The following is a 57671-nucleotide window of genomic DNA, read 5'->3' as shown; positions in this document are numbered from 1 at the left end:
CGGCTAATACACCGTCAGAGAAACCTGTTATTCCAACTTCAAAGTACCCTTTCAACCAATCTCCTACAGAGAATGTCAGAACGAAAACCATAGCCATAATTCCAAGGAATATTGGTAATCCTAAATATCTATGAGTAAGAAAATAATCGATTTTATCTGTATTCGCTTCTTTTACCTCTTTATTAACCACTACTTCTTCAATAATTTCTTCAATGAAATCGTATTTTTGATTAATGATATCCGATTCATAGCTTCTAGTAACAATATCCGAGAAATCAATATCTATTTTTTTGCAGATCTCTTCATCTTGTTCAAGAATCTTAATCGCATGCCATCTGGGATTTTTAAGGTCTGGATCATACGCTAGTAGTCGTTCCATAATCTCATCGATCTTATCTTCGATTTCGTCACTATATACCAAAGCAAATTCAGTATGATGACTATGTTTATGAGCACTATGTTCTATATCACTATGATGGTGCTCAAGATTACCATCGTTAAACTTCTTTTGATGATGCGCTACTGCATGCATCAAGATATCTAAACCGGATTTTTTACGTGCAGATACTGGGATAACAGGAATACCAAGCATCTCCGGTAAACGATGAAGGTCAATCTCCATACCTCTTTCTTTCACAATATCCATCATGTTTAGTGCAAGTATGACAGGCTTTCCAAGTTCAATTAATTGTAACGTTAGGAATAGATTCCTTTCAAGACAGGATGCATCTGCAACGTCAACGATTACATCCACACTATCATCTAATATATATTCCCTTGAGAGTTTCTCTTCTAATGTATATGATGTCAGACTATAGATGCCTGGCAAATCTACTAATCTAAATTGATGGTTATGATACCGAAAGGCTCCTTCTTTTTTCTCAACTGTAACCCCAGGCCAGTTAGCAACCTTTAACTTAGCACCGGTGTAGGCATTAAATAATGTAGTTTTACCACAATTGGGATTACCTATGAATGCAACTTGTAATTCCTCTTTCATTAGTGAGCCTCCCTTTCCTCTAATATAATCTTGTCTGCAATATCCTTGCCTACCGCTAGTCTTGAACCCCTTGTTTTAAAGATAATAGCACCATTTCTTTTCTTATTAACAACCTTGATATCCGTTCCATGAATAAGACCAAGAGATTGTAATCTTCTACTCGTATTTCCATCAATCAATAATTTATCAATACAATAAACCTGATTTATTTCGCCTTCTAATAGTGTCATTTCCGCCTCCTTATTGAGAATGATTCTCATTCGTTTTAAGTATAGTACACAGTATACCATACGTCAAGTAAATTCTGTATTATAAGCGATACTTCAATCAGCCTTGTTTATATCGAAACTATTGAACCAAGAAAAAAGTTGAATCTTGTCGCCTAATATGCTAGTATTTTCAAAGATAACAAACATTTTACTAATGTATGCAATTGTGAAATTCTTTGCGTTGTTGATAAACATATTGCAATTGCAACTATTACTAACGAATAATGAGGAGGCACCCTTGAATAAAAGTATATTATTTTTTGACATAGATGGAACCATTCTAAGCGAAAAGACACATGTCATCTCCGAGGATACAAAAGAAGCAATTGAAGCTGCTAGGAAAAATGGTCACCTCGCTTTTATCAATACCGGTAGAACTTTAGAAGAACTAGACCACCGTATTCTTTCCCTTGAATTTGATGGATATGTATGCGGCTGTGGTACTTATATTATGCATGCAGATAGGGTCCTTTTGAACAATTTATTAACCAAAGAATGTATGGTGTCAGTCCTTAAGGATATTAAAGAATGTAAGCTTGAAGCTTGTCTAGAAGGCATCACTACTGTTTATTTTGATTCCAATTCTACCAATACTAGGATTTGTGAATTACGAGAATCGATGAAAAACAGAAGCATCAATCTAGGAACTTTTGATGACGAGAATATAGAATTCACTAAACTTACTATATGGATACAAAATGATAGCGATTATAAGACCTTCTATCAAAGACAGAAAGATACCTTTACCTTTATTGACCGAGGAAACCAGTTCTTTGAGATCGTACCAAAAGGTTTCTCCAAAGCAACGGGCATCCAGTTTTTATTAAATTATTTTAATTTGTCATTGTCTGATGCTTATGCTTTTGGTGACAGTTCCAATGACTTACCAATGTTAGAATATGTATCAAATAGTGTTGCCATGGGTAACTCAGACCCATCTCTTTTCCCACTCGTGTCCTTTGTGACAAAAGATGTTGATGATAATGGGATTCGATATGCTCTAGAGCATTATAAATTAATCTAAACACTATAATACACTAAGAAAGGCTCTTGCAATGAATTGAACTTTGCAAAAGCCTTTCTTATATTATCTATTTATCTCTATTTATTATCTATAATGCTTTCTTACGATATCCTTTTAACAACTGATCAAGTACCGATTTATATACAATTATAATTCTCGCATCTATATAGCAGAATTTATTAGCGACATATTCATAAGTCTTATATAAAAAACAGCAACTCATCAAAATAATACTTACCATTGTTACCCAAGGGACTAAATCTCTGGTTATTAAGAAGAATGCACCAGCTAAAAAGACAATCAGGATAGAAAAATACGTCCTACTAATCTTCACCACCATAAGCATAGATTCTGTTAACCGATCAAACATCTTCTTTAAAGATTCCAAATCCTTATCTTTTAAATTATTATATATATCATTATAGATCTCTTCATTCTGAAGATTACGATAATCAAAATTCTTTTCCAGCATCTTTTTATGGTAACTTCCTACATACTGGTCATATTTTCTATCACCAAATTCTTTACGAATTAGCTTTCTAAAAACATTCACCATATCTTCACCACCTATTACTTATTAATAAATCTTATTATAATAAAATTCTAGCTGATTTACTTTATTTCGTCAAGTTTCAATCTTCTTCTCCATGTATTATCCTCATCGCAATATAATATCTTACTTTGCAACTGCCATATTCAATACTATTATATGAATCAATTACCAAAAGTCTATTTCTTATTAGATAAAAATATTTTTATAAAATATAGTATCTCCTGTCTGCCAAAAATCATTAATTGTAAGTTTTGTAAAATCTGCATTCTTTTGTTTTTTGTTTATTAACGAAACGTTCATATTTCATCCATACTATTATCATATATGTCGGTTATAATAAACATATCAAAGGGAAGTCAGACAATATTACAGTTTGTATATGATTTCATTGATAAATTGAAAGTTTTTGTTTTATTAAAATGTTTTTTCATAAACCCAGATAGTTTTACTTCCCCTTTCTATCTGGACTCCTCTTTTTATAAATGATAAAAGCTGGCATATGCCAGCTTTTATTGTTGGTTATGAATACGTTTATGTACACAAAGAGAGACTGTTGCAAAATATATTTTGAATATCTATAATAATTTTGCAACAGTCTCTTTTTAATTTTTGTTAACTATTATTTAACTTGAATTGTTATTTTATATATTTTAGAAGTATTGTTACTTGATTTAATAGTTACTGTAATAATAGTATTTCCTTTTTTCTTACCATTAACTTTACCAGCTTTATCGACTGTAGCTACAGATTTATTACTTGATTTATAGGTAATAACAGCACCATACACAGCTTTGTTAATCTCCTTATCGAATTGCTCAAGAGAATTAACCTTCATAAGTGTATCTGGTAATTTAATGATTATATCTTTCTTTTTTCCTTTAGATACCGTGATTTTCTTTGTCACCGAAACTTGAGTAAGAACTGAAGTCTTTTCCGACTTTGCTGCGGCTTTGGGTAGTAATACATACTCTGCACCAGTTATAATATTAAGCGATACATAACCGGCTTCATCAACAATGTATTTACTATTTGGTACACATTGAAGTTTCTTTGTTTCAGCATTATAGATGTATAAGTATGCTTTATCACCAGCTTTGTACGTACTACCTACATCTACTTTAACAGATGCCCCCATAGGAAGTTTTCCTACTTGCTTAAAATTAAGAAGTACTCCATCATTATATCCGTAGGTTGCACTTGAATTAATGACAATACCTAAATCAATTTTTGTATCTTTCATATTTTCATTATAGTTTTTCACTTTAAAATTCCATGCGTACTGAACTTTCTCATTCGCATCTACAAATTCATATATTACCTCCTGTTTCTTAGCAAGAAGTGATTTTAGCTCTGAAACAGTTGCATAAGCATTGTTTGTACCTGAAGTTTTGTAAATAGTTCTATAAGAATCCATTGTTACTATAACTTTTGGAGCTGTTGTATCTGGTGTCGTCGTACTTGGATTTTCTGAAGTCTGTGTATTATTTGAACTTCCTCCATTATTTGAATTTCCACCAGTATTAGTAGAAATCCATTTTGCATAAAGAACAGTTGCTCCACCTACTCTATCATTCATTAAATCCCAAGCATTCACACAAGTTGCTTCCTTATACCAACCACCAAATGTGTAACCTTCTGCAGTTGGCTCTAATGGCATAGAAACTAGGTTTTCCTCTGCAATAACTTGACTAATAGGAGCATCGCCTCTTCCGTTTACATTGAATGTCACCTTATGTTCTGTTCCTATCGGAACTCTCTTAATCCTCAAATTATCAACATATATATCTGATTTACCATCTGTTTCAACATACATCTTTAATCCAGTTATGCCTTTTGGTAATTTAACAACCGTTCTTATTGTTGTATACTCGCCTGATTTAGCAGTTGATTTTGCATAATTTGGCCATCCATCGATATCAGCAGTTAATTTGATTATTTTGTCCTCTGTCTTTACATCAAGAGATATCTCAACTTCCATTCCAATATAAGCTGATACATCAAATACAGCACCATAATAATTTTCTGTTCGATTTGTCAAGACAGCCGCATGATTATTCGCGCCGTCTTCGACTCTAGTAATTGTACCAGCTCCTCCCCAACGAGTTGTGAATTGTAAATCTTCACTCTCAACATCATTTACAAATTCACCAATTTCGAAGAAGATATCATCTACATAATAGTCTGCTGTTCCATTTGTCTCTATATACATATTAGCTGATGTTTCATTAACTCCTATTTGATATGTTCCAGAAATCTCTGTCCATTCACCTGGTACCGTATCTACTTCAGCAATCTGTATCGGATTATCGCCATCAAGACCTAATCTAATTTTACTATCCTCGGTTTTTACATATGCTTTCACATTAACCAGTTTTCCAATATATCTATTTACGTCAAATTTCATAGTTGCATCTTGTGCGTCTCTAGTAACTAAGAATGAATGCCCCTTAGTACCACGATATACAGTATCCACTACAGAGACAACTGGCATATGACCAACACCTCTTGCACTAGCGATACTCTCCTCTTCTTCAAAACCTTCTTCCGTACCAACCAATTTAACTCGAACATTATCTATATAGATGTCATTCGTATCGCCAGTTTCAAAATATAGTTGTAAGGCATTTAAATTAGATGGCACTTTATATGTACCTTTTATCTGAGTCCATTCTCCATTCGAAGTATCTACGCTAGCTATATTAGGCCATGTCCCATTAATATCAGCAGATACCTTAACTGTGTCAGCTGCACTCTTAACCCAAGCACTTACCGAAATAGTTTGACAGGCAAATCTAGATACATCAAAGGAAGCACCATTCCAACTTTGTGCTCTATCACTAACTAATAATGCTGCCTCTCCATTAAATACAACATCCTTTTGTATCGTCAAGGAACTTGATCCACGTGGTGTAAATCCTTCTGTTTCTACTGTGGTATCAACATCATCAAAAGTTACATACATATCAGTAAAATCAGGTTCAACATAAGCAGGTTCAGGTAATTCTTGACCTGTTTTTGCATAGACAATAGCATCAAAAGCTAACTTCTTAGATAAATTAGCATTGAATAGCAACGGAAAGGACTCTTTTTTCCATGAGTTATCATCTGTTAAGCCCCAGATGGTAACACTCGTCAAATTAGCACCTTTATCAACTTCATTAATCAATGCATTAAATAAATTTTTATAAAATACCGCCTGGTAATAATCAGCATTAACACCTGTAGATGTTCGGATTACATCTAGTTCAGTAATATGTACCTCATCTACTACCTCGTCAAACTTACGAAGAGCTTCACAAAATAGATTAATGTCGGTATTATCACTTAAATGTGCTTGCATTCCAATACCATCAATTAAACCATCCCCAATAATGCTATGTCCATTAAACTCTCTTTGAAGAGCTCCTATAATTGCGTCCCTTTTTTCTGGTTGATACTCATTATAGTCATTATAAAACAGTTCAGGTTGAATCTTTTCTAATGCTTCTGCATTATTAGAATCAATACCATATAATGTAGCATATTCATTAGAATATTTAACCACTGCATCTTTCGTGTACTTAAATGCATAATACATAAAATCAGGACCTATTGTTTTATACCAATAACTATCTCTCATATTATATTCATTCGTACCAACTTCAATTGCTTCATTCACTACATCCCATGCAAAAATAGTTTCCGCATATCCATTTTCATACATATACTTCATAACATTGTAGATATAGCTTTCCAAACGTTGTAACATAACATCGCGACTAACTAAGTAGTTTTCATCAATTACAGAATTTTTGTCATCTGTATAAACTGGTGTATAGTCTTTACAGAATATTTCATCAGGGCATTGGCTGTGCCATACTAAAACATGTCCCCGTACAAGCATATTATTTTCTTTTGCCCAGTCTAACATTTCTTTTGCTGAGGTATCAATTACAAAAGGTAAATTCGTGTCAGTAGCTTCTTCATTACCATAGCCCATATTATAATCAGGCTTTAATTCATTACCAAAAGTAATACTCTCAAATTGTCTCTTAATTAATTCCTCTTTATTAGGATTACCGATTTCACTTAACGGATTCGATCCTCCCCAATGGCTAAGTGCTTCACATGCTACACCCATCTTAAACTTATCTTGATATAGCTCTTTTAATATTTCGTAGTTTGAAGTATCAACATAACCATCTGAGTTACCGTCATCAGGATTTACATAATCGCCTTCAACTACAATTGCAATATCATCAATTATATAGCTAAAATCCTTTGTAGTTTCAAAATATAGAGTATAACTTTCACACCCTGCAGGGATATCGTAAACTCCAGATAATGTTGTAAAGTCAGGTCCTACTACATCAACTGTTGCAACTTGTTTATAATCATCTTGTCCCGATTTCGTAGTCTTTAATGTTGCACTGAAGGCATTGCTATCCTCAGTAGATGCTTCATATGTAGAAACCATAGCTTTAAGTGAAATCGTATTCCCTGCAAACTTTGCCAAATCATAAGAATATCCAAAATAATTCTCTGTACGTTTCGTTACTTTTAGTGCTTTCGATCCGTTAAATCCATCAACTGTAATCTCAAGCGTTGGATTCCCCATCTGTATTCCTTTTAGTGAATTAGTATCTGCCAATTCATCAAAATTTTCTAAAATGGATACCTTATCAGTTACCTCACTAACCCCGTCTTCTAATTCCCCAGTTTCCTCTTCTAATATATTCACTTCTGTCGCTTGAATCTTTACCTGCTTCGCATTAACCAAACTAGCCAATACCAACGTAACTACCATAAGTAGGGATATTCCCCTTTTCACATAGCAATTCCTTTTACTCATCTTACCCTCTCCTTTACTTTAATAATTCTCTTAGCCTAAAACAAATGCCCTAAAAAGTATAAGTCACATTAAATACCTTCTAGTACTTTTACTATAGCGAATTACAACTATGAAAGCTTGCCAAATATTGTTATTCTATTGTCTGTAATTGCTATTTTTGTTAATTATATACATTATGAAGCAGTTATATTTATATCTTTCGTTTATATTACCAGTACTTTTCAATATTGCATTATATTATTTACAATTTATTGCATTATACAGCAATATTCACATTTTAAATTAGTATTTTCCCATATATGATACTTGTTATTTCTCTTTCTACAACTTCAAATACATATTTCTTTGCACTAATTGAAAAACACCTTTAATATCTAGTTCAAGAGTGTTATAATTAATAGACCGTAGGTTTAATAATATAATAGTGTATGATTAACACATTTATTGGAGGTATAAAATGTCTAAAGTTATCGTTATGGATCATCCATTGATTCAACACAAAATTGGAATCATGAGAGTTAAAACAACTTCAACAAAAGAGTTTCGTGATTTAGTTTCTGAAGTTGCAATGCTTATCTGCTATGAGGCTACAAGAGATCTTGCCTTAGCAGATCTTGAAATTGAAACTCCGTTAGTTAAGACAACTGTAAAAGAAATCGCTGGTAAGAAATTATGTATCGTTCCTATTTTACGTGCGGGTCTTCATATGGCTGATGGTATTCTTAACCTTATTCCAAATGCTAAAGTGGGCCATATCGGTCTTTATCGTGATGAAGAAACATTAGAACCTGTTGAATATTTCTGCAAATTACCTACAGATGCAGCTGACCGTGAAATCTTCGTTGTAGATCCTATGCTTGCAACAGGTGGTTCTGCCATCTCTGCTATTAAACAATTAAAAGCAAGAGGTATTACTAAAATTCACTTCTTATGCTTAATTGCAGCCCCTGAAGGCGTAAAACACTTGCAAGAAGCACATCCAGATGTAGATATCTTTGTTGGTGCTCTTGATGAAAGATTAGATGAAAATGGCTATATCCTTCCAGGCTTAGGTGATGCTGGCGACCGTATCTACGGTACAAAATAATTCACAAAAAAAGTACAGGCTCCGTTTTGGAACTTGTACTTTTTTTTCTTATATAATACCTATCCACTACTTTTAGTCTTTTCCTCTTCTACTCTTCTTTCCGATATAACTTCCAATCCTATTATAGATAGTAAGATAAAAATGCATTAATCCAAGACCTCCAAGAAACCCAGTGATTACTCTCCTCTTATTCGTAGATTCTTTCACATGTACCGCTTGTATGGTCCAATCAATAAGCATTGTAAGACAACCGAAGAAGGCAATTATATGGGATTGTCTTCCCCTCTTTGGAAGATAAGCAAATGAATGATTCTTACAACTAATTACTAGATACCATATAATTGATATTAGATATGCAAGCAACAAACCTGTACATCTAGCACACACAGGAAATTGCTTTCCATGAAAGAAAAAACTTCTATCATATCTTTGATGACAGCCTGTTTTTTCACCAATCTTCATGAATCGAATCCATCTCTGGTCATCGGTTGTTTTATGTTTCATACACATCTTTGATTCTTCCTGTGCCTCTTTATCTAAGTCATGATTTTCTTGCCCCGTCTGTGCATTCATAATTCTAATACCCTCTTATCTCCCCGTGCTATTAAACACGAAACTTTCTACCGCAACTTTGACAGATCCAAAAAGCTCTTCTTGTTGTCTTACCTTCTCCCATGCCACATAACCCGCATAAGAAACCAATCGGTCCTAATATAAGATAGCCGCATATTCCGGAACAAACACCATACCCTTTTTGTCTTGTTTCTGATTCCTCAATAATGTGACAGCTTTCACTTCCACATGATGGACATCTCATCTTCTTTCTCCCCCTCCGCATTCTTTTAATACTTCTCTTATAGTCAATATATTCATACTAAAGCTAATCTTGTCAGTATACATCATATTTCTTCAAACTCTTAGTAACGAATACTCCCTACTAAACAGTCGATGGTTATTGTCTATATAAATCTCATAAAGAAGAACCATATTACAAAACCAAATAGCGCACATACAAATAATATTGCAGGTACAAATGTGATAAATCCCGCAACCCACATAGCGAAAAGATCTTTCCATTCTAATCTTTCCTTCTCTTCTGGGATTTCGCCCCTCTTTTCTCTCTCTTCTTCACGTTTTTCAAAACGCTCAGTTTGTTGATCTAATATTTTTGTTGCTTTTCTACTAAATAACATAATACCTCCATATATGAAAAAAAGACTGTTGCCGGATTATTTGCAACAGTCTTTCTATTACACATAAAACCCAAGTAAATAATTTGTATTCTACTTAGATTCTACAACATTTCTCTTATGATGACAAGCAACAAAATGTCCTGGTGTCACCTCTTCGAATTCAGGTACCACTTTTTTGCAAATATCCGTACAATACTGACAACGAGTATGGAACTTACAACCTGTAGGTGGTTTAATTGGGCTAGGGATATCTCCTTCAATCAGGATTGTCTCTTTCTTATCATCAACATCTGTTGTTGGGATTGCTGATAACAAAGCCTCTGTATATGGGTGCATTGGAGCAGCAAATAGATCTGTCGTAGTTGCTAACTCAACCATATTACCAAGGTACATAACACCGATACGATCACTGATATACTTGATAACACTTAAGTCATGGGAAATGAATAAATACGTTAAGTTTTCTTTTTCCTTCAAATCAAGTAATAGATTGATAATCTGTGATTGAATGGATACGTCTAGAGCGGATACTGCTTCATCGCATACAACAAACTTTGGTTTTAGTGCAAGAGATCTTGCAATGCCAATACGTTGTCTTTGTCCTCCTGAGAATTGATGAGGATAACGGTGAACCATGTATGGAGCAAGTCCACAGTCTTCCATAACTTGCATGATATAATCTTGCATCTTGTCTTTATTCTTATGGAATACTTTATGGGCATTCAAACCTTCACCAATGATCTGTCCAACTGACATTCGAGGATTTAAGGATGAATACGGATCTTGGAAGATTAATTGAAGGTCTTTACGTAGACGACGAATCTCTTCTTCTGTTAATCTTGCCAAATCTACACCTTCATCAAGATAGGTTTCGTATTTATCAAATTCAGCATTACCTGCATAATCCTTCTTCATTGCATCAATTTCTTGTTTTGCTGCATTGAAGATCTCTTGTTTTGTTTCTACATCTTTTTTCGCCGCATCAACTTTGGCTTTATTCTTAGCAAGTGCCGCATCTATCTCTGACTTAGAAACTTTCTTCTCTTCTTTCTCTGCTTTAATAGCTTCAAATTCACTCTCTAACTTACGTAGTTCTTCTTTTGCGATACATAATGCTACATTGGCATGGTATTCCTTTAAGAATGTAGCTGATACTTTTCCCAAGTCCTTACTGATATAAAATCCACCAATCACCTGCGCGATATCAAGAAAAGCATCGTTTGCAATCTTCTTCGCTTCTTTTAATTTCCCATGCATCGTATATTTTTCTTCATCTGTTTTCAAATTGTCATATTCTTTTTGAAGAAGTTCTACTTTTGCTTGATGAGCTTCTAACGCTTTCATCTTAGCAGGGAGATTTTTTAGTGTCTCTTCCATATAACGAGGAGCTATTTCATCAAGTGGACGACCATAGTACATGGTACGTCCATCGGTTTGCTTGTATAATTGTAATAAGGAACGTCCAAATGTAGACTTACCACAACCACTCTCTCCTACAAGACCAAAGGTTTCTCCTTCATAAATATCAAGAGAAATCCCATCATTGGCTTTCACATATAATTGTTCCTTTTGGAACATTGAGGTTTTCTTGACCTCGAAGTATTGTTTTAGGTTAGAGATGCGAAGTAAAACTTTTTTATCTTTCTTATTTTCCATCTTTTCTCATCTCCTTATCTGGATAAAAACACCTAATTTGATGATTTTCCTCTATTTTAACTAATGCTGGTTCTTCTTCTCTACACTTGTCAGTTGCATATTTACATCTAGGTGCAAATTTACAACCCTTTGGTAAATCAAGTGGATGAGGAACCGCTCCCGGAATTGCTTCAAGACGAACACCTGTTGGGGTATCTAGTCTTGGGATAGATTCCATTAGTCCTTCTGTATAAGGATGAGAATATTTTTGCTTTGTAAAGATCTTTCTTGCAGGTGCCATCTCTACAACTTGACCACAGTACATAACTGCAACGTCATCTGCCATCTCATTAATTACACCAAGGTCATGAGTGATGAATAGAATTGATGTTCCTTTTTCTTTCTTAAGCTCATTCATAAGCTTAAGTATTTGTGCTTGAATCGTAACATCAAGAGCTGTTGTAGGTTCATCTGCAATTAGTAACTTTGGTTGACAGGCAAGTGCTATTGCGATCATAACACGTTGTCTCATACCACCAGATAATTGATGTGGATACTGTTTTGCTACTGATTCCGGATTAGGAATCTTAACAGCTGCTAACATCTCTACAACTTTCTTTCTTGCTTCTTTCTTTTTCATTCCTTGATGAATTATGAAAGGTTCACTTAATTGTCTCTCGATTGTGAAAACAGGATTCAAACTTGTCATAGGTTCTTGGAAGATAACAGAGATATCATTTCCACGAATCTTATACATCTCTTTCTTCGTACAATCCTGAATATTCTTACCATCGAAGATAATTTCGCCGCTATCTACGCGACCATTGTTATCAAGTAGACGAAGAATACTCATGGCAGATACACTTTTACCACTACCACTTTCTCCAACGACACCTAATGTTTTACCGGCGTCAACAGAATAAGAAACGCCGTTTACAGCTTTAACGGTTCCTTTTTTTGTATCAAAGAACGTGTGAAGATCTTTTATCTCTAATAAAGCCATTTCTTATCCCTCCTATCTCTCATTTGCTTTCGGATCGACTGCATCACGTAGCCCATCACCGATTAAGTTAATACTAATTGTAGCTAGTCCTAAGGCTATGGAAGGGAATACCCATCTCCACCAGTATTGAAGAATTACCGTGGAAGACTGAGCACCATTCAGCATGTTACCCCACGTTGGTCTTGGTTCACGAACACCAAATCCTAAGAAGGATAACCCAGACTCTGTTAACATGGCACTAGCAAATCCTAATGTTGCACTAACGATGATTACAGATACAACGTTAGGAATAATATGTCTAAAGATGATACTTTTTTGTTTAACACCAACTGCACGAGCTGCTGTAACGAATTCTTTATTACGTTCTGCAAGTACTTGTGCACGTACAAGTCTGGCATCTCCTGGCCAAGATAGAAGACCTAAGATAACCATGATTAGGGCAATACGTTGCGTTTCACTAATCCTATTACCGATTATCGCGGATAATGTCATGGCAAATGGTAAGAATGGTAGTGCATATACAATTTCTGCAATACGCATTAAAATCATGTCGATTTTACCACCGAAGTAGCCAGATACACCACCTACTATGATACCTATTGTAATTGAGATAATTATTGCGATGGCACCTATTGACATGGTCATACGCCCACCATGCATGATACGGGATAATACATCACGTCCGTAATTGTCTGTACCTAAGATATATCCCTTTAATCCCCAAGTAATTGCATTTCCCTTTTCTGTAATTGCATAGTTTTGATAATATCCAGTATATACTGCTGAGATGTTTGCTTTATTCACCTTAGAAGGTACCTTTGCTTGACCAAAAGCCTCTTGTCCCCAAGATACAATATCACCATTTGCTAACGTAGCAGTATAATGGAATCTACCACCTTGGATTGCTACTACACCTTCAAGTGTTTCGCCATCATGAATGTTCTTGGATTTATTCCCCCACACATAAACTTTACCATCTTCTGTAACGGCTGCTCCTGTTTGAGCTGTTAATGCGATATCCACTGCCTTACCCATTCCTTCTGGAATTCTTGAGAAAGCTAATTCATTAGCAGTTAAGCTAACTACTTGACCATCTTTTGTTAAACCAAGAACACCTTGAGAATTGATTGCGATTTTGTCGATTTGGCCTTGGTAATCACCAATCTTGAAATCCATGATACCTGTATTTCCCCAGAAATACACCATACCATCTTCTGTTACTACCGCTGAACATTGGTAACCAGAATAGATTCTTTTAATGTTGGTTACTTGTTTTAGATTGTCTGGAATTGCACATTGCTTATTACGAGAATTACCCCAAGCAAACAATTCACCTTTGTCATTCATCGCTAGCACATGGTCCGCTCCAGCTGCTATCTGCACAACGTTTCCCATATTATCAGGAATATTCTTAACATCAATAACCGATGTAATCTTAGATTTTCCCCAAACGAATACTTCACCATCGTTCGATAACCCTACGCTGAAGGTAGCACCAATAGAAATTTCTTTGATATTCCCTTGTAACTTCTTAGGAACTTTCATCATATTAAATCCTGGAGAAACATTTTGTTGTGTTTGTTCTTGGTAAGACAAATCAATCTTGTTAACTGCTGGATAGATAAGTACACCAAGGAAAATAAATATAAACATAAATAAAGAAGTCATAGCTACTTTATTAGCCACGAAATTCTTAATAATGGTTCGAATTGGACTTTGTAACTGCTCTTCTTCTAAGAAAGAGAGCTGTTTATTACGATTTCCAAACAATAAGCCTAATAAGCTTACATGTGATCTCTTAGACTTTTTATTGTTTTCTTTACTCATCTCTCTTCCTCCTAATCAAGCTTTACTCTAGGGTCAACCATACAATATGCAATATCCATCAATAGATTACCTAATAAAGCAATTATAACGTAAAACATCTGCATAGCTAGTACAACCATGAAATCCTGTTGCATTAAACCATCATATAATACCTTACCAATACCTGGCCATAAGAATATAGTTTCTATAATAACAGAACCAGAGAATACGCTTACAATCCAACCTGTAACAATCGTTACAATTGGAAGTAAGGCGTTACGGAAAGCATGAGAATAGATAACTACTCTTTCTCGAACCCCTTTCGATCTCGCCGTTCTGATGTAGTCCATACTTAGTGATTCAATCATTGCAGCTCTTACATATCTAGTAATAGATCCAATAGAGCCTAATACGATAACTAAAACTGGTAATGCCATATGCCATAACATATCAAAAAACTTCTGGATAGCCGTTCCAGAAAATCCAACCGAATTAACACCACTAACCGGGAAGATGGGAGTTTTTACCGCCAAAAAACAAATCAGTACCAACGATATAATAATCGTCGGCAAACTATACCCGACGACCGAGAAAACCTGAATAACATTATCAAATGTACTCCGCTTCTTGACGGCACACATAATACCTAATGGTATTGTTATTACAAATACTACTATAATCGCTAATACATTCAGCTGTATTGTATTACGTAACGGTTCCGCTACTACATCAATTACATCTTTACGGTAATTTGAAGAATAACCAAAATCACCTTGTAACATATTCGTAATCCATACAACATATTGTACGGGAATTGGTTTATCAAGACCTAATCTTTCTCTTGCTTGTTGGTATTGCATCTCGTATACTTCTGGTTTCATACTAGCTTTAGAACCTTCTAATAGAAGTCTTGCTGGATCCCCAGGTACCATCTTATAAATTCCAAACATTAAGATAGACATTATAAAGAATACAAATACCATATACATTAAACGTTTTACTATGTATTTTGCCATCTTATCCACACCTGCTTTCTTGCTTTTTATGTAGACATCACCTAATATGACTACAAAAACTTCCAGACACTTTCACACTTATTTACTATTATTAATTATGTATAATCCAAACCTATTCTTAAGATATGTTTTATTATCAAGGAAATAGGGCATTATTAGAATGCCCTATTTCCAGATACCTTAGTTTTAAACTTATTAACTCTAAAACTAATACTATGTTAAATCTAAGAATCAATTATTCAGTAACTGACATATAGATTAATGATAATCCAATACTGAATGTGTCATCACCAACATATCCTTGTACTTTTGGATTGAAGAAGGTATGATATTCATCTGAGTAAAGAGGAATATTTGGCATTTGTTCATTGATTTCTTTTACGATAGCTTCCCATTTGTCAAGATATCCTTCTTTATCAGTTGGATCTGTCTTAGTAAGATCATAACCCATATTCATAATCTTATCATCCATCCAGAAGTTTGTATTATAATTTCCTAAGAAGTTCTTAGCTGTGTTGTAGTTATACTCAAATTGTGGAATTGGAGTGAAACCAGTTCCTAAGTTATACATATTGAATTGAGGTTCATCAATTCCTTCACGGTAATAGTTGTTAAGTAGTGTAGGGAAGTCAACTACAGTTGTAGTTAATTTCATACCAGCTTTTTCCACTTCCCCTGGTAGCATCGTTGCAAGTAATTGTGCAACTGAGTTATCAGATGAAGCCCATTGAATTTCACAAGCCATTAATTTTCCATCAACTTCTTTGTAACGTAATGTATCTGTACCATCTACATAAGCGTCACCTTTTTCGTTAAGGTTCCAGCCATCTGCATCAAGAACTTCTTTTGCTTTATCAATGCTGTATGAATAAGGATTTAATTCCGCATCAACACTATCTTTTCTTTCTTGGTACATCCATTGTCCAAGACCATATTCTGAATTAACTAATGATCCGAAACCACCTGTATATTGTGAACAGAAGGTTGTTCTATCTAAACAATAAGTGATTGCTTGACGTACTGATTTGAACTGCGTTGGACCAAAATCTGTATGGAATGCTAATAAACCATAACCATTTCTTAAGTAAGTTGCGTAATCCGCTTTACCTTGATCTACTAAATCAAGACCAGCATTGATTTTATCTCCACCAGAGATACCAGCAAGTAAATCTACATTGCCAGCTGCTAGCTCATCAAGTTGAGTAGCTTCTTCTGTATATTTCATAATAACTTTTGCAATGGAAGGTTTCTTTCCTTCATAGTTACCTTTGAACTTATCATTTACTTCAAGAGCTACTTCTTGATTTGTTGCATCATAGCTTACGAATTTGTATGGTCCACAAGTAACTGTAGGTTTATATCTCTCGGCTGTCATAGGTTCTTTGATAATTTCTGCAGAATAGTTATCTGATAAATAACAACCATTTCCATCATCTTTGATTGTTACACCAGGAGCATATACTGAGAAAGGAATTGGTGTCACTGCTGAAGCATAAGCCTCAAAGTAAGTAGGAATATAGTCAGCTTTAATAGTGATAGTGAATGTATAATCATCAATCAAATGAATTCCGGAGAACTCTTTTGTATCTCCCGTATTATATGTATCAAAACCAACTAATGTATTTCCAGCTGTATTTGATCCTTCAATTTCACCGAATTCAGGTGAAGCATATATCATTAGGTAACCAACATAATCATTAGCAGTAAGTGCTGAACCATCAGACCATACTAGATCTTTGTTTAATGTAAATTTAAATGTTTTAGAACCATCTTCATTCAAAGTAGTTTCTGGATCAGATGTAAGTACAGTTGGATTATATACATATTCAGCTGCACTACTAAGTTCTGCTGTACCATAAAAACCTGGATATGTTCCAATTAATTCTTTGATAATGTAATCGGCACCATTATTTCCCCAGCCTTCGATAAAACTACCATTGAATTCTGTAACATCACCAAGGATAATTTGTCCTGAAGGTTCTGTATTGGTTACTTCTGTTGTTGATTCATCTGTTGTAGTAGAATCATCTGTTGAAGTACCATCAGTTTCTTCCGTTTTTGTTTCATTCTTTTTTTCGTTCTTTTTAGAGCATCCAGCTATCATAGTAACTGTAAGTGTTAACGCTAGTAATAACGCTAAGCCTTTTTTCTTCATAAATCTTCCTCCTTAATTATTTTATTTATTAAACAACACAAGCATAAAACACAACAATAGAAATAACCCCGCAAGTAAACCTATTGTAGATGCATGACCCTAATTCTCAGCAAGTCATTTTCTGCATATATATAATATACTGTGTGAATAATTACGATTCAACTTGTACTGTGCCTAATTATGATGGTAATATAGCGTTCTTTTATCTCGTCTCAGCTTTACAACTTTAAAGTATTAACCAAAAAAAATATAAAGAGACAAAAGGGGTATTCCGGAATCCCAGAACACCCTTGTTCAATATAGATACAGATTCTACCATCTTTGTAATTGTTTGTCAACTATGTTTTATTCGGTTTTTTTTGTTAAAATTAATTTATTTTTTCTAATTTTGCATATTTATTATATAATTCGCAGCATTTATGTAGCTATTTTATAGCTAATTAATCTTAATTCAAAAAACTTAATTGCAATATATACGAAGTTATCAGCTAAACTTATATTTTTTTCAAAAGACAACCTGTATATAGTTTTATATATTCATTACATTTTTAAATTATACATACTATCTAATAATATTGCAACCAAAATATTCAAGTTTTCCATGTTTTTCTTTATATTACTTTTAAACTCCAATGTATATTCACATTTTTATCCATTATTTACATTTATATTCATATTTTACTTTTGCACGTTATCACAATACCTCTTTATTTGATTAGCGTATTGATTAACGCATTATAATAGGAAGAAACTAACCCAAACTAATAGTCAAAAAATGCTATCATAAGAAAGTTAAAGGTATAACTTCAACTTCCCTATGATAGCATTCTCTGATTCAAAGAATCTAACATTTCACTAAATTCTTTTAATACTGTTAATGGATAATCACGATTTCCTTTAACAATTTCTTTAAACGTCTCAATGTCCAATGATGACACCATTATATAGATATCATTTGTTCTGCAACTGTAAATATATGCCGGGTCAACAGATAACAATTTATCCATGGCTAGGTTTACTCGATTCATAAGTGTTCTTATTAACATAAATGCTATGTCAGGTTCTTCTCGAAGTATTACACGATATTTTCGATTTTCAAATTCTAATACAACTGTATTATCACTGCCCGCAACTACACTTGCATTTCTTTTTTTTCCTTCGATAAGAGAAGATTCTCCAAAAACTGTTCCTTCCAAAATATTCGCAACATGCTTATCAGCCTGATCTTGTCCAACTTTTTTGTATATGTCAGCTTTTCCTTTCAGTAATAAATACACATACTTTCCAGTTTCATCCTCACGGCATATAACTTCTTTCTTTTTATAAACACGTAACTGCCCATTTTTCTTTAAAACTTCAATATTCAATTTGTTTTTCTCCTCTAACTAAGTACCTACAACCTTACAACTACTCTTTATAATAGCATAATTCCTCATGAATTAAAAGTAATTCATAGGAAATTAGTTGTATAAATATTTTCTTTTTTCTCCATTTGTTTTATAATTATTATTTATATTATTTTCTCAATATATCTTGTAATAGATTCTATATATAGTTCCCCTAACCTACTTAGCTTTCCATTGTTATGCGTTAAATATCCGATTGTAATCTTCTCTTCTATCAATAATGGAACGGCAATGATATTTTCTCCATTAAGTTTAGCACTAATAATTCCTGTTGATATGGTATACCCATTCAAACCTATTAGTAGATTGAATAGAGTAGCTCGATCACTAACATGAATATTTTTCTTTCTAGATAATGTACTAAGGATCTCTTCTGAAAAATAGAATGAATTATTACTTCCTTGTTCAAACGAAAGATATGGATACTCATTCAAGTCTTCTAATGTAACACTCTCCTTCTTTGCTAAAGGATTCTTTGAACTTATGAACACATGTGGTTTTGCTATAAACAACTCCGTGAATGTCAAATTATTCTCTTTCATCATCTTGATCAGAACTTTAGAGTTAAAATCATTCATATAGATAATTCCAATCTCACTCCGTCGGTTTTTAACATCGTCTATGATATCATATGTCTTGGTTTCTCTTAAGGAACATTCATATTCTTCTAAGCCATATTCTTTCATCAATTCAACAAAGGCATTCACTGCGAATGCATAGTGTTGCGTAGATACACAGAAACTCTGCTTCGTAGGCTTTGTATTGCAATATCGATGTTCCAGCAAGTCTGTTTGTTCCAAAACTTGCCTTGCATATCCTAGGAATTCTGCTCCTTCCGCAGAAACCTGAATCCCCTTATTATTTCTTATAAAGATCTCAATGTTGACCTCATTCTCTAATTCTTTAATCGCATTGGATAGTCTTGGTTGCGATACAAAGAGACGCTTCGCAGCTTCACTTATGGAATCTAATTTTGCAACCTCAACCGCATATCTTAACTGTTGTAGCGTCATGGGACGTCCTCCTCACCCTCTTTAATACTACTTATATTCGATAGACTGCCTCTTCTCTCTAAGAACAAACGCAATGATTACCGCTAACGTTATACATTCAACAAAAATCATCGTCATCCAAATACCTTTTACTCCAAGTATAGTCGGTAAGATATAAACTAAAACACCACTAAGTATCAATCCTCTCAACACACAGATAATGAGTGCGTAGATTGGTTGTAAAGTTGATTGAAAATAATTGCTATAAAAGATGTTAGGAACCATTAGTATAAATGATATGAAGTAAATCTGAATGGCCATTGGTGCTAATTCCTGTACTTCTTTTGATGGATGTATGAATAATCCCACAACAAACTCTGGAAAACAAAAGCCAACCACTGCAAACACGATCCCCGTGGCGAAAGAAAAACCTAATCCAAGACGTTTGACTTGATTAATTCGATCATATTTGCCCGCACCATAATTCAACGCTAACAATGGTTGTGCTGCTTGCGATATACCATTACTTAATGAGGATACTATAATTGCTGTATTAGAGATGATACTATACACGGTAACCCCAACGTCACCAATATAATGAAGTACTCGATTATTGAATATGAATATAACAATTCCAGATGACATCTCAATTAAAAAACTAGAAAATCCATTCTTAGTTACGTCACCAAAATAGCGTAATTGTAATCCTTGTTTTACTAGATGTAAAGTATTCGATTTTGATAAGAAATGAGTTGATAATATTAGACAAGAAACTACCGAACCAAGCACAGTAGCTAATGATGCACCTCCCATACCCATATCAAAAATATAGATAAATACATAGTCAATTATAATATTAATAACACCACCACTAATAACTGCTATCATGGATAGTTTCGGAGCCTTATCATTCCTAACAAACGCTTGTAAGAAGGATGAGAAGCAGAAGAATGGTATACCCCAAATGAAATACATTCCGTATTCACGTATATAACCAATTGTCGTTTCCGAGGCACCTAATAAGTATGCAATTTGATCAAATGCTACTAAATTAATAATTAAAAAGATAAGCGAAGTTATACCATTAGCGATAAACGCCACTGTAAAATACGTATTAGCCTTCTTCTCATCCCCTTGTCCTTTTGCTACTGATAATAGTACTGAGCCACCAACGCCAAAGAGTAAACCCATTCCAAAATACAACGAAAATAATGGTATTATTATATTAAGTGCAGCCACTGCTGTATCTGATATCCCTTTTCCAATAAAAATCGTATCTGCTAACACATAAATTGAAGTTACTAATGTAGCACTAACTGATGGTATTAGATAACGAAAAAATAGTTTCTTTACATTATCGTTTAATAAATCTGTTTGTTTCATTTAAATTTCCTCCGTAATTAACTGTCGCCTTATATAATAAACCCCATTTTCATTGTATAGTCAAGTATAATTTACTATTTTAAGTTTTAATAATCCATTACGAACCAATATAAAAGGCTGTAACACAAAATTTACAGAATTTACATTCCATCAATTTTATGATACAGCCTTTTAGTAGAGTTCCTAGTTATTTACAACAACTAGCTTCCGGTTTACATTCAAATGACGTACAATCTGTACATTCCACTTTAGTAGGATTTGGTTCGTGGGTTCCTACTTCAATTTTACTCAACGTACAGTAATTATCACTTTGCGCATGATATTGACAATTGTTAACAGTACAACCGATACTCGAATTCTTTTCCATAATGGTCCTCCATTAATTTAATTTTTAATTTGTATATTGTTTGAAGTCACGAATCAACGTAACATACAGTATTTATTATGGCAAAAAGTATACATACTATACGAGGAATATTTTACTTAAGCAATTACAGAACTTAACTCATAGCGTTTACGTCACTTACAATGCTTTATTTTTCACATAATTTTTTGTAAAGTGAATCGATTAATATAGCTCCAAAAGGTGCTGTTATCAATATGGCTAATACCGCCACAGTCAATACTATGTTACCGCAAGCAAGTCCCATTGCTAGCGGAACTGCACCGATAGCAGCTTGAACGGTTGCCTTTGGTGTATATGCAATCATACAGAATACCTTTTCCTTCTTGGTAAGTTTTGTTTTAATTAAACAAACTAATACACCTACCATACGGAAGATAAGACCTCCGACTACTAATATAGCTGCATAGATTCCTGACTGGAATACATTCTCTATATCTACGGTTGCCCCTACCAATACAAAAAGTAACACTTCAGCCGCTACCCAAAGACGATTATACTTTTGAGACAAACGGTTTGCTAACTCTTCATACGAACGATATATCGCAATTGCCAATACCATTATCGAAATCAAGCCAGACATTGGAACATATGGTTTCAGAATCTCTTCGCAAGCAATTAATAAGAACGATATACTTAATATAATTAACAACTTCACAGAATCTCTCATATGAAATTTTCTAAAAAATATCGTTAAAATCTTACCGCCAAATGCGCCTACTACGATTCCTATTAGAATAGATATTGGTATTTTAATAAAATCCATAATTGATACACTGCCACCTGTTTCTAACGAAATAAATGACGTAAATAATACAATAACAAAAACATCATCCACAGATGCACCAGCAAGTATTAATTGTGGTATACTATGTTTTACTCCATACCCCTCCTCCATAAGACGGAGCATCCTTGGTACAATAACAGCCGGAGACACCGCAGCTACCACTGCCCCCATAATAGCTGCTTCAATCACAGTAACTCCTAATAGTTTAGGTGCTAAAAGGACAATACCAACAATTTCAAAACAAGCTGGTACAAAGCACATAAGTATGGCAGGTCTTCCCACCTTCTTCAAATCTTCCAGATTTAAAGATAGTCCTGCTCTAGTTAGTATAATTACTAATGCTAGTTGGCGTAAATCCGCTGATATAGATAAGATCGAATCATCTAGAAGATTGAGGGCATGAGGACTTAACAGTATTCCTGTAACGATCATACCAAGTAAAGCTGGCAGCTTTAACTTCTTGAATATAGAGCCTAGTAATAGACCTAGTAAAAAAATTAGTGCAAGACTTGTTAACATAATTCCTCTCCTTTTCCACATCTTTAAGTACAACTTGATTTCCATCCACAATATGTGTTGTACTTCCTTTTCATTTATTGATTACCTCATATAATTGAGGTGTGCGTTTAGGAAAATGTACAAACCGAGTGTGTAGCCTAACCTGGATTTAGTATACCATACGTGTAAAGTGATTATCAAAGAGTTTTCTTATCCAAGCCAACTTTCTAAGATTTATACATATACTATATAAAAAGTATTATCTGGGAGGTATTATTTTGGCAGAAAATTGTTTATCCATTGGAATGAAGGCACCATATTTTAACGCACAAACCACTTTTGGTCCTGTTAAAATGTCCGACTACACTGGTAAATGGCTAATACTATTTAGTCATCCTGGGGATTTTACACCTGTGTGCACAACAGAATTCATAGCTTTTACACAAGCGTACCCTATGTTTGAAAACTTGGGTGCTTCACTATTAGGTCTTAGTATTGATAGCAATCCTTCACATCTTGACTGGGTATACACAATTCAGGAATTAACAGGAGTTCCTGTTCCTTTTCCAATTATCGCTGATCGCAGTGGCGACATCGCTAGGCTTTATGGAATGCTTGTTCCGTCTTCGAACTATACAGAAACGGTTCGTGATGTCTTCTTTATTGACCCTACACAAACCATTCGTGCAATTTTATCTTATCCTGCAGCCAATGGAAGAAGCGTACCTGAGATGCTTCGATTATTACAAGCTTTACAAACAACTGATGAATACGGTGTATTAACCCCAGCTAACTGGATTTCAGGACAGCCTGTCCTTGTTCCTGCTCCAAGGACATATGAAGAACTACTTATACATAAGGAAAATCCTAATGAACTTGGTTTACATTGTGTTGATTGGTTCTTATGCTACAAAGACTTAGATAGCTAGACATACTACTACAGAATGCAGTTAGAATTTTACTTGGGTTGACCAAGAGCAGTAATGAATTATGGATGCCTATGACGTATATCAAAACCGTCATAAGCATCCAACTTTTTATAGTTTTAGTTACAATTTTGGTTCGGGTGTCAAAAGTCATTCACTAAACTTGCCTTCGTCATTTTGTACATTAACAAACCTGACTAATGTGATGCAGAACATAGTTTGGTGAGCAACTGTATGAAGTCGTTGGTACTTTGGCTCTGTATTTTAGAGCCTTACGTACCACTACGAACTTCAGCGGGGCGAAAGCGAGTTGCGAATAAACTATGGTTTGCATCACATAACGATTTATAAATTGTGCAAATTGACGAATTAAAATATAAAGAGGACTTTTGACACCCAAATCAATTTTGGGTTTTTAAGCCTCGTATATTAACATTTTGGATAACAATTCTTTGCAAGCTTATTCTTTAATTCACAAATACATTTGCTAAGCTGTCCAGCTTCCGTTAATTTATCAATTGCTTTCTGTGTGCACTCTAAGCTTTCCTCTTCCACCTTATTGAGATTACAAAGCATTTCGTTTAATTCTCTTCTCATCTTCATACATGGATCACACTTCATAGGTTCACATCTTTGCATACAGCTATTGTTGCAATTTGTATTGCAGCCACACGTATTACAACCACAGTTGCTAGTATTTCTTCTATTGTGACATGCATGATGAGTTTCACAAGAATCAGCTTCATTCATGGATTCTAAAAATTCGTCCATACATATGCTAATTTCCTTTACTTTCTCGTTATAGCATAACCCCATCTTAATACAATCTTTAGCATCCATAAGTCCCTTTTCTGCCCCCATAAACTCTCTACGAGATTTATCAAAAGTACAATTGAACCAGTCATTTAATCTCATGAATTCTTGGCAAGAACAGTCATTCTGCATAATAATGTTCTCTACAACTTCTTTTTCTGCTGCACAGCCACGAGAAGGTCTTACACACTCATTTTGTGGCATTTCACAACTGCAACTTGGCCTTGTATGTTCACGAGATGGTCTTACCATTTCACGAGCTGGTCTAACTGGTTCACAGGATGGTCTTGTTGATTCACAGGATGGTCTCATCATTTCACAGGATGGTTTTTCCATTTCACAAGATGGCCTTACCATTTCACGTGCTGGTCTTACCATTTCACGTGTTGGTCTTACCTTTTCACGTTCTGGTCTTACCATTTCACAGGATGGTTTTTTCATTTCACAAGATGGCCTTACCATTTCGCGTGCTGGTCTTGCCATTTCACGTGCTGGTCTTACCATTTCACAGGATGGTTTTTTCATTTCACAAGATGGCCTTACCATTTCGCGTGATGGTCTTGCCATTTCACGTTCTGGTCTTACCATTTCACGTTCTGGTCTTACCATTTCACGTTCTGGTCTTACCATTTCACAGGATGGCCTTACTGGCTCACATGTAGGCCTTACCATCTCACAGGATGGTCTTACTGGTTCACATGTAGGCATTTCTCTTCTTGACATTTCCCTTCTAGGCATTTCACCGCATCTATTCATTCTGTCGCAACAGGAATGATTATTTCCACAATTCATAATTATCTCCCTTTTTCTATATTTCATATTGCATAATATATCTTATTCAACATAATATTGTTCGGGACTAAATTTATGTCGTGGAATTGTTCCATATTCCAACATAAAAAGACTGTAGCATACCAATTAAATGATATTCTACAGTCTGAATACACGATATATAACTTTCTAATTAATTAATCTTCCTTGAATTCATAATCTTTACCCGGAAGTATCGCATTGAGCAAAATACCTGCAAGAGCTGCGACAGCTATACCCGATAAATTAATATCAAATCCACCAATAACGAAATTAACACCTGAATTAATCACATTAGCACCTATTGCTTCGTTATATACATATTGGTATTGGATACCTAATGCACTAACAAGGATAACTGCTGCTATGATAAGATTCCTACTCTTTGTAAAATCTACAGTATTCTCAACCACGTTGCGCACACCGATTGCAGAAATCATTCCGTATAAGATCAATGATACACCACCAATAATCGCTGTCGGTACAGAACTTACTATTGCTGCAAACTTAGGTGAGAAAGATAACACGATTGCGATACAAGCTGCAATTCTCATTACTAATGGGTCATATACTTTCGATAATGCAAGTACTCCTGTATTCTCACCATAAGTAGTATTTGCTGGGCCACCGAATAAGGCAGAAACACTTGTTGCAAGACCATCTCCTAGTAATGTTCTATGAAGTCCTGGATTTGCAATGTAGTTCTTCCCTGTGGTAGCACCAATAGCAGAGATGTCTCCAATATGCTCCATCATGGTAGCTAGCGAAATTGGCACAATAGTAATAATTGCACTTAGATTAAATTTTGCAAAATTAGCTGTTTTCAATGGAACACCAAACCACGCTGCTTCTTTGACTGTAGTAAAATCTATTTCTCCCATACAGAGTGCTAAGATATAAGCACCTACAATTCCTAACATAATAGGAATAATCTTAACCATACCTTTTCCCCAAATATTACACACAATTACAATAGCTACTGCAGCTAGAGCAATAAGCCAGTTAGTAGAGCAGTTGTTAATTGCTGTAGGTGCAAGAGTAAGACCGATAGCTATAATAATAGGCCCTGTTACAACTGGTGGGAAGAAACGCATTACCTTCTTCGCTCCGAACGCCTTAATAAAGGCTGCTACCACCAAATATACAAGACCTGCTACAAAAACACCACCACATGCATATGCTAATTGAATTGGATCCGCTACACCATCTTTAAGCGGTGCTACAGCAGCATAACCACCTAAAAACGCGAAAGAAGACCCTAAAAATGCTGGTACCATTCCCTTTGATAATAAATGAAATAACAAAGTTCCAATACCAGCCATAAATAATGTAGTTGAAACACTAAGACCTGTTAAAATAGGAACTAACACAGTTGCACCAAACATTGCAAATGTGTGTTGGAATCCTAATAATAACGTCTTCGGTAAACCCAGCTGTTTCACATTATAAATACCATCTTGTGCTACTTTTTGATTCTGATTGCTCAGTTCTTTCATTGAAGTACATCCTCCTACTTAAAAATCATTTGTGACTTAACTTTGATCAATGAAACATTGACCATATACATCCCTTGTATAATTTGTCATCAAACATATCGGTCTATTATATCATAGACTTTTTTTCAAAATCAACCTTTAAAAAGTATTCGAAATACTCCAGTATAAGCCTTACAATCTTATAACTTTTCCAATTATATAAGCAAATATTTATATTTAATAACTGAAAAAACATACATTCAATAGAAATAATCATGATTTTTGTCAAATTTTCTGTTATTTTGCAATCAAAAAACTAATATTCTAAAGTTTATAAACAATTACAATTCATTATGTTTAGTATTTATCATTAATATCTTAATAATCATTGGTAGCATACTAACGATCTATCACTTTGTCTACATCTACTACAGGAGCAAGTACCGTTTTATAATTCCGTAGAGAATATCCATCAATAGATACTCTTGTCATATATATGGAATGCCCTTCCTCGTAATCTCTTCGATAGAAGAAATTACTCACCGAACAAAATACACGGTAGCCATAATCGCGGAGTAATTCATACTTTTCCTCTTTTGGCTTCACCAGTTTTCCATACGGATATACGAATATCTTGGTCTCCCCAATTATTGGTATGACTTCGTCTTGAAATCTTTGTAAATCTTTCTTAAGACTCTGTACTGTATGTTTCGTTACATCGTAATGCCCATAGCTATGGCTAGCAAAGCTATAACCAAGTTCTTTCAACCTTTTTGTAACCTTTTTTGCCTTTACAATCTCTGCATCGCGATCTCCCTCGTAATCCGCATCAGTTCGATAACCAAATACTCCTGTAAAACCGGTCATACATAATGTCATCCTTGCTCCTTGGGAGGAGAAGTCAGGATGCTTCTCGATAAATTTCTCAAGTATTGGCACAAACTCATTATCATCTGAATACACGACGGATCCATCTTTTTGATAGGTCCCTGATACAATCTGATTATCCTTGTTCACCGTTAGAAAATCCACCATTCCATTACCACGTTTCTTAACATCATAGACCACGTCATCAACGGAAAAAATCAAAGGTTTTCTTCCCTTTGGTACTTGTACACTCTCAGCAAGTTTCATCTTACCATCGGAATCCTCATAGTATGTTTCATTAATATCAATCAGACTATACCCATTCTTATACAATTCCTCTAATAGATTCTTAAATTCTTGCACATTAATGCAATCACTGTCATATCTCATTAAACCATTCTTATCCTTAAGCTCTGGATAAGCAATTAATGTATGAATGAATATATGCGGAATTTCTCCCCTATACTCCTCATATTCAACACCTGCTACGTCCTTATCCTCTGCAGCTTCACTGTTAATCGTCTCTTCCTCTGTCTTTATATCGTCACTCTCATCTTTCGTCTTCTCTTCATCTGGTTGACTTTGTTGATTCTGTTGACTTTGTTCTTCTTTAAGTCCCCCAACTTGCTCATTATCTTGAACAATTGATTGGTTCCCACTTTCTTTCTTACAACCACCAACACTCATACATACCAAACATAAAATCAAACATACCATGAACCTCTTCAATATCTTACCCCCTTACTAAACCTAACGGCCCCTATTGAATATTAAAATCCTCTTATTCTATCATTTTCATCTTCCGCAGTATTCGTAATTGACTTAACTACAACATCATAACCATATTTATCATTCACTTGAATGTGTACACGGTCATTAACACGATGTCCTATAATTGCTTTACCTAGTGGTGATTCAATACTAATTAAACCTTTTAAAACATTCTCTCGTACTGTTGTTACGATACGATAGGTTTCTGTTAAATCGTCTTCTTCAAAATATAATTCAACTGTGTTATTCATTCCAATTACATCCTCTTCAGAAGAATCCTCTATCACCTTAGCGGTTTTAATCATTCTCTCAAGATAACGAATACGGCTTTCATTCTTATTTTTATCCTTCTTAGCGGCATAATATTCAAAGTTCTCACTTAAATCTCCGTGAGCTCTGGCTTCCTTCACAGCATCAATCGCTTCTTTTCTAACAACTAATTTACGATAATCAATCTCATCTTGAATCTTCTTGATATCACTCTTAGTCAATTCATTAAACATGTTTGACTACCTCCATAAATATTTATTCGCAATTATCTATATCTATTTCGATAATTTATGATTGCTACAAGACTTACAGATACTCTTCCAACCAACAATTCTCTTCACTTTCTTCGGTAATTCTTTTCCATTCTTTACTTTATATGATTCCTTAATAACGCATTGGCATTCTTCATCTGCTATTTCATTGTTACTTAATATTAAACATCTCATGGTACATAATCCCTTCTCTAGCTCTTTAATCACATAGGCAACGTCCAAACTCTTTTTGATAAGTTGTAAAAACCTCAAGAAGAGTGTTCTAATTGCCTAACTCTTTTTACATATGTATTATAACATAATTGCATTATAACATGTAACCCAATAGTTTGTTTTTTAATCGTTCCATTCCTTGTAGTTTCATTATTATTTGATTAAACTATTTATTAAGGATTAACTATAATTTATTGGAGGAAGAAATCCATGAATCCATATCAATCTAATTATGCCCATACAAATGGGGTAATGAACTTTTATTCATTACCCCATTATAAGAAAAAGCTTTGCTTTAAGATAGAAAACTTCTTATCGATTAATAAATCGTTTTATCTTCTTTTTATTTCTAATGATAATTCCAACAACAATCATAATAATACCTGCCACCAAAAGATAGATCTTATCACCTATGTCTCCTCCCATCAATGAAAACAAATAAAATCTACCAACGTACTTCTTGCCTCCTCCCATACACATAACATAGTACAATATAGGTATCATATAAGCTACTGCAAGATTATCAAGTATACTGTACATCATTATACCTAATCCGCCCAAAAACAATCCATTGGCTATTGCTCCATATAGATATTGACAATATGGAAACTGGCTCCTTTGCTGTTTCATAAACAGCAAGAACAAGGCAAGGCTAATTAATAATAGGATAACGCCCTCAACTATACGAATGCCCTGCACTAGGTACATCGATTCTTTCTTTGATTGTATTAATTCACGAACGCTACGATCTTCATCCGGAATAAACAAAGGGATACAAAGTACGATACCAAATAAAGAAAGATAAAAATCTACTACTTTTGCTACCTGTAAGGGTTCTAGATTGGATACTCCCATAATAACTGGTGCAAGTACTGCTAAAAAGAGCACTACAATGATATGAGGTAGCAAATTAAATTTCAAGTTCACTTTTGCGATGTTTAAATATCTTTCCATGATAATTCAGTGCCCCCTTTCGTTTATAATGGTACACTACAATCGTGGCAGTAATCAGCAATATCCCCATACCACTATAAAACAACCGATTCTTTACTAATTGCGGTAATATCGCTTTATAGACTTCATGCTCGCCTATGGTATTAAATCTAGGCATAATATTATAGCCAACCGTTCCTACCAATGATTCCGCTCCCATAAACATGCTTATATACCACCATAAACCTTGAACTAAGATTGCAATTGGTCCATCGGTTAATTCCGTTAAGAAAAATCCAACTGAAGCTGTTATCATAATAGTCGGAAGTAACCAGCCTCCAATGTATCTTAGATAAGCGAAGGCATCTCCCTTAATTCCATTATTGACCGCTGAATATAAGGATTGTAAGGCAGGTGATATGCTTAGTAAAATTACCGGAATTACTACCATACTTACAGTAGCTAGATAACGAGACATAACAATCGCTATGGATGAGGCTTTCTTTGAGAAAATAACGTCAAAAGCTTTCGCTTTTTTATCACGTAAGCCTCTGGTCACAGCTAAGAATACTGGAAGAATGGCTAGTACAATACCCATGTAATCGCAGAATAATCTTGCATATGCACCAGATATCTTATCATTATACAGTATGTCTTCATATTCTTTCATGGCATCTTCGTATGTCATTGGTATATATGCATTTGACTTAAGCCCACTTGCTTTATAACGGCTGCCTCCACCAAGGATATCATCAATCTTCTCCATCTTTGCTTCGAATTGCTCATACGATATGTCTTCTTTTATATCATAATTCTCATCCAAAACTTCACTTAATATAACTGCAATCTTAGATTGCTTACTTTTGCTAGGGTGGACCTCTTTATAGAATCCAAAGGGATACGTAATGTACGTCTCACTCTCAAACTCTTGCAATAAATTATCTATTGAATATTGCATAATTACCTTTGGGTCCTTACTATATTGATAACCGTAGCTTGCTTGGCCTTTTAGTGGTTTCGCAATACCTGCATTCGATTCCATTTGACCAACAAAGAAAAGTACTAAACACGCTAGAAAAAGGTAATAGGTTGTACTCTTTACAATCGCTTTACACTCTTTAATAAATAATGTTCCAAACATTATCTATCACCTCTTTTCTCATGCATTAGATACATATACGCGTCTTCTACATTAGGCGTGCAAGAAGTTGCCCCCTCGAATACTTCTTCCTCTAGCCCTGCAACAAAACGAACGGTAACTTCTGTTGGCATACGAAGCATATTCGTCACAAGGTATCTTTTCTTAATATCTTCTATTTCAATTTTCGAGACGGTAGCTGTATAGATTTTCCCATCTGCATGTTCTAATAATTCCGCTACTGTTCCGTTGAATATAATATTTCCTGCGTCCATTATTGCGATTTTTTCACAAGTGGCTTCAATATCTCCAACAATATGGGTAGATAGAATAACGATACGATCATCCGCAATCTCTGATAATAAGTTACGAAATCGAACTCGTTCCTCCGGGTCAAGCCCAGCAGTAGGTTCATCCACAATTAATACTTTGGGATCATGTAAGATAGCTTGCGCAATACCAAGCCTTCTCTTCATACCACCAGACATAGCCTTTACTTTCGTTCGTTTATTATTCTGTAGATTCACTCTTCTTAGTAACTCTGGTATCCTCTCTTTTCTCGTTTTCTTATCAAGACCTGACAAAACACCTAGATAATCCATCGCTTCGTATACCGTCATATTACCATACATAGAAAAATCTTGTGGCAGGTAGCCTATTATACTTCGTACGCTTCTTTCCTCTTTAACAGGTATACCGCATACATGAATATCCCCACTACTAGCAGGCAATAAAGTTGTAATCACCTTCATTAAAGTAGTCTTTCCTGCACCATTTCTTCCAAGTAGACCAAACATTCCTTGTTCGATATGTAGATTCACATCACAAAGAGCTTGTTTATTACCATAAAACTTATTCACTTGATTTAATAGTATCTCAGTTTCCATTTTATTCTCCTCTTCCATGTAGATTTTATCTGCATTATCATAATAACAACGAAATATCTACACTTTATCTACAGAACAAGAAAACTTGCCGCAATAATTGCACCACCTTTTGTACTATTCCCTAGATGAAGATTTCCTCCATGCTTTTCACACAATAACTTACTAATTGTTAATCCAATTCCAAAGTGTTCAATACTATCACCACGCCCCGTATAATACGGTCTCGTTGCCATAAATAATTCTTCTTTTGAAAATCCTTTACCATCATCTTTTACATATAGAATCAATTGATTTTCCTCTATTTCAAGCACTAGATTAATCCGTGTCTTTGCATACGCTAATGCATTGGATAGTAGGTTGTCCATAACTTCAAGAATACAAGGAATATCATAATATCCTTTTCCTTCTGGTAATTTTGATTCTATTTCAAACGAGAATTCATACTGTACCTGTAATCCTTGTATCGTCTCTTTCATCTTCTTTTCTATTACAGAGAAATCTTGCTTCTTCTTCTTGATTTCCATTGATTCAAACGTATGGATTCCTTTCATGGTTTCTGAAAATTGTTGTAGTCGAATCACTTGAGCATGCATCAATTGCAGTGTTTCAATTAATTTTTCTTCGCTAATCTTCCCTTCTGGATAATACTTACCAAGTAGTTCGGTATATCCTTGCATAACTGTTAGTGGTGTACGCAAGTCGTGGGCGAATGCAGCATTTAGTTGTCTTTGACTTTCCATAAGACTCCAGATTTTCTCTTCGTTGCTTATCAACTGCAAACGCATTGTGTTGAATGCCCCGCATATCTCTCCAAGCTCATCTCCACTTTCATAGATACAAGAAAAGCTTAAATCGTTTCTACCTATATATCTTGCTTCCTCCTTTAATATACTTACTGGCTCCTGAATTTTATTCTTATAAAAAAGGTGCGATGTAAGATATATCGCAATCACGGAATAAAGTAAAATTGAAAATCTTTCTACAATCTCTAGTACTTTTAGAAAAATACGATCAAAGGATTCGATCTTACTATCACTTAGTGATGTATGAACAGAATCTATCACTATTCCATTCTTTACAATTAACTCCTTTTCACTATAATCCTGTTGATCTATAAGACCTTTCCAACTACTACAAAACATTATTGTCACTGCATATAGTAAAACAACGCAAAATATCGCAGCTATAATATAGAGCGATAGGGTATGTTTTAGGGAACTCGTCTTTAATTTGTTTTTCCATTTACTAAATAATTCATCTAACCAATCCATCTGTATCCAACTCCCCAAACCGTATCAATCATCGAATCATTGCAATAGTTGCCTAACTTCGTACGTATTCTACGAATATGTTCCGTTATAATGGTACTATCTCCATCCTTATCAAATCCCCATAACTTCTCATAGATTGCTTCTTTCGTGAACGTGTTGCCTTTATTCATACTAAGAATCTCAACAATATCGAACTCTGTTTTCGTTAATGTTATTGGAGTTCCCTTATACGATATACTTCTTTCTGAATATGAAATCACAAATTCCTTCGAAAAACGTATCTTTTCTTTACTCATCTTACGTTCTTCTCTCCTAAGATGTGCAGTTACTCTCGCTTCTAATTCATCAAGACTAAATGGTTTTAGTATATAATCGTCTCCCCCAACTTTAAGCCCTCTAATTCGGTCTTGTTCCTCCACCTTAGCTGTCAGAAACAAGATTGGACAACTTACATAATCACGTATCCGCTTACATACCTCTATCCCGTCCATCTGTGGCATATTAATATCTAGCAATATAATATCCGGGTTACTTTCCACTTTTTGCAATGCTTCCACACCATCGCATGCTGTAAATACTCTAAATCCCTGTATCTCAAAAAAATCCTTTAATAACGATATTACATCTTTCTCATCATCAATAACTAAGATTTTATAATTCATTGGACAACACCTCCTATATATATGTAGGATACCATGATATCAGCCAATTATCTATAAATTATCTACTCAAACTTCGCACTTGAAGATTCCTGCGAGTGGCTAACAGCTATATTCAACAAAAAAACCACTTTCGCAACAACTTCTTAAATTTCAATGTAAGAAAAAACAGCAATTCAACTGATAAGATTTTATCAATCGCTAATTGCTGTCTTTTATATTCTAAAAACATTCTATCTAATATAATTCGTTCTAACTTTTTCTTCTCTTATAGGCATTGCAACACCGGCATTCTTACCAGCATCTATACATCTAAGGAGCCATGCCATGTTAGTCCCAAGTGTTCTCATGGTTTGCATACCTTCTTCATCCCGAACGACTTCGTCTGGAGTATTACCATGTACCATGTTCCAGTATTGAGACGATACAATAGGCATGTTACAGATTGTAAAGTACTTATTAATCTGATCAAAGGTTACAGTTGCTCCGCCTCTTCGACAACTTACTACTGCTGCACCTGGTTTATCTTCATATAAGCTTCCATTACTATAGAATGCACGATCTAAGAATGATGTTAGGGCACCTGATGCTGCTGCATAATGAACAGGTGAGCCAAATACAAAACCATCCGCTTCGGCTGCTTTATAGGCGAATTCATTCACTGTATCATTCATAAAACATTTACCTGTCTTCTTACAGACTCCACACCCAATACAACCACAGATTGGTTTTGCTCCTACTTGGAAAATCTCTGTATCAATGCTATGCTGATTAAGCGTCATGGCTACCTCTTGTAATGCGGTATATGTACAACCTTTTGCGTGAGGGCTTCCATTCACTAATAATACTTTCATAAATAAGCATACTCCTTTCAATGTCCAACGATTTTGCTCAAATCAAAATCTCTGTAAATAAATGTTTTCTTTCTAACTCATTATACCCCCTACTTTTGTTATATTCCAGTAAATTCGATAGTATTATACTAAAAAAAGGCCCTTTGCAAAATAACTGAGTTAATCATAAACATCAACTTATCCCAATTATCAAACAAAGGAACCTATTATTGTGTGACGCAAATATTATACTATTTCATAGTATTCTAAAATCTTATTAATTATATTTTTCTTCTAATCTTTGTAGAATTCCAAGATACTTACTTTGTATCCCTTCTCTCTCGCCTTCTTCTTCAAGAAGTTTTGTCTGTTCATCTATAATTGCTAGGCTTTCTTTTTTTAGATTCTTTTCACCAAAGGTAAATACAACCTCATTTTCTTTTAAAGCATGGCGTCTGATCAGATAGGTATACGCAGTTGTATTAACGATAATATCTAGTTTCGCATCCGCATTCGTATCATCAATTTCATATGCTCTTAATGCTTGCTCTAGTTCACTCATATGCAATCTGCCAAGATCATGTTCTACTAACATCCCATGGGTAACAAGATTCGTACCTATTTTACCAAGTTCCTTAACCATGAAATCAAATAAAAGATTTTCTTCCTTTTTGTGATGATGCTTATCTGCATAATTCCTCACAAAATCTACCATAGCATCAAAATCTGCTACCACTAATTCACCACCATTCATTACGTGTAAACTAGCCTTACGCATTACCTCCGCCATACGTAATATAGCATCATGTTCCTTAACAAGAATATCTATTCCGTACATATATCACACATTCTCCTTTCTATGTCTAGAAGTTAGCACCCCATACTATGCTATTTATTGTATGGATAACCTAGTCTTAGTATTATAGTAATTGACTTAATATTAAATCTAAATCAAGACCATGAACTGCACATGCTTCTTCTAATGTTTCTGATCTTGAAGAAGGACAACTGACACAATGCATTCCTGCCATTAATAAAACGTCTGCATTCTCTGGGTGATGTTTTATAATATCACTAATAATAGATTGTTCTGTAATTTCATCTTCATAATTCATAATTGTATTCATGCACATCTAAGGCTTACTTGCAATACCGAACGTGCATATCTCCTTTCCTTATATTTTTGATTTTTATATATTTGATAATTTATATATTTTACTTATTAATTTTTAGCCTTTATTACTATGGCCTTATTATAACTCATTCTTACGAAAATATATGTTGTATTTACAACGTAATCAGTAATATTTGTTGTACTTCCTTTCTATTTACGAATAAATAATGCGTTAAAATCGAATACTACTCTTAAAAATATAATAGGAGGCTATACTTATGTCAATAAATCCTTTTGAACTTCAACCAAAAAAAGTTGATGATACATTCCTTGATTTTAAAGAATTGTATCCTAACTCTTATGACAAAGATGCAACGGATCCCTATACCAAAACCCGTATTATCTTGATGAATGGTACTGAATTTGAGGCTGTTTGGTTCTCTCATCAATTTTCACGTCATTGTAATAATAATGATATCCGAAGAGAACTTGCTGCAATGAGATATATAGAGCAACAACAACAAAAGCGTGTTAGTAATCTAAAACCTATAAATGAAACAATACTTGAAACGACAATTGGCTACGAGCAACTGGCAGTTGACTTAACTAGTATCTTAGCAAAAGAAGAAAAAGATCCCTGTGTTAAAAAAGCTCTTGATTTTGCTTTATTAGAGGACTTTGATCACTTATATCGTTATGCTAACTTATTAGAGATGGAGCACCACATCTATGCTGATAAGTTAGTAGGAAAATATACTGAAATAATGCCCGCTCGTCCAACCATTGCGGAACATCGTTATCCTTGTGATAATATAAAACCATTTATTAATAACAAAACTGCTGATCCTTTAACTAAACTTCATGTTAATATTATAACTGCTGCTGAACAACAAACTATGAACTACTATATGAATGTTAGTAGTTTCTATACATCAGAGATTGGACGTAGATTATATCAAGAGATTGGACTTGTTGAAGAAGAACATGTTACACAATATGGCGGTTTGATTGATACCAATTGCACCTGGTTAGAAAATTTATTAATGCACGAATATACAGAATGTTATCTATATTACTCCTGTTTTGAAACAGAATGTGATCCTTATATTAAAAAGATATGGGAACAACAATTTGAACAAGAAGTTGCTCACCTTCATAAAGCTGCAGAACTGTTAAAAACCTATGAAAGTAAAGAATGGCAACAAGTAATTCCAAATGGTGAGTTTCCGAAACTTCTTTCATTAGGTTCTAACATTGAATATGTACGTAAGATACTAGAAACAGTACGTCTCACTGGTAAGCTAGAAGATTACGTCCCTGTTTCAAGTCTACCTGATGATGATATTTTCTTCCGATACCAAAACAGCATTATTAATTCTATCGAAGATGTACCTAGCCACAATATCATAGAAAAATATATTGCTAAGGAAGGACAAGACTATCGATTCGAAGTAGCTCCTCATCCAATTGAAGCATTACAAGATCGTAAAAAAGACAACACAACGATAGCACGTACTAAAAGCGAATAATAGGGCTGTCATGAAGTCCTTCATAATAAGACAATTATATGCAATGTATAAAATCAATCTCAAAAAGTTGTGACAGTGAAGAATATATATATCCTATATCCTCCATTGTTAATTAATAATTTGAGATTGATTTTATTATTTTAATGCTTTTACTTTTATTTTTGTTCTAATAATCGAATATAATGATTTGCTTCTCTTAACACATGGTCTGCTAATAATGGTAGAATCAAACTACGAATCTTACATTCCTCGATTCCCTCAGTTCCTGCCTTCTTAAAATCACGATATTTCATTGTTTCTAAAAGCGTCCTATCCGTGATAGAGCCGATTGTCATATCTGTCATATTCATTGCTTCTGATAATAACATTGCATATCGATTTGCAAAATCGTTTGCAGTCACTATCAATTCGTTTTCGGTAGGATCTAATAAGCCTCGAATAAATAATGCATGCTCCATCATGATTTGATTCCAAAACAGTTCAACGTCTCTCATATCGTCCTGTGCTGCATTGCCTTCTTCTAGATTCATGATATATCTTTGATATAATTTAGCTTCTCGAATGATGTGCTCAATTAATAATGGATAATTCATTGTGAACATTTTACAATTTAAAACATTCTCTAATGTCAGTTCTTTAAATGCGATCAGCCCTGCCAGTAGCTCTAAAGATCGTTGATTTATTTGTCTTACCATCTCCGTTAAATCACAATCTACTTTGTTCCTCCTCCTATTATTGTTCCTTAATTTTCCTTCTAAAATCGTAATATTTTCGTCAATCTGACTGCCTGTTAACATACTAGTCTTTCTCTCTGCGTCCAAAGTAAACTCCGTTATTACTTCACCCGAATCAAAAATAGTGTCTCCTACTACTCCTTGACTACAGCAAATAGCATCATATAATAAATCTTCAAATGCCTTCTTATAATTACATGCTTCTTTTATATACTCTTTATTTGCCTGCGTATAACCAACTTCTAAGAAAAATGAATGTTCTTTCATGATTCTTCCAAAAAACAAATGTAGTTCCAAAGAGGATGTTACATAGTAATCCATATCTTCTCCTTGCATAATATTAACTTTCTATTTAGCATATGCGTATCCATTATACAAAGTGCTCATAGGATATATTATTCTCCTTATTATGTTTTACTGGAAGTTACAAAGTTTATCCCTTATACAAATATAGTCATTATATATCAAAAAGGGTTGTCACACTAACATATAACGCTTCGTGTAACAACCCTACAATCATAACTAGTTCAAACCATTATTCTTGATTACCTTCTTATACCATTCGAAGGATTTCTTCTTGTAACGTTTCATCGTTCCATTTCCTTCATTGTCTTTGTCAACATAGATAAATCCATATCTTTTCTTCATCTCTCCAGTTGATGCACTTACTAAATCAATGCATCCCCAAGAGGTATAACCCATTAAGTCAACGCCATCAATCTCTACTGCCTCCGTCATAGCTTCAATATGCGCTTCTAAGTATGCAATTCGGTAATCATCTTCTACAGTCCCATCTTCCGTTAATATGTCCACTGCACCAAGCCCATTCTCAACAATAAACAATGGCTTTTGATAACGATCATATAAAGAATTCATAGTAATACGAAGTCCTAATGGATCTATCTGCCAGCCCCACTCACTAGCTTTTAGATGAGGATTACGAATACCCGCTATTACATTCCCAGAAGTCTTCTCACCCACATCAGTATTTGCACTTGTAAGTCTAGAAGTATAGTAACTGAATGCAATATAGTCCACTGTATTCTCTCTTAATATTCTCTCATCCTCTGGCTCCATATGGATAAGAATCTGATTACGTTCTAAGAATCTCTTCGCATAATTTGGATACGCTCCCCTGGATTGTACATCAATAAAGAAATAATTTCCCTTATCCTTCTCCATTGCTGCGAATACATCTTCAGGATTGCATGAATATGGATAGAATTGACCAGCTGCTAACATACAACCAACTTTATTGTTCGGATCAATCTCGTGAGCCAACTTTGTGGCTAATGCTGAAGCTACCAATTCGTTATGTGCTGCTTGGTATTTTACTTGTACTTCATCTTCCCCTTCACGGAACATAATTCCTGCTCCCATGAATGGAAGGTGCATTAACATGTTGATTTCATTGAATGTCATCCAGTACTTAACTTTACCTTTGAATCGTCTGAAGATTACATCACAATATCTTACATAAGCATCGATTACTTTACGACTTCTCCATGAGCCATATTTTTGCTCTAATGCAAGTGGTACATCAAAATGACAGATTGTAACCACGGGTTCAATATTATATCTTAATAGTTCGTTAATAAATGCTTCATAGAAAGCCAATCCTTCTTCATTTGGTTCCGCTTCTTCCCCTGTCGGGAAGATTCTTGACCAAGCAAATGAGAAACGGTAGCATTTAAATCCCATCTCAGCAAACATTTTGATATCTTCTTTGTAATTGTGATACATATCAATTGCCTCATGAGATGGAAAATATGAATCTTTTGGAAGTTCATTATAATGCAGTTGACCTTGCATTACCGCACGACGATGTTCTCCCCATGGAATTACATCTACAGTTCCAAGTCCCTTCTTCCCTTCTAGATATCCGCCTTCACATTGGTTTGCTGCTGTCGCGCCTCCCCATAAAAAATCTTTTGGTAAACTCATATATTATACACTCCTTTTCAATCTAATTTTTTTAGGAAAGACGCTATTTTTATTATAGTGTCTTTCTCTTTTTATCTTTATCTGTATCTTTAAATTACCTTATCTTTACTTTACAACTTTAATTACTTCTTCGCCTGCAGCTACTTTACGGTCAGTTACTGCTAATACCTCCGTATAATCTGTAGTATTGCTAATAATAATTGGAGTAACTACTTCAAAACCTTGGCTCGTAATACCTTTCATATCAAAATCTAATAGATGTGTTCCAACTTCTACACGGTCACCAGTCTTAACATGTGCTGTATAATATTTACCTTCTAAACGAACGGTATCAATGCCAACATGGATTAGTATTTCAATTCCATCATCACTTACAAGTCCAATTGCGTGTTTTGTATCAAATACCATCGAAACGGTACCGCTAACAGGTGATACTACTTTCCCTTCTGTTGGAATGATTGCCATACCTTTACCTAGGATTTCCCCCGCGAAGGTTTCATCACTTACATCTTTCAGTGGAATTGCTTCCCCTGTAATTGGTGCGCAAACTACATCTTTGCTATGATTTGTTTTTACGAATGAATTATTTTCTTTCTTGTCTTCTTTCTTCGCTACTGCCGCTCCTTCTGTTGCAGGATCTTTATATAAAACAAATGCTATTATGAATGAAATTACAACACTGATTACAGCACCGATACATGCAAAATAGAATGTTGACATTGTATCTCCACCAATATAGCTTGGTAATGTTAGGAATCCTGGAGAACCACCTGAGTAATTCATTACTTTGAAGATTCCCATGAACAAACCACCAACTGCACCACCAATCATAGACGCATATAATGGAGTCTTAAAGCGTAAGTTAACACCATATAACGCCGGTTCCGTAATACCACATACCCCTGTGATACCTGCTGACATTGCTAATTGTTTAATGTCTGATTCTTTTGATTTAAATGCTACAGCTAAGGCTGCACCACCTTGAGATACGTTAGAAGCTAACATACCTGGATAAATAATTGTGTCATATCCTAATGTCATACGATTGTTAATACCGATTGGAATTAAACCATAATGTGTACCTGTCATAACAAATAATGGAGTTAAACCACCAATCAATGTTGGAACTAACCAACTACAATACGATTCGATTGTCTTAATACCAGTTCCAATAAGATCACTAATGTTGTAACCGATTGGTCCAATTACCACCAATGTAATAACACCAGTAACTGCTATTGTTATTAATGGTTTTGAGAAAAACTTAATTGGTTTTGGTGAAATCTTATCAGCAATTGGTTCAACTAATGACATAAACCATACTGCTAGAATAATAGGTAATACAGATGATGAATAACTAGCTAGTGAAATTGGTAAACCAAATACACTAATACCAGTACCCGCTTCTTTAGCTGTATTTACCATGGTTACGAAATTTGGATGTAACAAAATTCCACCAATCATCATTGCCAAATATGCATTACACTTAAACTTCTTCGCAGCTGAATTAGCTAGTAAGATTGGCAGGAAATAAAACGCTGAATCTGCCATGAAGTTAATTACTTGGTACGATTGTGATTCTGTTGAAATCAATTTAAATGCTACTAAAATCGCAAGTACCGCCTTTAACATACCTGCTGCTGTAATCGCTGGTAAGATTGGTGTGAAGATACCTGTAATCGTATCAATTAATTTAGCACCTCTTGATCGTTTATCTTCTTCTACGTTAGCGTTTTCTCTACCTTGGTCTAAGTCTGCTAACTTTACAATCTCTTTGTATACACTACCTACATCACTACCAATAATTACTTGATACTGTCCGGCATTGCTAACAACCCCCATAACACCTGGTGTATTCTTTAATGCCTGTGTATTTGCTTTACCTTCATCTTTTAGATTAAAACGTAGTCTTGTTGCACAATGTGTTAATGAAGCAACATTATCTTTTCCGCCGATGAGTTCTACTATACTCTCGCCTAATTTCTTGTAGTCCATATCCTATACCCTTCCTTCCTTTAATAAAAAATACCTAAACTAATCCTACTAGTTAAGTGCTAGCGAGATTAATTTAGGTATAGCCTACTTAAAGTAACAATCCTATTAATCGTTTTATTTTGATGTAATTCTTTTAATATGCACCGTCAGATAAATCATCTCATCTTCTGTTAAATCACAGCCATATTCTTGTTTAATGAATTCTTTCACCTTCCTCGTACATGCATATTCATCTTTGCATTGTTGTTTTAATACAGCTAGGAATTGTTCATCTTGATCTTTAATAATTGTTCCTGATAAAACACGTTGTGCAAAAAATTTTACATGTGTTATAAAACGCTCATAATGAATGGAATACTCATCTAATTCCATATTGAAATGATACTTCACAATGTTAATAATTTGTTGTATCATCTTCGCCATATCTGTGGCCTTTTGCATGGATATCTCATCCATAGAAGCATTAACCAGATGTAGGGCAATGAAACCAGCTTCATCTTCTGGTAATTGAATCCCCAGTCTTCGATTGATGATGTCCAAAGCTTCTTTTCCAATTAGGTATTCATGATTATAGAACTTCTTAATTTCCCATAGTAGCGCATTCCTAATTGCTATCCCATTCTTATGTCGGTCAATAGCAAAATTAAGATGATCCGTTAAAGATATGAAGATGTTATCATTTAACTTTTTCCCTAAGGATGCTCTTGCGAAATTAATTATTTCATTGGTAACTTGAATATGCTCAAATGGAATCTTCTCTAAAATCTTCACTAACTGATTGGTGTTCGCCTTATCATTGCAAGTATATAACTTCTCAATCAGACTGGAATCAATTTCATCACCTGAACTCTTTTTAAAACCTAGTCCACAACCCATGGCTAATACTTCATTACCATTCTCATCATAAGTTCTAACTAAATTATTGTTAATTACTTTAACAACTTTCATAATTCTTTGTCTTCCTTTTGTTTGTGCTAAGAAACCATAACACTTCATTACATGGCAACTTCACTACTTACTTCCTTATTTAGCGTCAAAAAAAGGCCATACCGCACTTATGAATATAAATAGTTTCATAAAGTGGTATAGCCTGCATAACCAGTAACAATCCAACTGTTATTTGATACAATCATCTTATCATGTGTTTTGACATATGTCAACAATATTTTTTCTATTTCGACATATATTTTATATCTTTTTGCTAGTATGCATATAGATTTTTCACTTTATATTTATTATAATGACATAAATTTATGAATTCTATACCAAATATATTAACACTTAAAAGAATATGAATCCTATCACTAGATGTTTTGTTTCAAACAAGACTTTATGTCATCTTCTGCATTACTGATTTGTTTTAGATCAAAGGTATCTACAAGATATTGCAAAACATTCGGACTTAAAAACGCAGGTAACGTTGGTCCAAGATAAATACTCTTAATTCCTAGAGACAATAATGCCAGTAAATCTGCGACTGCCTTTTGCTCATACCAAGAAACAATTAAAGAAAGAGGTAAACCGTTTACATCCGTCTCAAACGCATCTGCTAATGCAGTTGCAATTTTAATAGCCGAATATACATCATTACATTGACCAACATCTAATAATCTTGGTAACCCCGCAACCTCACCAAAATCTAATTTATTAAATCGATACTTACCACACGCTAAGGTCAAGATAATACAATCCTGAGGGACCATTTTAGCAAATTCAGTAAAGTAGTTACGCCCTGGCCTTGCGCCGTCACAACCTCCAATTAGGAAAAAGTGTCTTAGCTGACCACTTTTAACGGCTTCTACAATCTTATCAGCATAACTAAGCGTCGCATGATGTCCAAAACCAACTAAAATCTCATGCGGTTCTTCGTCTTCTTCGAATCCTCCTAATTCCAATGACTGATTGATAATTTCACTAAAGTCTTTTTCACCTTCTTCGTTTTTACCAATGTGTTTTATCCCATCCCAGCCAACTACGCTGGTGCTATATATGCGGTCTTTATAGGATTCCCTTGGTTTCATTAAACAGTTCGTAGTCATTAGAATACAACCTGGAAGATTATCAAATTGTTTTTGTTGATCTTGCCATGCACCACCAAAATTCCCCACCAAATGAGGATATTTCTTCAGTTCAGGGTATCCATGACAAGGAATCATCTCACCATGCGTGTAGATATTAATGCCTTTGTCCTTTGTTTGTTCTAATAACATGTGTAAATCTTTCAAATCATGACCAGACACAATTATAAATGGTCCTTTTTTAATATGAACATTAACTTTATGTGGACATGGATTATCATACGTTTCTGTATTGGCTTCATCTAGCTGTTTCATTACTTCTATAGCCATCTCACCAGTACGCATTGTCCATCTGATCAAATCCTCCACCGTTAGATTATCATCTGTAACCGCTTCTAAAGCTAAGATATAAAAGTCATCTACCTGATCACTAAAGTAACCTAACTCCCTAGCTTGGTGTCCATAAGCACTAATCCCTTTTAAACCATATACGATTGTTTGGCGAAGTGAACGAATATCTGGATCTAGGGTACCATCATACATAATTCCAGCCAAAGGAGCATCTTTTAACATCTCCGTTTTTGATTCTGGCAAGCAATACGTTGCATGTGCCGTCTTGTTTTTAATCTCTCCTACTTTATTAGCAATTTCTTCTTTGATTCTCTGGGATTCTTTTAACAGCTCCACATGAACTGCTGCATCAAAGTTAACATTTGTTAATGTAGTAAATAAAGCATTCTCAACAAAACTAACAATTGATTTATCAATATGCTCTCCTTGTTCTACCAATTCTTTCCCATAGCAACTAATTCCTTTGATTTGATAAATTAATAAATCCTGAAGATTTGCTACCTCTGGAGTTTTACCGCAGACACCCATCTTCGTACAACCTTTTCCATTGGCGGTTTGTTCACATTGATAACAAAACATTTCATAGTTTAAATCCATATTATTTCCCATGCTTAACCTCACTTTGTGAATTTTATAATTATTCTTTGTCATTTCACACTTATTATGCATAGGATGGCGCATCCATTTGAACTTCGTTTTTGAAGTTACTGCTTTACGTATGCGTCCATCATCATCTTAACGTTTATAATGAGAATCTAGAAGCAATAAAAAGACAATCTTCAAGGTTTTTATGTGGATTCATGGATACTATATATCCGTGAATCCACACACAAACTACTTGAAAGATTGCCTTTTGATGTTATATATTATTGCATGTATAATCCGAGAATTAAGGGAATTAAACTTATTTACTACGGCATTTTCTACACACAGTTAGGGATATGATACGTAGGATTACTCTTCTTAAATGTATTACTCAAACTCTTATATTATTTTAAATTACTTAATATTGCTTCTACATCTAGTCCATGAACCATACAAGCTTCTTCTAATGTTTCTGCTTGTGAAGATGGACATCCTAGACAGTGCATTCCTGCTTCCATTAATACTCTTGCATTATCTGGATTAGTCTTTAAGATATCACCAATGATCATATCTTTTGAGATTACTACCTCTTCTGTAGACGCAGCTTTTACTTCATCCCCGAAGAATAATTCCATATCATCTTCTACTGTAGAGATTCCTGCGATACCGAAATTATCTACTAACACTTTCGCTACGTTTGGAGAAAGGAAACCAGGTAATGTTGGTCCTAAGTGGATTTCTTTTACTCCAAGGTATAATAAACTTAATAATACGATTACTGCTTTTTGTTCATACCAAGCAATGTTGTAGATGATTGGTAACTCGTTGATATCTGCTAAACCAAATACTTCTTTTAACTTAAGTGCGATTAATGCTAAAGAGTATGAGTCATTACATTGTCCCGCATCAAGAACTCTTGGAATACCACCGATATCCCCTAGATTTAATTTGTTGTATTTATATTTGGCACAACCTGCAGTTAAGATGACTGTATCTTTTGGAAGTGCTTTTGCGAAATCTGTGTAATAGTTTCTTGATTTTGCTCTACCGTCACAACCAGCCATTACTACGAATTTCTTAATTGCACCAGATTTTACTGCATCAACTACCGCATCTGCTAAAGCAAATACTTGCGCATGTGCGAATCCTCCAACGATTTCACCTGTTTCAATTTCTGTAGGAGCTTGACATGTCTTAGCTAATTCAATAATTTCAGAGAAATCTTTCTGGCTTCCAGCCTCTCCTTCGATGTGTTTGCAACCTACATATCCAGCTGCACCCGTTGTAAACATTCTATCTTTATAAGATGCTTTTGGAGGTACGATACAGTTTGTAGTCATTAAGATTGGTCCATTGAAGCTTTCGAATTCTTCTTTTTGTTTCCACCAAGCGTTACCATAGTTACCTACTAGATGGCTGTATTTCTTAAGACTTGGATAGTAGTGAGCTGGCAACATTTCGGAATGTGTATATACATCAACACCTGTTCCTTCTGTTTGAATTAATAATTGCTCAAGATCTGATAAATCATGACCAGAAACTAGGATACCAGGGTTCTTGCCTACACCAATATTAACTTTTGTGATTTCTGGATTTCCGTAAGTTGTTGTATTGGCTGTGTCTAATAATGCCATACCGTCTACGCCGAATTTACCAGTTTCTAATGTTAATGCTACTAAATCATCTGCTGTTAAAGAGTCATCTAATAATTTAGCTAATGTTTCTTGCATGAATGCATCGATTTCTTCATTATCATATCCTAATGCATTGGCATGTTTTGAGTATGCTGATAAACCTTTTAATCCGTATGTGATTAATTCTCTTAAAGAACGGATATCCTCATTCTCAGTTGCTAATACACCAACTTCATCAGATTCCGCTTTTTCTTTTAAGATTTCTTTGGCATCGCCTGACCATACTGCTGCCTCTGATAGACCTTCTTTGCTCGCTAGTTGTTCCATTAACTCGTTCTTCTTAGCAATTGTTTCTTTTACTCTTACATAGAAGATTTCATCGTCAAAGTTTGCGTTGGTAATTGTAGTGAATAGGTTTAAAGTAATAAAATGATTTACCTCTTTGCTAACCTCTTTTCCTTCTTTTCTTAAACGTGTAGTTACTTCAGAGAGCCCCTTAGTAACATATACTAATAAGTCTTGCATGTTTGCTAAGTCTACGCTTTTGCCACAAACACCACCTTTGGTACAACCTGTGTTTCCCGCTGTTTCTTGACATTGATAACAGAACATATTCTTATCCATTCTTAATTCCTCCACTTTCTATTCATAAATTTTATTTATTTTCTTATTAGACGTTACCGTCATTCCTAACTTATGTGCTTATTATATATAAAACTACTATAAATTTCTGTTGTTTTTACAACATAACGAAAACAAATCTATTTTGCTTTGATTACAAATTCACGATATGCTTCATTCCCATATTCTAATTGTGTATTAACTAGACACCCCTGAATGAAACTATCTCTTACCAAATCATAATAATTCTCAAGTCTAGATCTCTCTGACCAAAAACTCTCGTGTAAGTTCGTGGTACGAATCCAAACCACTTGATTGTCATCCTCTTCTTTCATCATGTTTACATGATCACAAGGCATTCCATCAAGCAATGTATTATTCAAGAATGCAAATGCTTCTTTTGCGGTAGTTTCTTCCGTCAAGTCCGTTATCTGGGTACCAACCTCATAAGCAACCTCTTTAATTTCCGCCATGGTAATAGTAGACTCTACTAGTTGTTCTACTGTAAAAGCTAATCTTCTTTCAACCAAATGAATCTTTTCTTGTAACCAACCATGAATATTATCTGTTTGAATAAAGTTTTCAAGATCTCCTTCTGGTAACGTTTCAAAGTTTGATTGTAATGCTGGTTCCACTGTATCCTTTCCTAGGCGATTTGCTAGCTCATTCGCTAAGTTGTTTTGAATCTCTATTTTACGGTATAGCCAGTAATGTATTGGTCCTAAAAATGCACTCATATTATTCTCCTACTCCTCTTGTCTTTTATTTTGAATCTTTTTATTTTGAATCTGTTGTTTTTTGCTTATGTGGTTATTATATTGTACTTGCGCATAAATTTCTGTTGTTTTTACAACAAAATTGTTGTACTATAATTTATATATGAATTTTATTGCTTTAAAAACAAATAATTAACTGGTTCGGGTGTCAAAAACCTTCCAAAAAACTTGCCTTCGTCAATTAGCACATTTGCAAACCTGACTATAAAGAGGGCTTTGACACCACATCACTAATCAGTAGAAGGAGATACTATGAATACAATAAAACCAGAATATATTAATACAATTGCATCTTCTAAACTATTTGAGGGGATCAGAGCAGATGAAATCGAAGGGTTGTTACCATGTTTATCTGCTACAGAGCAAAACTATAAGAAGGATAGCTACATCTATCAGATGGGTGACACCACTACCAAGATTGGTTTGGTAATATCCGGTTGTGTGCATCTTGTGAAAGAGGATTACTGGGGGAACCATACCATATTATCAGAAGTAATGCCTGGCGAATTCTTTGGTGAGGCATATGCTTGCCTGAAAACAGAATCGTTAACAATTAGTTGCGTTGCAACTGAACCAACTACAATCTTATTCCTAGATATTCAGAAGATTATAACGATTTGTACCTCTGCTTGTAGCTTTCATACTAGATTAATTCAGAATCTAATGATGGTTATAGCACAGAAGAATGTCCTACTCACACAAAAACTCGACCATATTAGTAAACGTTCCACAAGAGATAAATTGCTCTCCTACCTATCCGCACAAGCAACAAAACAGCACTCGAACACATTCACTATTCCATTTAATAGACAACAGTTAGCAGATTATCTTTCTGTTGACCGAAGTGCCATGTCAAACGAATTGTGTAAATTACGAGACCAAGGATTACTAACATTCCAAAAAAATTCATTCACGCTTTCTCAATTATCGATGACAGAATTAGATTAATGTTAAGATTTTGTTAAAATTCTATAAATTCTATCATAAATGAATTTTTCTTTGATATAATGAATTATGTGTATTTATTTACATATAACTATATTAAGGAGGCTTTTTATTACTATGGACGAATCAGATAGTGATGATAGTGACGCGGATCATCAAAACATATGCATAGACGGTAGCATACCTACTTTTTTTATAAGCAACTGTAGGCATGCTTTTTTGTGTGCTTTTCTACGCAAATTATCATATGATATACTACAACCAATTTCTTTTAATACGATTTTTCTTTGTTTGCCTAGGGTGATTTTCTTATGCTGACCCATAACTAACGTCGTAGCAACAAAACTAAAATGAATCTAAAGAAAGTGAGTTAAATGAATAATACAATGATTATGCAAATACTTTTACAAATTATCTTGATCTTATTAAACGCAGTCTTCGCCTGCGCTGAAATTGCTATAATTTCTATGAATGACAATAAATTAGCTAGTATGGCCGCTAATGGAGATAAGCGTGCTATCCGTCTAGCAAGACTTACTAGTCAACCCGCACGTTTCCTAGCAACGATACAAGTTGCAATTACCTTATCTGGTTTCCTAGGTAGTGCATTCGCAGCAGATAATTTCTCCGACACCCTTGTTGATTGGCTAGTGAACATTGGAGTTTCTTTACCTGCCAAAACACTTGATACCATCTCTGTAATCCTAATTACCTTATTACTATCCTACTTCACACTCGTGTTTGGTGAATTAGTACCAAAGCGAATTGCTATGAAGAGGGCCGAGAGCCTAGCACTTGCTATGTCAGCTCTTATTACTTTCATATCACACTTATTTGCTCCAATTGTATGGTTTTTAACCGTATCTACCAATGGTATCTTACGTTTATTTGGTATTGATCCGAATACGGAAGAGAATAACGTTAGTGAAGAAGAGATTCGTATGATGGTTGATGTCGGTAGTGAAAAAGGTGTTATTGATCCAGAAGAGAAGGAAATGATTCAGAATGTGTTTGAATTTGATGATTTAACGGTAGATGAATTCGCCACGCATCGTACTGACATATCTTTATTATGGCTTGAAGAATCTGTTGAAGAATGGGCCAAAACCATTCACGAAACTAGACATTCCTTATACCCGATTTGCGATGAAACCGTTGACCACGTAATTGGTATTCTGAATGCCAAAGACTACTTCCGCCTAGAACCAAAAACAAAAGAGAATATATTAGAAAATGCAGTAAAACCTGCTTATTTTGTTCCAGAGACGGTTTGTGCCGATGTGCTTTTCCGCCAAATGAAAAAGACACGCAACCACTTTGCCGTAGTCTTAGATGAATATGGTGGTATGGTAGGTATCGTTACAATGAGCGACTTACTAGAACAATTAGTGGGTGATTTAGAAACGGAAGATATTGAACTCAATCAAGAACAAGATATTGAGCGAATCGATTCTTCAACTTGGAAAATTCGTGGTAGCGCTACCTTAGATAAAGTTGCTAAGGAACTTTCTATTTCTCTACCTGTTGAAGATTATGACACATTCAGCGGCTTTATCTTTGGTTCTTATGGCTCTATACCCGAAGACGGTACAACCTTTGAACTAGACTCTCATACCTTACACATACAAGTCCTATCTATTGCTGACCATAAGATTGAAAAAACAATCGTATGCATGGAGCCAGCACCTACGGATAAAGAAGAATAAAATACAGACTTTATTTAATATAAGAAACTCATATTCCGCACTTGAAGAATTCGATGAGTAGTTAACTGCTATATTCAACGAAAAACCTGCTCTCGCTTAGCTTCACACGTAGCAGTACTAAGATTTCGCGTTGCTCAATCCAGTACTGACGTGTTAAGTAGTTTTTCTTATGAATCTAGCAATTATCTAATGAGATTTCTATGTGCGAAGTTTGAGTAAACAAATTATAACACCGCCACTTGATGGATCGAATCCAAGTGGCGGTGCATTTTTGTATCAATATTAACAAAGATAATTCGACGTATCGTCACACTAACAGATGGTATACAACTCTCCAATCATCTTTCTCTTTGGTGCATCTGGATTCTCAGATGGATAGCCCATAGGAATCAATGCAACCACTTCTTTTTCTTCTGGGATTTGGAAGTCTTCTCTAACCTTATCATAATCAAAGATTCCTTGTATGACAGTCCCAAGTCCATATTCATGAGCGGCTAAGCACAGTGTCTGACTTGCTACACCAGCATCAAACATTTGCCAAGAATCTCCCTTTACCGTAGAATAACTTCCATCTCTTTCAAAACCACTCCGTTTTGCAATTATTGTCACTATTACAACTACTGCAGCTTCTTCAATTGCTTTCTTATTATAACTTGGTACAGTTTCTAATAGTTTTCTTTTTCCTTCTTCACTTTCAACAAAGATATATCTTGTTATCTGTGTATTTTTCCAAGATGGAGCATATGCAGCTGCTGCCACTACTTGATCCATAACCTCTTTCTCTATTGTTTGTTTCTTGAAACTTCTAATGCTTCTTCTACTTGTTATACATTCAATTGTATTCATATTCTAGTCCTCCTATGTAGAATGACAATCCCGATTTGTATACTAGTTTGAAGCTACCAATCTATTTATCAATTCTACTCTTACTACATAAGACGTATTATACCAATTTGTTTCGTTATTTACAATTTAAAAAGAACTATTTGTAATAATTTTAATAATGTGATATATTCATTACAGTTTACATTTTTTACTATTAAGGGGGTATTATATGATTATTAGTGTTCAATATATTAAGCACAGTTGTTACCTTGTAGAGCTTGCTAACGCATATTTATTATTCGATTACTATACTGGTGAAATTCCTAAGCTATCATCTAGCAAACCAGTATATGCTTTTGCAAGCCATTTTCATGAAGACCATTTTTCTTTTTCCTTGTTTTCTAAACTTGCTGATGTTTCGAATGTTCAATATATTCTATCTAATGATATCAAAAAGAAATATAGCAAGAATTATTTCTTAAAACAAGGCGTTACAGAAGTACTATATGACTCTATTAACTTCATAGCGCCAGATATGGATATTACTATTGATGACTTCCATATTCGAACTCTTGATTCCACTGATTGTGGTGTAGCCTTCATTATAGAAACCAACGAAGAAACAATCTATCATGCTGGTGACCTTAACTGTTGGACATGGGATGGCAATACAGAACAAGAAAACGAAGAAATTACCATTGCCTATCAAACGGAAATAGCGAAACTAGAAGGTATGCATATAGACCTCGCTTTCCTTCCACTTGATCCAAGACAAGAAAATCACTTTCATCTCGGTTTTGATTATTTTATGAATCAGGTCGATGTTTCATCTGCTTACGCCATGCACTGTTGGGATGATTTTTCTGTCATTTCAAAACTTAAATCTATGGATTGTTCTAAATCCTACTATCACAAGATACGAAATTAGCTATCAGATGCATAGATCAGTGTATCAAGAAGAATATAAGTAAAAACAGAGGGCGTGTTTGATAAATGAATCTTCCAACATGCCCTCTAATTTTTCTTATATCCTACTTTCTGATTGGATGTCTAATTACGGTCTTTAAAGTATCAGTACTACATTTTCTTGGATCAGAAAGGTATATTTCATGATGCCTTCGATACGTATTAATATCGCTTTGATATCCTTGTTCTATAATATATTCTTCTAATCTCTGTATCGTAGTAAGCTCATTATCAAATGGACCGATGTGCATAACCTGCGCACATAAGCCTTCTTCAAAGGTTTCTAGTCTTACATCGGACAGATTAAGTTCTGGTTTCTTCTTATGCAATACCTTTTTTGCCCATTCAAAAACTTCTTGTGTAACAAACTCTGGTTGGCGAATCATAGAAGTCCACAAGAATAAATCTTTGTTCTCAATTGGTGTTGTTCCAACGAATTTGTCATCTGCTACACTCCAAAGTCCCTCTAACGGTGGAACTACATATTCAAAATATCCCTCTGGTTGTGTTCCATTCATCTTACTCATCTTTATGGTAAATGATATTCCATATAGTACTTCCATCGCATGCTTGTATTCTTCACTAGTATTTGGATTCCCATTCCCATCAATCATGAGGTAAGAAATGGGTGGTACTTCAATAATCATAGGCATTGTTTTAGGAACATATAGTTCCTTGTATATTCTCTTATAGTCTACCTTTTTTTGTAACATTTCTTTCTTATTCATCTCTATCTTCATCTTTTACCTAGTCGACTACTCCGTCAACTCCTCCTTTCCTTATGTTATAAGGTTCCACACTTTTTTTGCACATATAGTTCATTGCTATCTCTTTACCTACTACAAAAATTACTCAATTATCTACTTCAAAATGGATATATAAGCCTTTTCTTCTATACTTGCGATTTTATAAATCAACTCACTAACCCTTTCTCCTAGACTATCACAAGCCGCTTTTTCTTGCAACAGATATGCCGTAAACCAATCAGACATCTCTTGTATATATAATCCACTCTCTATAAAGTAATCTGCTGCTTTTTCATACTCTTTAATTTCATACTCTTTTCCAATTACTCTTAACACGCCTGCTAATTCTTCCCTGGCAGCCATATGCTTTACAAAATCTTTTTCCTTACTTCCTAACACCGCATTAGGTAAACAAGGTACCGTACCTGTGAACATAAGTATATTGGTAATCATCTGATTATATTGTTCCTCAGTTAGTTCATTCTGTAATTGTTGAAACTCCTTGGCAAGTTTTCTCATTCCTGGTATCCCAAGAAACTTAACTGGCGGATATAGCTGTGATTTTGCTTTCTGAGTTAATGCCTTCGTTGCTATTTCGCCTACACTTTTTAGTTGTTCATCAAACGTAAGTAGGCAAATTGCATTCTTATCACTTAAACCTGTCTTCTCAATTGCAAGTGCTTTCTCAAGAATATCCATTGATAGAACTTGTTCTCCTTCTAATCCACAGTCTTGTACATATACACAATTTGCTTCTTCATCATACCCCACCATTAACACATAATGAATGGGAATATGTATCTTCTCATAGAACTTTGGATAATATGGAAGGTAATACATATCTAGCGCCCCTAACACAACTGGCATCCCCTGATTGATCTGTTCTTTTGCTTTCTTCATTGTATAATGGAATGTTCTACCTTCAATATGTTTGTACTGAAAGCCGACGATACTAGCTAGTCTCTCATACATCTTCTTGGTTCTACCATCATTCCAAGCTGCATGAACTGTTCTCTCATACGTATCTCCTTGTTGAATCTTTTGCTTTATATACGCAAAATCACCATATCCCGCTAAAGCGAAAAAGAAATAGTCTGGAAGCTTCTCTCCACTCTTCAATTGATAGATATCCTCTATCCCATTCCACATGCATTCATAATCACTTACATGATGCGGTAACGTAATCATCTTCTTACACATAAAAAATCCTCCTTCTGTTTTGTATAGAAAGAGGATAAACCCTAGTACAATGCTAGAGTCAACTTATTTTTTTAATTGGAAAACAAACTTCTGTTACATAGTTTTCTGGATTCGGTTCGTTCCCTGGAGATAAATAGTATCTTGTAAACGCCTTACCACTAATCTGATATCCATTCTTCTTAACCCATTGATACATATAGGAGTTAATCTCACCTATTTTACTATAAACACCTTGGAAGGCTAACGTGGCTGCCTCACATTCCATAATCTTTTTGAAATGAACTCGTTCTTCATCTCGGTATAACTTTTCAACTTCTAATTGTACTTCTACATCAAAACAACTTGACATGAAATCGGCCTTATGAGTAATAGCAAACGAATATGTACTATCCGTTAAACGAAAATTCTTTTCCTGTATTATTTTCTCAATCTCTGCCCAAAGTCTTCCTTCTTCTTCAAATGTGTGAATATAATCCCTTAGATAAATCACATTCCGAGCAGGAATCTTCTTAATTGTTACAGATAACGCACATTGTTCTTGCTTACTTACTTCTTCTAATGCATCTTTCATCTGTCTAATCTGAACCTGGATACGTTTAATCTCTTCTTCCTTTTCGTAAATCTTATTAGACAGGAATTTTACTGTTTCTGCAGTAGGATTTTCTTTTTTATTAGAATCATCAATTTGTATTTCACCAATTTCCCGCAATGAAAATCCTAACTCCTTCAGGACCTTTATATGATTAGCAACAGGGATTTGTTCTTCTCCATAATACCGATATCCACTATCTCCAGCAATATATTTGGGTATCAGTAATCCGATCTTATCATAATTTCTTAGCATGTATATGCTAATACCTGTAATCTTAGAAAATTCACCAATCTTTAGCAATTTACGAACACGCTCCTTCCCATAAACCGTGTATTTAGGATTTGGATATCAAAAAAATACCAGACTATCCTTATAAGAAAAACTATCTGATTGCTTGTATCATTATAAGACATGGATTCCATTCATCCCATAGGGTTTTAAAGCACTCCATTGGTCGAAATCCCATAGATTCATAAAAACATCTTGTTTTCGCATAGTTAGTATCCTCATTTGAATAATCCAGAGTCTTCACTTGTAGATATTCCATGTTATGTTCTCTACACCACTGGTAGCAAGCATCGAATAACTGTTTTCCTATTCCGCTTCTATGATATTGTGGTAGTATTCCCATAACATAAATCTCCGCCGCATATGGAGATGTCTCCTTAATTGCTAAAAAACCTACCGCAGTTTCATCTTCGTATGCCACAAGAAAAGGCATTAACTTACTCTCTCTTATGTATTCCTGTGCAGATTCTTCAATTCCAAACCAATCCGGTAGCATATGCAAGATCTCATCTGCTATTCTCGCTTTTTCTTCTTTATCAACTATTTTCTTAATCGTATACATTAGCTTACTTTCCCCTCTTGTTCCCTAAACATAACAGATGATTACGAAAGCCTATCCAGACTCTCGCAATCATCTGCATTAATAATACTAATTATATCTTAAATTTACCGATTGCTTGTTGCAATACTTTCGCATCACTCGTAAGTCCCTCTGCTGCATCTGCTAATTGTTCAATCTCTTCCGATTGACTAATTGCCGTAGCAGTAACTTCCTCAGATGCTGCAGCTGATTCTTCAGAAACTGCTGAGATATTCTGTATAGAATCCAAAGTATCATTCCTTGCACTTTCCATACCTGCTACATACTGCTTGATGTTATTAAGTTCTAATACCAAATTTTCTACCAGATTATTAATGTTTCCAAACACATTAATCGTATCTTGTAATGCTTTTTCTTGTGTAAGAACGATTTGTTCTGCCTTTTGTGTTGTCTTGGCTGTTTCATTTGTTTGATATTGAATGGTATTAATGATTTCTTGAATTTGATTCGCTGACTCCATTGACTTAGTTGCTAGATTTCTAATTTCGCCTGCTACTACTGCAAAACCTCTACCTGAATCCCCAGCTCTAGCTGCTTCTATAGAAGCATTCAGTGATAATAAGTTAGTCTGTTCTGAAATCTCATTAATTGCATTAACAATACTCTCAATGGAACGTGAATTCTCTTCGAGATTTTTCATACCCGTTGATATCTCTTTTGTTATTTGTGAAGTTGCCTTTGCTTTATCATTTAGATTATTCACAATTGTCAATCCACTGGCAACTGTCTCCATTGTATTCTCAAACAATCCATCAATTTCATTGGTTTCATCATATACTTTATTAACCATATCTGATAATGTTGACATCTGTTTCAGACAAGCATCTGTATCTACTACTTGTTTTGAGGAACCTATAGCAACTTCATTTATTGCAATTGATATATTCTTTGAAGATTCTAACACAATTGAAGAGGTATTCGATAAGTCTTCTGCCGAAACCTCTACCCTGTCACTAACCTCAGCAACTTCTTTAACTAGCTGTTGCATGTTTCCAATCATATTGGACAGACTGTTTTCTAATATCTTAAACTCATCTTTACGCTTGGTTTTGAATTGAACTGTTAAATCACCTTGCGCTACGCTTTCCATAGTATCTTTCATATCTCCTATTGCTTTACCAATCCCTCTAGCTAAAACAGTTCCAATGAACATAGCGATAATTGCTGACACAATGGCAAATGCAATACTTGTTCTACCAATTGAAGTCGCATTCTTAAGAATAATGGTCTCCGGAATCAAATTACATAATACTAAATCTGTATTCCCAATTTTACTATAGTTAAATAGATATTTCACACCGTTTATTGTTGCATACTTATAA

General features: G+C 34.6%; 50 protein-coding genes (2 of these 50 running past the window's edge). 7 read left to right on the top strand and 43 right to left on the bottom strand.

The annotated features are described in order from the left end of the window. Together feoB and BUB90_RS12395 are read right to left on the bottom strand one after the other, a co-directional pair. Positions 1 to 1000, bottom strand: the 5' end (the start) of a protein-coding gene (gene feoB / locus BUB90_RS12400) for a ferrous iron transport protein B (protein ID WP_073288156.1). The gene continues 1049 nt to the left of window position 1, outside the view; the window shows 1000 of its 2049 coding nt (coding positions 1-1000); it begins with the start codon at positions 998 to 1000; the stop codon falls past the left edge of the window. Next, the gene (locus BUB90_RS12395) at positions 1000 to 1230 is read right to left on the bottom strand and encodes a FeoA family protein (RefSeq protein WP_073288155.1); all 231 of its coding nucleotides are present in this window, start codon (positions 1228 to 1230) and stop codon (positions 1000 to 1002) included. Before BUB90_RS12395 ends, feoB begins: the two co-directional genes overlap by 1 nt. Positions 1231 to 1507: 277 nt before the next feature. Here BUB90_RS12395 and BUB90_RS12385 point away from each other — a divergent pair, with 277 nt between their 5' ends. Continuing rightward, complete coding sequence (locus BUB90_RS12385; protein WP_073288152.1) at positions 1508 to 2293, top strand: Cof-type HAD-IIB family hydrolase; 786 nt, start codon at positions 1508 to 1510, stop codon at positions 2291 to 2293. A gap of 88 nt (positions 2294 to 2381) precedes the next feature. Here BUB90_RS12385 and BUB90_RS12380 read toward each other — a convergent pair whose 3' ends face one another. Next, positions 2382 to 2849, bottom strand: a complete 468-nt coding sequence (locus BUB90_RS12380) for a hypothetical protein (RefSeq protein ID WP_073288150.1) — start codon at positions 2847 to 2849, stop codon at positions 2382 to 2384. A gap of 616 nt (positions 2850 to 3465) precedes the next feature. Beyond that, positions 3466 to 7677, bottom strand: coding sequence for an endo-1,4-beta-xylanase (locus BUB90_RS12375; protein ID WP_073288148.1), 4212 nt, complete (start codon positions 7675 to 7677; stop codon positions 3466 to 3468). A gap of 457 nt (positions 7678 to 8134) precedes the next feature. Here BUB90_RS12375 and upp point away from each other — a divergent pair, with 457 nt between their 5' ends. Then, positions 8135 to 8764: a uracil phosphoribosyltransferase gene (gene upp / locus BUB90_RS12370; RefSeq protein ID WP_073288147.1), complete on the top strand. Its 630-nt coding sequence runs from the start codon at positions 8135 to 8137 to the stop codon at positions 8762 to 8764. Positions 8765 to 8836: 72 nt separating this feature from the next. On the opposite strand, the gene BUB90_RS12365 is transcribed toward upp, so the two are convergent. The 13 genes from BUB90_RS12365 to BUB90_RS12305 form a co-directional block, all read right to left on the bottom strand. After that, positions 8837 to 9337 carry a DUF2085 domain-containing protein gene (locus tag BUB90_RS12365; RefSeq protein ID WP_084139231.1) on the bottom strand — a complete coding sequence of 167 codons (501 nt, stop codon included), beginning with the start codon at positions 9335 to 9337 and terminating at the stop codon, positions 8837 to 8839. 31 nt (positions 9338 to 9368) lie between these two features. Further along, positions 9369 to 9581, bottom strand: a complete 213-nt coding sequence (locus BUB90_RS12360; RefSeq protein WP_084139230.1) for a hypothetical protein — start codon at positions 9579 to 9581, stop codon at positions 9369 to 9371. A gap of 142 nt (positions 9582 to 9723) precedes the next feature. After that, positions 9724 to 9957: a hypothetical protein gene (locus BUB90_RS12355; RefSeq protein WP_073288143.1), complete on the bottom strand. Its 234-nt coding sequence runs from the start codon at positions 9955 to 9957 to the stop codon at positions 9724 to 9726. Positions 9958 to 10047: 90 nt separating this feature from the next. Then, positions 10048 to 11613, bottom strand: a complete 1566-nt coding sequence (locus BUB90_RS24235; RefSeq protein ID WP_073288141.1) for an oligopeptide/dipeptide ABC transporter ATP-binding protein — start codon at positions 11611 to 11613, stop codon at positions 10048 to 10050. Further along, positions 11603 to 12595 carry an ABC transporter ATP-binding protein gene (locus tag BUB90_RS12345; RefSeq protein WP_073288139.1) on the bottom strand — a complete coding sequence of 331 codons (993 nt, stop codon included), beginning with the start codon at positions 12593 to 12595 and terminating at the stop codon, positions 11603 to 11605. The genes BUB90_RS24235 and BUB90_RS12345 overlap by 11 nt, the downstream gene beginning before the upstream one ends. 12 nt (positions 12596 to 12607) lie before the next feature. After that, positions 12608 to 14422, bottom strand: coding sequence for an ABC transporter permease subunit (locus tag BUB90_RS12340; RefSeq protein ID WP_073288136.1), 1815 nt, complete (start codon positions 14420 to 14422; stop codon positions 12608 to 12610). 11 nt (positions 14423 to 14433) lie between these two features. After that, positions 14434 to 15417: an ABC transporter permease gene (locus BUB90_RS12335; protein ID WP_073288134.1), complete on the bottom strand. Its 984-nt coding sequence runs from the start codon at positions 15415 to 15417 to the stop codon at positions 14434 to 14436. Positions 15418 to 15652: 235 nt separating this feature from the next. Beyond that, complete coding sequence (locus tag BUB90_RS12330; RefSeq protein ID WP_073288132.1) at positions 15653 to 17572, bottom strand: ABC transporter substrate-binding protein; 1920 nt, start codon at positions 17570 to 17572, stop codon at positions 15653 to 15655. Positions 17573 to 18387: 815 nt separating this feature from the next. Then, positions 18388 to 18939 (bottom strand): Crp/Fnr family transcriptional regulator, encoded by a 552-nt coding sequence (locus tag BUB90_RS12325; RefSeq protein ID WP_073288130.1) that lies wholly within the window; start codon positions 18937 to 18939, stop codon positions 18388 to 18390. A gap of 143 nt (positions 18940 to 19082) precedes the next feature. Then, positions 19083 to 19991: a LysR family transcriptional regulator gene (locus BUB90_RS12320; RefSeq protein ID WP_073288127.1), complete on the bottom strand. Its 909-nt coding sequence runs from the start codon at positions 19989 to 19991 to the stop codon at positions 19083 to 19085. Positions 19992 to 20018: 27 nt separating this feature from the next. After that, complete coding sequence (locus tag BUB90_RS12315) at positions 20019 to 21353, bottom strand: MATE family efflux transporter (protein ID WP_073288125.1); 1335 nt, start codon at positions 21351 to 21353, stop codon at positions 20019 to 20021. Positions 21354 to 21540: 187 nt separating this feature from the next. Then, positions 21541 to 21720, bottom strand: a complete 180-nt coding sequence (locus BUB90_RS12310; protein ID WP_073288123.1) for a DUF1540 domain-containing protein — start codon at positions 21718 to 21720, stop codon at positions 21541 to 21543. Between the two features lie 166 nt (positions 21721 to 21886). Next, on the bottom strand, positions 21887 to 23062 hold the full coding sequence (locus tag BUB90_RS12305; protein ID WP_073288121.1) for a cation:proton antiporter: 1176 nt from the start codon (positions 23060 to 23062) through the stop codon (positions 21887 to 21889). Positions 23063 to 23319: 257 nt separating this feature from the next. Between BUB90_RS12305 and BUB90_RS12300 the strand changes: the two genes are divergently transcribed. Then, positions 23320 to 23970 carry a peroxiredoxin gene (locus BUB90_RS12300; protein WP_139241761.1) on the top strand — a complete coding sequence of 217 codons (651 nt, stop codon included), beginning with the start codon at positions 23320 to 23322 and terminating at the stop codon, positions 23968 to 23970. A 426-nt stretch (positions 23971 to 24396) separates the two neighbouring features. On the opposite strand, the gene BUB90_RS12295 is transcribed toward BUB90_RS12300, so the two are convergent. The 13 genes from BUB90_RS12295 to BUB90_RS12240 form a co-directional block, all read right to left on the bottom strand. Next, positions 24397 to 25572 (bottom strand): hypothetical protein, encoded by a 1176-nt coding sequence (locus BUB90_RS12295; protein WP_073288119.1) that lies wholly within the window; start codon positions 25570 to 25572, stop codon positions 24397 to 24399. A gap of 176 nt (positions 25573 to 25748) precedes the next feature. Then, positions 25749 to 27086, bottom strand: coding sequence for a uracil-xanthine permease family protein (locus BUB90_RS12290; protein ID WP_073288117.1), 1338 nt, complete (start codon positions 27084 to 27086; stop codon positions 25749 to 25751). Between the two features lie 378 nt (positions 27087 to 27464). Beyond that, complete coding sequence (locus tag BUB90_RS12285; RefSeq protein WP_084139229.1) at positions 27465 to 28661, bottom strand: polysaccharide deacetylase family protein; 1197 nt, start codon at positions 28659 to 28661, stop codon at positions 27465 to 27467. Positions 28662 to 28702: 41 nt separating this feature from the next. Next, entirely contained in the window at positions 28703 to 29206 is a 504-nt protein-coding gene (locus tag BUB90_RS12280; RefSeq protein WP_073288113.1) for a GreA/GreB family elongation factor, read from the bottom strand. A 42-nt stretch (positions 29207 to 29248) separates the two neighbouring features. After that, complete coding sequence (locus tag BUB90_RS23535) at positions 29249 to 29419, bottom strand: hypothetical protein (protein WP_170865489.1); 171 nt, start codon at positions 29417 to 29419, stop codon at positions 29249 to 29251. A 351-nt stretch (positions 29420 to 29770) separates the two neighbouring features. Next, entirely contained in the window at positions 29771 to 30412 is a 642-nt protein-coding gene (locus tag BUB90_RS12275) for a hypothetical protein (RefSeq protein WP_073288111.1), read from the bottom strand. After that, the gene (locus tag BUB90_RS12270; protein WP_073288109.1) at positions 30369 to 31532 is read right to left on the bottom strand and encodes an ABC transporter permease; all 1164 of its coding nucleotides are present in this window, start codon (positions 31530 to 31532) and stop codon (positions 30369 to 30371) included. The genes BUB90_RS12275 and BUB90_RS12270 overlap by 44 nt, the downstream gene beginning before the upstream one ends. Further along, the gene (locus tag BUB90_RS12265; protein WP_073288107.1) at positions 31532 to 32416 is read right to left on the bottom strand and encodes an ABC transporter ATP-binding protein; all 885 of its coding nucleotides are present in this window, start codon (positions 32414 to 32416) and stop codon (positions 31532 to 31534) included. Before BUB90_RS12265 ends, BUB90_RS12270 begins: the two co-directional genes overlap by 1 nt. Before the next feature lie 68 nt (positions 32417 to 32484). Beyond that, positions 32485 to 33687 (bottom strand): HAMP domain-containing sensor histidine kinase, encoded by a 1203-nt coding sequence (locus BUB90_RS12260; protein ID WP_073288104.1) that lies wholly within the window; start codon positions 33685 to 33687, stop codon positions 32485 to 32487. Beyond that, on the bottom strand, positions 33675 to 34349 hold the full coding sequence (locus BUB90_RS12255; RefSeq protein WP_073288102.1) for a response regulator transcription factor: 675 nt from the start codon (positions 34347 to 34349) through the stop codon (positions 33675 to 33677). The genes BUB90_RS12260 and BUB90_RS12255 overlap by 13 nt, the downstream gene beginning before the upstream one ends. Positions 34350 to 34579: 230 nt before the next feature. Further along, positions 34580 to 35200 carry a flavodoxin family protein gene (locus tag BUB90_RS12250; protein WP_073288101.1) on the bottom strand — a complete coding sequence of 207 codons (621 nt, stop codon included), beginning with the start codon at positions 35198 to 35200 and terminating at the stop codon, positions 34580 to 34582. 256 nt (positions 35201 to 35456) lie between these two features. Then, entirely contained in the window at positions 35457 to 36017 is a 561-nt protein-coding gene (locus tag BUB90_RS12245) for a hemerythrin domain-containing protein (RefSeq protein ID WP_073288099.1), read from the bottom strand. Between the two features lie 82 nt (positions 36018 to 36099). Further along, positions 36100 to 36306, bottom strand: coding sequence for a DUF1858 domain-containing protein (locus BUB90_RS12240; RefSeq protein WP_242952536.1), 207 nt, complete (start codon positions 36304 to 36306; stop codon positions 36100 to 36102). A gap of 265 nt (positions 36307 to 36571) precedes the next feature. Between BUB90_RS12240 and BUB90_RS12235 the strand changes: the two genes are divergently transcribed. Then, the gene (locus BUB90_RS12235; RefSeq protein WP_084139228.1) at positions 36572 to 37822 is read left to right on the top strand and encodes a hypothetical protein; all 1251 of its coding nucleotides are present in this window, start codon (positions 36572 to 36574) and stop codon (positions 37820 to 37822) included. 155 nt (positions 37823 to 37977) lie between these two features. Here BUB90_RS12235 and BUB90_RS12230 read toward each other — a convergent pair whose 3' ends face one another. The 7 genes from BUB90_RS12230 to BUB90_RS12200 form a co-directional block, all read right to left on the bottom strand. Continuing rightward, complete coding sequence (locus BUB90_RS12230; protein WP_084139240.1) at positions 37978 to 38877, bottom strand: DUF2935 domain-containing protein; 900 nt, start codon at positions 38875 to 38877, stop codon at positions 37978 to 37980. 201 nt (positions 38878 to 39078) lie between these two features. After that, entirely contained in the window at positions 39079 to 40500 is a 1422-nt protein-coding gene (locus BUB90_RS12225; RefSeq protein ID WP_073288093.1) for a 6-phospho-beta-glucosidase, read from the bottom strand. Between the two features lie 105 nt (positions 40501 to 40605). Further along, positions 40606 to 42495: a beta-glucoside-specific PTS transporter subunit IIABC gene (locus tag BUB90_RS12220; RefSeq protein ID WP_073288091.1), complete on the bottom strand. Its 1890-nt coding sequence runs from the start codon at positions 42493 to 42495 to the stop codon at positions 40606 to 40608. Positions 42496 to 42609: 114 nt separating this feature from the next. Continuing rightward, a complete protein-coding gene (licT, locus tag BUB90_RS12215) occupies positions 42610 to 43443 on the bottom strand; it encodes a BglG family transcription antiterminator LicT (protein WP_073288260.1) in 834 nt (277 codons plus the stop codon). 356 nt (positions 43444 to 43799) lie between these two features. Continuing rightward, complete coding sequence (hcp, locus tag BUB90_RS12210; RefSeq protein ID WP_073288089.1) at positions 43800 to 45473, bottom strand: hydroxylamine reductase; 1674 nt, start codon at positions 45471 to 45473, stop codon at positions 43800 to 43802. A gap of 380 nt (positions 45474 to 45853) precedes the next feature. Then, positions 45854 to 47707: a hydroxylamine reductase gene (hcp, locus tag BUB90_RS12205; RefSeq protein ID WP_073288087.1), complete on the bottom strand. Its 1854-nt coding sequence runs from the start codon at positions 47705 to 47707 to the stop codon at positions 45854 to 45856. 137 nt (positions 47708 to 47844) lie between these two features. Further along, on the bottom strand, positions 47845 to 48441 hold the full coding sequence (locus tag BUB90_RS12200) for a hypothetical protein (RefSeq protein ID WP_073288085.1): 597 nt from the start codon (positions 48439 to 48441) through the stop codon (positions 47845 to 47847). Positions 48442 to 48732: 291 nt separating this feature from the next. On the opposite strand from BUB90_RS12200, the gene BUB90_RS12195 reads away from it, so the two are divergent. After that, a complete protein-coding gene (locus BUB90_RS12195) occupies positions 48733 to 49428 on the top strand; it encodes a Crp/Fnr family transcriptional regulator (protein ID WP_073288083.1) in 696 nt (231 codons plus the stop codon). A gap of 371 nt (positions 49429 to 49799) precedes the next feature. Next, positions 49800 to 51131 carry a hemolysin family protein gene (locus tag BUB90_RS12190; RefSeq protein ID WP_073288081.1) on the top strand — a complete coding sequence of 444 codons (1332 nt, stop codon included), beginning with the start codon at positions 49800 to 49802 and terminating at the stop codon, positions 51129 to 51131. A 312-nt stretch (positions 51132 to 51443) separates the two neighbouring features. On the opposite strand, the gene BUB90_RS12185 is transcribed toward BUB90_RS12190, so the two are convergent. After that, complete coding sequence (locus BUB90_RS12185) at positions 51444 to 51977, bottom strand: nitroreductase family protein (RefSeq protein ID WP_073288079.1); 534 nt, start codon at positions 51975 to 51977, stop codon at positions 51444 to 51446. A gap of 208 nt (positions 51978 to 52185) precedes the next feature. Here BUB90_RS12185 and BUB90_RS12180 point away from each other — a divergent pair, with 208 nt between their 5' ends. After that, positions 52186 to 52884, top strand: coding sequence for an MBL fold metallo-hydrolase (locus tag BUB90_RS12180; RefSeq protein WP_084139227.1), 699 nt, complete (start codon positions 52186 to 52188; stop codon positions 52882 to 52884). 103 nt (positions 52885 to 52987) lie between these two features. Here BUB90_RS12180 and BUB90_RS12175 read toward each other — a convergent pair whose 3' ends face one another. The 5 genes from BUB90_RS12175 to BUB90_RS12155 all read right to left on the bottom strand — a co-directional run. Continuing rightward, on the bottom strand, positions 52988 to 53650 hold the full coding sequence (locus tag BUB90_RS12175; protein WP_242952535.1) for a GyrI-like domain-containing protein: 663 nt from the start codon (positions 53648 to 53650) through the stop codon (positions 52988 to 52990). A gap of 132 nt (positions 53651 to 53782) precedes the next feature. Further along, positions 53783 to 54868 carry a BtrH N-terminal domain-containing protein gene (locus BUB90_RS12170; RefSeq protein ID WP_073288077.1) on the bottom strand — a complete coding sequence of 362 codons (1086 nt, stop codon included), beginning with the start codon at positions 54866 to 54868 and terminating at the stop codon, positions 53783 to 53785. 58 nt (positions 54869 to 54926) lie between these two features. Further along, positions 54927 to 55760 (bottom strand): MerR family transcriptional regulator, encoded by an 834-nt coding sequence (locus BUB90_RS12165; RefSeq protein WP_073288075.1) that lies wholly within the window; start codon positions 55758 to 55760, stop codon positions 54927 to 54929. 82 nt (positions 55761 to 55842) lie between these two features. Then, a complete protein-coding gene (locus BUB90_RS12160; RefSeq protein ID WP_073288073.1) occupies positions 55843 to 56310 on the bottom strand; it encodes a GNAT family N-acetyltransferase in 468 nt (155 codons plus the stop codon). A 91-nt stretch (positions 56311 to 56401) separates the two neighbouring features. Further along, on the bottom strand, positions 56402 to 57671 hold the 3' portion of the coding sequence (locus BUB90_RS12155; RefSeq protein ID WP_073288071.1) for a methyl-accepting chemotaxis protein. Its footprint extends 851 nt past the window's final position; the window shows 1270 of its 2121 coding nt (coding positions 852-2121); its start codon lies off the right edge, out of view; its stop codon occupies positions 56402 to 56404.

It is taken from the genome of Anaerosporobacter mobilis DSM 15930, assembly GCF_900142955.1.
GTDB lineage: Bacteria > Bacillota > Clostridia > Lachnospirales > Lachnospiraceae > Anaerosporobacter > Anaerosporobacter mobilis.
Note: the sequence above shows the minus strand (reverse complement) of the source record. Positions and strands in the feature narration are given on the sequence as shown.

What these genes read in the sequence shown, in the direction of transcription:
- BUB90_RS12320 (WP_073288127.1), bottom strand. Translation starts at nt 19,991, where the DNA reads ATGACGCTACAACAGTTAAGATATGCGGTTGAGGTTGCAAAATTAGAT.
- BUB90_RS12310 (WP_073288123.1), bottom strand. Translation starts at nt 21,720, where the DNA reads ATGGAAAAGAATTCGAGTATCGGTTGTACTGTTAACAATTGTCAATAT.
- BUB90_RS12345 (WP_073288139.1), bottom strand. Translation starts at nt 12,595, where the DNA reads ATGGCTTTATTAGAGATAAAAGATCTTCACACGTTCTTTGATACAAAA.
- BUB90_RS12220 (WP_073288091.1), bottom strand. Translation starts at nt 42,495, where the DNA reads ATGGACTACAAGAAATTAGGCGAGAGTATAGTAGAACTCATCGGCGGA.
- BUB90_RS12190 (WP_073288081.1), top strand. Translation starts at nt 49,800, where the DNA reads ATGAATAATACAATGATTATGCAAATACTTTTACAAATTATCTTGATC.
- BUB90_RS12275 (WP_073288111.1), bottom strand. Translation starts at nt 30,412, where the DNA reads ATGGAAAGATATTTAAACATCGCAAAAGTGAACTTGAAATTTAATTTG.
- BUB90_RS12375 (WP_073288148.1), bottom strand. Translation starts at nt 7,677, where the DNA reads ATGAGTAAAAGGAATTGCTATGTGAAAAGGGGAATATCCCTACTTATG.
- BUB90_RS12200 (WP_073288085.1), bottom strand. Translation starts at nt 48,441, where the DNA reads ATGAGTGCATTTTTAGGACCAATACATTACTGGCTATACCGTAAAATA.
- BUB90_RS12295 (WP_073288119.1), bottom strand. Translation starts at nt 25,572, where the DNA reads ATGAATTGTGGAAATAATCATTCCTGTTGCGACAGAATGAATAGATGC.
- BUB90_RS12365 (WP_084139231.1), bottom strand. Translation starts at nt 9,337, where the DNA reads ATGAATGCACAGACGGGGCAAGAAAATCATGACTTAGATAAAGAGGCA.
- BUB90_RS12230 (WP_084139240.1), bottom strand. Translation starts at nt 38,877, where the DNA reads ATGGATTACTATGTAACATCCTCTTTGGAACTACATTTGTTTTTTGGA.
- BUB90_RS12360 (WP_084139230.1), bottom strand. Translation starts at nt 9,581, where the DNA reads ATGAGATGTCCATCATGTGGAAGTGAAAGCTGTCACATTATTGAGGAA.
- BUB90_RS12305 (WP_073288121.1), bottom strand. Translation starts at nt 23,062, where the DNA reads ATGTTAACAAGTCTTGCACTAATTTTTTTACTAGGTCTATTACTAGGC.
- BUB90_RS12195 (WP_073288083.1), top strand. Translation starts at nt 48,733, where the DNA reads ATGAATACAATAAAACCAGAATATATTAATACAATTGCATCTTCTAAA.
- hcp (WP_073288089.1), bottom strand. Translation starts at nt 45,473, where the DNA reads ATGGGAAATAATATGGATTTAAACTATGAAATGTTTTGTTATCAATGT.
- BUB90_RS12265 (WP_073288107.1), bottom strand. Translation starts at nt 32,416, where the DNA reads ATGGAAACTGAGATACTATTAAATCAAGTGAATAAGTTTTATGGTAAT.
- BUB90_RS12290 (WP_073288117.1), bottom strand. Translation starts at nt 27,086, where the DNA reads ATGAAAGAACTGAGCAATCAGAATCAAAAAGTAGCACAAGATGGTATT.
- BUB90_RS12280 (WP_073288113.1), bottom strand. Translation starts at nt 29,206, where the DNA reads ATGTTTAATGAATTGACTAAGAGTGATATCAAGAAGATTCAAGATGAG.
- BUB90_RS12335 (WP_073288134.1), bottom strand. Translation starts at nt 15,417, where the DNA reads ATGGCAAAATACATAGTAAAACGTTTAATGTATATGGTATTTGTATTC.
- BUB90_RS12380 (WP_073288150.1), bottom strand. Translation starts at nt 2,849, where the DNA reads ATGGTGAATGTTTTTAGAAAGCTAATTCGTAAAGAATTTGGTGATAGA.
- BUB90_RS12340 (WP_073288136.1), bottom strand. Translation starts at nt 14,422, where the DNA reads ATGAGTAAAGAAAACAATAAAAAGTCTAAGAGATCACATGTAAGCTTA.
- upp (WP_073288147.1), top strand. Translation starts at nt 8,135, where the DNA reads ATGTCTAAAGTTATCGTTATGGATCATCCATTGATTCAACACAAAATT.
- BUB90_RS12225 (WP_073288093.1), bottom strand. Translation starts at nt 40,500, where the DNA reads ATGAGTTTACCAAAAGATTTTTTATGGGGAGGCGCGACAGCAGCAAAC.
- BUB90_RS12160 (WP_073288073.1), bottom strand. Translation starts at nt 56,310, where the DNA reads ATGTATACGATTAAGAAAATAGTTGATAAAGAAGAAAAAGCGAGAATA.
- hcp (WP_073288087.1), bottom strand. Translation starts at nt 47,707, where the DNA reads ATGGATAAGAATATGTTCTGTTATCAATGTCAAGAAACAGCGGGAAAC.
- BUB90_RS12315 (WP_073288125.1), bottom strand. Translation starts at nt 21,353, where the DNA reads ATGAAACAAACAGATTTATTAAACGATAATGTAAAGAAACTATTTTTT.
- BUB90_RS12355 (WP_073288143.1), bottom strand. Translation starts at nt 9,957, where the DNA reads ATGTTATTTAGTAGAAAAGCAACAAAAATATTAGATCAACAAACTGAG.
- BUB90_RS12270 (WP_073288109.1), bottom strand. Translation starts at nt 31,532, where the DNA reads ATGTTTGGAACATTATTTATTAAAGAGTGTAAAGCGATTGTAAAGAGT.
- BUB90_RS12185 (WP_073288079.1), bottom strand. Translation starts at nt 51,977, where the DNA reads ATGAATACAATTGAATGTATAACAAGTAGAAGAAGCATTAGAAGTTTC.
- BUB90_RS12235 (WP_084139228.1), top strand. Translation starts at nt 36,572, where the DNA reads ATGTCAATAAATCCTTTTGAACTTCAACCAAAAAAAGTTGATGATACA.
- BUB90_RS12245 (WP_073288099.1), bottom strand. Translation starts at nt 36,017, where the DNA reads ATGTACGGAATAGATATTCTTGTTAAGGAACATGATGCTATATTACGT.
- BUB90_RS12180 (WP_084139227.1), top strand. Translation starts at nt 52,186, where the DNA reads ATGATTATTAGTGTTCAATATATTAAGCACAGTTGTTACCTTGTAGAG.
- BUB90_RS12175 (WP_242952535.1), bottom strand. Translation starts at nt 53,650, where the DNA reads ATGAATAAGAAAGAAATGTTACAAAAAAAGGTAGACTATAAGAGAATA.
- licT (WP_073288260.1), bottom strand. Translation starts at nt 43,443, where the DNA reads ATGAAAGTTGTTAAAGTAATTAACAATAATTTAGTTAGAACTTATGAT.
- BUB90_RS12255 (WP_073288102.1), bottom strand. Translation starts at nt 34,349, where the DNA reads ATGAATTATAAAATCTTAGTTATTGATGATGAGAAAGATGTAATATCG.
- BUB90_RS12250 (WP_073288101.1), bottom strand. Translation starts at nt 35,200, where the DNA reads ATGAAAGTATTATTAGTGAATGGAAGCCCTCACGCAAAAGGTTGTACA.
- BUB90_RS12395 (WP_073288155.1), bottom strand. Translation starts at nt 1,230, where the DNA reads ATGACACTATTAGAAGGCGAAATAAATCAGGTTTATTGTATTGATAAA.
- BUB90_RS12240 (WP_242952536.1), bottom strand. Translation starts at nt 36,306, where the DNA reads ATGAATACAATTATGAATTATGAAGATGAAATTACAGAACAATCTATT.
- BUB90_RS23535 (WP_170865489.1), bottom strand. Translation starts at nt 29,419, where the DNA reads ATGAGATGTTTAATATTAAGTAACAATGAAATAGCAGATGAAGAATGC.
- BUB90_RS24235 (WP_073288141.1), bottom strand. Translation starts at nt 11,613, where the DNA reads ATGGAAAATAAGAAAGATAAAAAAGTTTTACTTCGCATCTCTAACCTA.
- BUB90_RS12260 (WP_073288104.1), bottom strand. Translation starts at nt 33,687, where the DNA reads ATGGATTGGTTAGATGAATTATTTAGTAAATGGAAAAACAAATTAAAG.
- BUB90_RS12170 (WP_073288077.1), bottom strand. Translation starts at nt 54,868, where the DNA reads ATGTGTAAGAAGATGATTACGTTACCGCATCATGTAAGTGATTATGAA.
- BUB90_RS12330 (WP_073288132.1), bottom strand. Translation starts at nt 17,572, where the DNA reads ATGAAGAAAAAAGGCTTAGCGTTATTACTAGCGTTAACACTTACAGTT.